The sequence below is a fragment of the Nocardioides turkmenicus genome (genome assembly GCF_011045035.1).
GTDB classification, from domain to species: Bacteria; Actinomycetota; Actinomycetes; order Propionibacteriales; family Nocardioidaceae; genus Nocardioides; species Nocardioides turkmenicus.
The window spans coordinates 1-56,079 of the sequence record NZ_JAALAA010000020.1 but is presented as its reverse complement, the minus strand read 5'-3'; the positions used below and the strand labels follow the sequence as shown (position 1 = coordinate 56,079).

The window sequence follows — 56,079 nt, the reverse complement described above, 5'->3', positions numbered from 1 at the left end:
CGTGGCGGGCCTGGCTGGAGGAGCACCATGCCGACACGTCCGCGGTCTGGCTGGTGCTGACCAAGAAGGGCGGCACGCTGACCACGTTGACCTGGCAGACCGCGCTCGACGAGGCGCTCTGCTTCGGCTGGATCGACGGCCAGGCCCGGCGGCGCGACGAGCAGTCGTCGTTCCAGCGGTTCACCCCGCGCGGGCCGAAGAGCCGCTGGTCACAGCGGAACGTCGAGCACATCAGCCGTCTGGAGGCCGAGGGCCGGATGACCGCGGCCGGCCGCGCTGCCGTGGAAGCGGCCAAGGCGGACGGGCGGTGGGAGGCTGCGTACGCGGGTTCCGCCACCGCTGAGACCCCGCCCGACCTCCTCGCCGCGATCGCCGCGGTGCCGGAGGCCCAGGCGATGTACGACGTCCTCACCTCCCAGAACCGCTTCGCCCTCTACCACCGCATCACCTCCCTGAAGACCGAGGCCGCGCGGGCGCGCAAGATCGAGGAGTACGTCGCCATGCTCGCCCGTCACGAGACGATCCATCCACAGAAGCGCCGGCCTCAGTAGCCGCGTTTCTTCGTCGGGCCGTTGAGCTATCGATCAGAGCTCAGCTCGCCTTGCTCGCCGAGCACTCCTGACCCAGAGCCAGACGACGAAGACGGCGAGTCCGACCACTGCCGCGGCCAACAGCACCGTGGGAAGGTGGCTCGTCAAGGGCTGGCTCGTCCACGTCCAGTCCGGATCGGGAGCCGTCACCGCCAGGCCGGCGGGCAATGCCGTGGCGATCGCCAGCCGAGTGACGCGGTGGTCGAGGTGAGCGACGACCTCGGTCTCACCGTCGGGAGACACCGTACGGAGGTCGCGTCCGTCGTCATTCGCCGTCACGATCAGCGGGGTGCCGTCAGCCGTCCAGCCGGCGACCTCCCTGAGGTCACGGCCGTCGAGGTCTACTCCTCGTACCGAGGGATGGCGCCCGATCGCCAGATCGACGTTGCCGCCCGAGTCCCGGCCTATCGAGCGGACCCCGGGATCGTCGACGCCGGCGACCGGGGCGCCCGCGCCCATCCAGATCGACCGACCTTCCTGGCCCGTGCCAGGCAGGTCGGTGGCACCGCCGGGCCAGATCTTGGTGCCGGATTCGTTGCGTACGACGACTGTGCCGTCGTCACCGATGCCCGCGTTCTCCCACCTTCCTTCGGGGAGTGGCTCGGCGGTGCCATCAGGGGAGATACGGCCGGCGGCCCGATGCTCGTAGTCGGAGTCCCAGACCAACCACTCCGCATTCGGTGACCAAGAGAGACTCGTGATCCTGCCGTCCATCTCGAGCGGGTGCTCGGTGACCTTGCCGGTCTCCAGGTCGATGATGTTCAGACTCTGGTCCTCGGCGACGTACGCCAGGCGGGTGCCGTCGGCGGAGAGCCGGATGGGCTCCTCCGTCATGCCCCAGGTCTCACGCACGCCCGGCAGAGGCAGGCGATGGTAGTCGCCGTCGACGGTGATCACCACGACCGCTCCGCCGTCATCGACGAAGGTCTCGTCGGGGAAGGCGAGCGTCGCGCGGCCGACGGCCAGAGAGTCGGAGACGGGCACGTGCTTGTCCGGGTCGTCTGTCCAGCGGATGTGCCGCGGGATCACCGCCCGGGTCGGGCTGGGTGCGCTCGTCGGGGTGCCCGACGGGATGGCGACGACGCCGCTTGGTTCCCTCGGCGAGAGGTCGAATGTGACAGTGGCCGACGACTGGAACAGCAACGCCGCGACCAGCCCGGCGAGGACGACGAACATGACGACTGTGTCCGGGTTCGCCGTGCGACGGAAAGGTCGCACGGCTCGTGTGCGGCGTCGCCAACGCCAGAGCGCGACCGCGATCACTCCTATGACCAGGCAGAACGCAGTCGTCTTCAGCCAGGGCGGAAGAAAGATGGGCGGGATGCGAAAGACGGTGGGGTCGGCCGCGTCGGGATCGATGAGGGCGTACGCGATGCTCACGGTGCCCGCGACGAAGCTGCTGACGTCGTCGCATTCGATCAGCACTCGCGAGTCACTCTCCGACGTTCCCAGCTGACCGATGTAGGCGCCCCCGGTATTGCCGAACGCATTGACGAGGGGCGCGTCGCCCACCCAACCGATCGGTCCGATCGGCAAGCCGTTCGGCCGGCCGAATGTCGCCCCGGTGCCGTCCAGTGGAGCCATGCCTGCGTCGGTGACGACGTAGAGCTCGGATCCGCGGAACTGGATGGCTTCGCCTGCGGTGGCATCGGCCGGGAGAGCCACCTTGGTGGTTTCTCCTCCAGTCGACTGGAGTTGGACGGCGCCCGAGCCGAACGGGCCGTTGAAGGCAATCGTGCCGTCGTCGGCCACAGCCCAGGTCGACAGGGAGACGACCCCGTCGATGGTGCCGGCATAAGGGGTGACGGACGCGGTCCCGGGATCGATGACCCCGGCGACGGCCTCGCCGGGGACGTACGACTCATCGTCCCATCGGTCCATGCGAGAACCGGCCCACAGCAGCTTCGTGCCGCCGTCGGACCACTCCAGGTCGGAGACGTAGACGCCGCGGTCTTCGCATCTCGTGGTGGGGCAGGAGGCCGTGGCGAGGTCCCATTCGGCGACGTCGCCGGTGGTGAGATCAGCGACGCGGACGCCACCTGCCACCACCTCGTCCTCCGTCGCCTTTCGAGCCATTCCCCACGCCCACGCCAGGTTCCTGCCGTCCGGGGACAGGGCGATCGGTCGGTGGCCGTCGTTCTCGCCGCTTCCGTTCTCCCAGTAGGGATCGAGCCCGATGAAGTCGGGAAGATCGAGCGGGTGGTAGTCACCGTCGTCGGCATCGACCACGACGGGGACGGCGGTGTTCGAGTCCTCGGCAGGCTGGACGTATGCGATCGCCCCGACCCCGATGGCCAGGTCCTGCTCCAGGTCGTCGGCGTGGGTGTAACGGCCGTTCTCGGACTCGGCGAGCCAGCTCGGGGCGGCGTGGAGCGTGTCGGGGACGGCCAGGCCGGCATGGCTGCGGGCGGGATCGACCTCCGCCGAGTTTCGGGTGGGAGCCAGGGCGACGGTGCCGGCGATGAGGGCGATGGCAGCCGAGATCCCGCTGATGGCGATGACGACCGAGCGGCGATGGGCGCGGCGGCCGCGGGCGAAGGTGTCGGTGGGGACGTACGCCTCAGGGGCGCGCTCGGCGATGCGGTGGAGCTCCTCGCGGAGCTGCTGGTCAGTCATGGAGGAGCTCCTCGAGATGTGGCGCGAGGATGCGCAGGCGGGCGAGTGCCTTGCGGGTGGTGGACTTGACCGTGCCGGAGTGGATCCCGAGGACATGCGCGGTCTGGACCTCGGTGAGATCTTCGAAGAATCTGAGCACGAGGATCGTGCGCTGTCGCCGGGTCAGCTCGGCGAGCGCCTGCTCGAGGCTCAGCCGGAGGTCGGAGTCGCTCGTCGGGGCGGTCGGTGCTTCGTATGACTCCATCGGGGTCTCCTGCAGCCGACGCCGGCGCCACCAGGAGATGTTCTGGGTGTAGAGGATGCGACGGACGTACGGCTCGGGGTCGCCCTGGATGCGGTGCCATGACTTCGCTGCCGAGAAGAGCGCCTGCTGGACGAGGTCTTCGGCGAGGTGCGCGTCACCGGTGAGCAGGTAGGCGGTTCGGGACAGCGCCGGGACCCGGGTGCGTACGAAGTGCTCGAACGCCCCGCGATCGAGATCTGTGGGGGAGAACAAAGACACGGCCTCCTTTCACCGGCTACTACGCCGGATGAAAGGAGGCCGGGTGCCTGTTGGAAGGTAAAGACTCAGCGGGCGCGGCGGGCCATGCGCTCGATGTCCATGATGACCACGCTGCGCGGCTCGAGGCGGAGCCAGCCGCGGGAGGCGAAGTCGGCCAGGGCCTTGTTGACCGTCTCGCGGGAGGCGCCGACGAGCTGGGCGAGCTCCTCCTGGGTGAGGTCGTGGTGGACGTGGACGCCGTCGTCGGCGGTGCGGCCGAAGCGGTCGGCGAGGTCGAGGAGGGCCTTGGCGACACGGCCGGGCACGTCGGAGAAGACGAGGTCGGCGACGACGTCGTTGGCCTTGCGGAGGCGGCCGGCGAGCTGGGAGAGCAGGCCGCGGGCGACGACCGGGCGACCCTCGAGCCACTTGAGGAGGTCCTCGTGAGACAGGCTCGCGAAGGCGGAGTCGGTGACCGCGGTGACGGTGGCGGAGCGGGGGCCCGGGTCGAAGAGCGAGAGCTCGCCGAACATCTGGCCGGGGCCCATGATGGCGAGAAGGTTCTCACGGCCGTCGGACGAGGTGCGTCCGAGCTTCACCTTGCCGTCGATCACGACGTACAGCTTGTCGCCGGAGTCGCCCTCGTGAAAGAGCACCTCCCCGCGGCGGAGCTTCGACTCTGCCATCGAGGCGTGCAGGGCCGTCATCGACTCGTCGTCGAGTGCGCTGAAGAGCGGTGCCTGACGGAGTACGTCGTTGTCCATTGCGGCCATTCCTCCTGGATTATCCCCACATCCGCGGGTATTACACCGGGAATCCTATCTGTGGAACGTCTCACAGGTGCACATCCCCCACCGATAAGCCGCTGATAGGTCGCCGATACGGCCAGAAAGATGGCCGGAAAGTGCATGCTGGCGGTGGTATCTGTGCTAGTCGCCTGCTGGGCCGGATCGGGATTGTCGGTGCGGCCGCGTAGCCTTGCTGCGTGCCTGCCCAGAAGTTTGCGACTGAGACGCGCCTGGGTCTGGTGCGTCGCGCCCGTCGGATCGACCGCATCCTCGGTGAGACCTACCCGGATGCGAAGGCCGAGCTCGACTTCACCAACCCCTTCGAGTGCCTGGTCGTCACGGTGCTGAGCGCACAGACGACCGACAAGCGGGTCAATCTGGCCTCGCCCGCCCTGTTCGCCGCCTATCCGACCGCCAAGGAGATGGCCGCGGCGCCCCGTGAACACCTCGAGCAGCTCGTCGGGCCGCTCGGCTTCTTCCGGGCCAAGACCGAAGCGCTGCTGAAGCTGAGCGCGGTGCTGGTGGAGGAGTACGACGGGGAGGTGCCGTCCCGTCTGGAGCAGCTGGTGAAACTGCCCGGTGTCGGGCGCAAGACCGCCAACGTGGTGCTCGGCAACGCCTTCGGCAAGCCGGGGATCACCGTCGACACCCACTTCGGACGGCTCTCGCGCCGCTTCGGCTGGACGACCGAGAAGGACCCGGTCAAGGTCGAGCACGAGGTCGGCGCCCTGTTCGAGAAGCGGGACTGGACGATGCTGTCCCACCACGTGATCTGGCACGGGCGACGGATCTGTCACGCTCAGAAGCCGGCGTGCGGCGCCTGCCCGGTGTCGCAGCTGTGCCCGGCGTACGGGGAGGGGCCGACGGACCCGGTCGCTGCGGCGAAACTGGTCCGTACGGAGGGCCGCAACTGATGGGTCGGGGTGTGGGTGCGGCGGTGGCCGCTGTGCTGCTGGCCGTCCTGGCCGGCTGCGGCACCGAGCCCTCCGCCGGTGGCGGGCAGTCCGGCGCGCCGCTCGGCGACGGGCCGTCCTCCTCGAAGGTCGACGTCGCCACCGAGGAGATGGTGGCGGCCAAGAAGGCCTCGAAGGTGGAAGCGTGTGCGCCCGGGACGGCCAGCGACGGCGGGCTGCCGTCGATCGTGCTGCCATGCCTCGGCGGTGGTGAGCCGGCCGACCTCGCCTCGTTCGAGGGGCCCATGGTCATCAACCTCTTCCAGGGCTTCTGCGCGCCCTGCAAGGAGGAGATGCCCGCGCTCCAGTCGTTCTACGAGACCTACGGAGACGAGGTGCCGGTGATCGGCATCGACGTCATGGACACCGTCCCCGGCGTCGCGCTCGAGGAGGCGATCTCGCGCGGCGTGACCTTCCCGATGTACGCCGATCCCGGCGGTGAGCTGCAGGGCGGGCCGCTCACGGCGCGGGCGGTGCCGGCGACGTACGTCTTGTCCTCCTCCGGCGAGGTCGAGCTGCTGCAGATGGGTGGCATGACGAGTGCGGCCCAGGTGAAGCAGCTCGTGGAGAAGAAGCTGGGGATCACGCTGTGAGCGAGCGTCAGCGAGTGAACCGTCCAATCGTCACGCGACCGCGTCCGACTGGCACTTGCGCTACGGAGGCGGTCGCGTGAGTGCCAACGGGACGCGGCCGGAGTGGTTCGACGAGATCGTCGCCGCGGCCGAGCAGATCCGGGGCGAGGACATCTCGCAGTTCCTGCCGCCGGCGGACGGCAGCGCGCGGGAGTCGGCCGTGCTGATGCTCTTCGGGGAGGGCCCTGACGGTCCCGACCTGCTGCTGACCGAGCGATCCCACACGATGCGTTCTCACCCTGGCCAGGTGTCGTTCCCGGGCGGACGGCTCGACCCGGGGGAGACGGCCGAGGAGGCGGCGCTCCGGGAAGCGTGGGAGGAGACCGGCCTCGATCCGACGGGTGTCGACGTGGTCGGCCGGCTCCCGGCGCTCTGGATCCCGTTCTCCAACCACGCGGTCGTACCGATCATCGCGTGGTGGCGGGAGCCGTCGCCGGTGACGACACGCTCCGTCGAGGAGGTGCATGCGGTCTACCGGGTGCCGTTGTCGGACCTGACGGACCCGGCCCACCGGATCCAGGTGGGCTCGCCGGGTCGCGGCGGGTGGCTGATGCCCGCGTTCTTGATCGGACCGGAGAAGGATGTCATCCTCTGGGGCTTCACAGGTGGAATCATCAACCGCTTCTTCACCTATCTCGGGTGGATCACGGAGATTCCGGACGCCCCGATCAAGGAGTTGCCCGAATACATGCTGCAGGGACGCGAACGGAATCAGCCGTGAATTTTCTTGACTGGATCCTGATCATCCTCGTCGGGGCCTACGCGCTCTCGGGCTACTGGCAGGGCTTCATCACCGGCGCCTTCGCGACCGGCGGACTGCTGCTCGGCGGCTTCATCGGCATCTGGCTGGCGCCGAAGGTGCTCGGCAGCGCGGCTCCGTCGCTGTGGGTCTCGCTCGGGGCGCTGTTCGTCGTGATCGCCTGTGCGTCGATCGGGCAGGCGGTGCTGCAGTACGGCGGCGTCAGAGTGCGCGACGAGATCACCTGGCAGCCGGCACGGATCGTCGACGCCCTCGGTGGGTCGCTGCTCAGCGCTGCTGCCGTGCTGGTGGTCGCCTGGGCCCTCGGCGTCGCGATCTCGGGGGCCCAGATCAACGGCCTGACCCCAGCCGTACGTGGGTCCGCGATCCTCGCCAAGGTCGACTCGATCATGCCGTCGCCCGCCGACCGTGCGCTGAGTGCGTTCAACGACGTCGTCGGCACCTCGTTCTTCCCGCGCTACCTGGAGCCGTTCGCCCGCGAGCGGATCGTCGAGGTCGGTCCGGGGCCGCGGCGCATGCTCACCGACCCCGATGTCGTACGCGCCGGGGAGTCCGTCCTCAAGATCCGTGGCGCCAACGAGTGTGGCAAGGGCGTCGAGGGCACCGGGTTCGTCATCGGACGCGGCTACCTGATGACCAACGCGCACGTCGTGGCCGGCGTCGACGACCCCAACGTGATCGTCGGTGACGGCGCCAACGACGCCAAGGTCGTCCACTACGACCCCGAGATCGACATCGCGGTCCTCAAGTTCAAGGGCGGCGGCAACCTCAAGCGCCTCGAGTTCGACCGCACCGCCGCTGCCGAGGACCCGATCGCTGTCCTGGGCTACCCGCAGGACGGTCCGTTCGACGTACAGCCCGGCCGCATCCGGGCCGAGCAGCGCCTCCGCTCGCCCGACATCTACGGCGTCGGCACCGTGATCCGAGACGTCTACTCCGTACGCAGCCTCATCCGCCCCGGCAACTCCGGCGGCCCCATCGTCGACTCCGAGGGTGACGTCGTCGGCGTTGTCTTCGCCGCCTCGGTCACCGACTCCGAGACCGGCTATGCCCTCACCACCGACCAGGTCATCGACATCGCCCGCGAGGCTCGCTCTCAGACGGCTGCTGTCGACACCGGGGCCTGCGCCGGCTGAGCTCGCCGAGGCGTCGGCTAGGTCGGCCGAGACGTCACTCCTGTCGGCCGAGTTGGCAGCGTGATGCCAACTCGGCCGACGCGGGTGACGCCTCGGCCTGCGCGGGTGACCCGTCGATCAGAACCGGCGCGAGGAGTAGGTCGGGGTCAGAGCTTCCTTGATCTCGCGGAGCCAGGCGTCGAGGCGGTCTCCGGTGAAGTCGCCCTTGCGGACGATGACGATCGTCCAGCCGTGATCGATCAGCCAGCCTCGGCGTTCCTCGTCGTAGATTCGCTGGTCCGGGTCGTCGTGGTCCTCGCCGTCGTACTCGATCGCCACCTTGGCGAGGCGATAGGCGAAGTCGAGGCGGTAGGTCGGGATTCCTTCGACGTCCACCCAGACCTGGGCCTCGGGGAGAGGGAGCCCTGCGTCGCTGATGGCGAGCAGGGTCCAGGACTCGCGTTGGGATTCGAGGCGGCGGTTCAGAAGTGGGATGAGCCCGCGGAGTTGAACGACGCCACGCCGCCCCCGAAAGCGTGGCAGCTGCTCGTCGAGGGCGCTTCGGGTGATCCCATGGTGGCGGGCGAACTCGTTCAGCGCGGCCATCGCCTCGCGCCGGTTCAGGTTGCAGCCGAGGTCGAGCGCGGTCCGCAGCGGCGTCGTCACACGTACGCCACCGATGACCGTGATGTCCTCGGGACGAAGGTCGCGCGAGCGGCCGTCAGTGCCTGGGCGCCGGGTGCGGGTGTGACCGCGGACGGCGCATGTCTCCACTGCCGGGAGCTGTTCCATCTCCGTCCGGGTGAACGTGTTGATGCCATGCACCCAGGCGGCGGTCCGGTCACTGATCACCTGATGCTCGGACACGACATGCACCAGCGCCTCGGCGCGCTTCACCGGGTCGTCCTCCGCCTGCGCGGGCAGATAGACGCCCCGGAACGGGCGGCGTACGTCGCCATGGCTGATCGCCTGCGCGAGCGCGTAGCGGTTGGTCGCGACCGACTCGATGTCGGACGTGGTGAAGGGACGTTCGGGCAGGGTGCTGTCGGTCTTGACGAGTGAGAGGTTCATGGCCGCAGCGTCCGTCAGGTTGCGTACGAAGTCATCCGTCTTTGCTGCGTCTGTGGATAACTCTGGGCTCAACCTGCTCTGTGGACGGAAACTGGCCCGTCACGGTGACGCCTCGGCCGACCGGGCCGACGCCTCGGCGGGGTGGGTCAGCGTTGGCCCTTGAGCGCCCGGGGGATCTCCTTGCCCTGGGCGATGGCCTTCTCGGGGGCCTTGACCTTCTTCACCTTGAGTACGCCGATGAAGCCGAGCAGGGCGGCGAGCAGGACGTAGAAGCCGAAGACGATGAGGAAGGACCAGTGGAGGCCCAGGCCGGCCCAGTGGATGAAATAGGCCACCGAGACGGACAGCATGATCACGGCGAGGACCAGCAGGAAGGCGGCGGCGGCGAAGAGGCCGATGCCGACGCCGGCGTTGGTCACCGAGACCTTGAGCTCCTGCTTGGCGAGCGTGATCTCCTTGTTGACGAGCTCGGAGATGTCACGGGTGGCGTCGACGACGAGCTTCCCGATCGTCGGGTCCTCGCCGCCCGGGGACTTCACGATGTCGACTGCCATGGGAACCCTTCGCTGAACGTGTGTTGTGGAGCGCCCACGACCTTACCGGTCTCGACCCTGATCATCCTCGAACACGTCCGGCACGCCGTCCTTGTTGGGGTCGATCGTCTCCAGCTGCTCGATCCGGCGGTAGACCCGGTTGCGCGCCCGCAGCACGATCGTCGCGAGCAGCGCAGCGAGCACCGAACCGAACAGCACGCCCACCTTCATGTGGTCGTGAGCCGACGGATCCGACCCGAAGGCGAGCTCGCCGATCAGCAGCGACACGGTGAACCCGATGCCCGCCAGCATCGCCATCCCGATCACGTCGGTCCAGGCGAGATCGTCGTCGAGCGAGGCGCGGGTGAAGCGGGCCAGCAGCCAGGTGGACCCGGAGATACCGATGGTCTTGCCGACGACCAGTCCGAGGATGATGCCGAGCGTGATGGGGTCACGCAGCGCCGAGGTGATCCCCGACCAGCCTCCCAAGGACACACCTGCGGCGAAGAACGCGAAGATCGGCACCGCGATGCCTGCGGAGATCGGCCGGGTCAGGTGCTCGAAGTGCTCGGCGAGGCCGCGCTCGGCCTCCGGGTCGCGGGCGATCACGGGAACGGTGAACCCGAGCAGCACGCCGGCGACGGTGGCGTGGACCCCGCTGGCGTGCACGAGCGCCCAGGCGATCAGGGCGAGCGGGATCAGCAGCCAGGGGCTACGGATGCGGCGCTGGACGAGCAGCGCGAAGAGGCCGATCGGGACCAGCGCCAGGAGCAGGTAGCCGATGTGGAGCTCGGAGGTGAAGAAGACCGCGATGACGATGATGCCGAGCAGGTCGTCGACGACGGCGAGGGTCAGCAGGAACGTACGCAGCCCTGCCGGCAGGTGGGTCGAGATCACCGCCAGGATGGCGACCGCGAAGGCGATGTCGGTGGCCACCGGGGTTGCCCAGCCGGCCAGTGAGCCGCCGCCGATCAGGTTGACGACCACGTAGACCATGGCGGGCGCCACCATGCCGCCGACCGCCGCCGCGATCGGCAGTGCCGCCCGCCGGGGGTCGCGGAGGTCTCCGGAGACGAACTCCCGCTTGAGCTCGAGGCCCGCGACGAAGAAGAAGATCGCCAGCAGTCCGTCGGCCGCCCAAGTGCCGATGGTCAGGTCGAGATGAAGGGCGTGCGGTCCGATGCGGTAGTCGCGGACCGCCTCGTACGCCTCCTGCAGCGGGCTGTTGGCGAGGATGACCGCGATGACCGCGCCGATGATGAGGAGGATGCCGCCGGTCGTCTCGGCGCGCAGGATCTCGGCCGTACGAGACGTCTCCAGCCAGGAGCCACGGGTGAACAGGCGGTTGCGGGTGTCGGTCACGGATGGGCCTCCAGAGGCTCGGGGGTCGACGAAATCACGCCGACCAGACTTCCCGGCACACCTGACGACGACCCTAGCAAGTGCCGTCGTCCGAGTCCGAAGGGTGATCAACCCGGGAAGGCAACCAGGCCTCATTGTTATGTAAACAGAGACAAACGTAAGAAAACATAGGAATCTTGGAGTGAGTTGCTGCACAAATACCCCGGTTGGCACCGGGTTTCTTGCATAGTGAGGTCAGCCCTCACCGAACGGTGGGGCCGCTCCGGTCGCGCCGAGGCCCGTCACAACCGGAGGAGAGTCGATCCGACCACGGTGACGGGCACGGGGGAGCCAAGCAGTACGCCGGGAGCCAGAGACAAGGCAGACCGGCTTGGGGTGAAGGCGTAGACGGAACACATCCAGCGCCCGGGCAACAGCAGCCCGAATCCGACAGGTGAACCTTCGCAGGCGTCGCTGCAACAGGGGAACCTCGAATGACCGGATCGTGTTTCCGGGCGCTTTCGCGCGTCCGCAGATCGATGACCCTCGGCCTCGCGACCGTCCTGATGGTCGGTCTCGCGCTCGTCGCCGCTCCCACCCAGTCCGCCACGGCTGCTTCCCCGCCGGGAGCAAGTGCCCAGGCCGGCGCCCACACCGGCGCCCAGACGAGCACCCAGACCACCAAGAAGAAAAAGAAGAAGAAGTCGCGCGGGCTGCGAGCGCTCCGCCGCGTCAAGAGCCAGGCCGGCGACCCGTACTCCTACGGCGCCAACGGCCCCCACGCCTACGACTGCTCGGGTCTGACCCAGTGGGTCTACAAGAAGCTCGGCTACCACCTCCCGCACAGCTCGTCGGGCCAGGTCAGCCACACCTTCAAGGTCAAGAAGCCGCGTAAGGGCGACCTGGTCTTCTTCTACGGCAGCGGCGGTGTCTACCACGTCGGCATCTACGCCGGGAAGCACGACGGGCGTCGCTGGGTCTGGCACTCGCCCCGCTCCGGCGAGACCGTCAAGAAGGACCCGATCTGGACCGACAGCCACTTCATCCGCCGGGTGAAGTACAAGAAGCACTAGTACGCAGCGGCCCGGCCACCCACGAAGGGTGACCGGGCCGGCGTGCTCGTCCTACTCGGTCGACTTCGCCTGCCCGGCGGCGATCAGGTCCATGATCGTCTGGTCGGCGAGCGTGGTGGTGTCACCGACGCCGCGGCCCTCGGCGAGGTCGCGCAGCAGCCGGCGCATGATCTTGCCCGAGCGGGTCTTGGGCAGCTCGGGCACGATCATGATCTGCCGCGGCTTGGCGATCGGGCCGATCTCCTTGCGGACGTGGTCGGAGAGCTCCTTCTCGCAGTCCGTCGGCGCGCCGTCGCGCAGGATCACGTACGCCACCACGGCCTGCCCCGTGTCGGGATCGGTCGCGCCGACGACCGCCGCCTCGGCGACGTACTCGTGCGACACCAGCGCCGACTCGATCTCGGTCGTGGAGAGCCGGTGGCCGGACACGTTCATCACGTCGTCGACGCGGCCGAGGACCCAGACGTCGCCGTCCTCGTCCTTCTTCGCACCGTCGCCGGCGAAGTAGTAGCCCTGGTCCTTGAAGCGCGACCAGTAGGTGTCGACGTAGCGCTGGTCGTCGCCCCAGATCGTACGCAGCATCGACGGCCACGGCTGGGTGAGCACGAGGTAGCCCCCGGCGCCGTCCGGCACGGAGACGCCGTTGTCGTCGACGACGTCGGCGCCGACACCCGGCAGGGCCTTCATCGCCGACCCCGGCTTCCCGGCCGTCACCCCGGGGAGCGGCGAGATCATGATCGCGCCGGTCTCGGTCTGCCACCAGGTGTCGACGACCGGCACCTTCGAGCCGCCGATGACGTCGCGGTACCAGATGTAGGCCTCGGGGTTGATCGGCTCACCGACCGACCCGAGCAGGCGGACCGAGGACAGGTCGCGGGCGTCCGGGATGGCGCGCCCCTGCTTCATGAACGTCCGGATCGCGGTCGGCGCCGTGTAGAAGATGGTGACGCCGTACTCCTCGATGATCTGCCACCAGCGGCCCTTCTCCGGGAAGTCCGGGGTGCCTTCGTAGAGCACCTGGGTCGCGCCGTTGGCCAGCGGTCCGTAGACGATGTAGGAGTGGCCGGTGATCCAGCCGATGTCGGCGGTGCACCAGTAGACGTCGGTCTCGGGCTTGAGGTCGAAGACCTCCCAGTGGGTGAACGCCGCCTGGGTGAGGTAGCCGCCGGTGGTGTGCAGGATGCCCTTCGGCTTCCCGGTGGTGCCGGAGGTGTACATCACGAAGAGCGGGTGCTCGGCGTCGTGCGCCACCGGGGTGTGCTCGGTCGACGCGCCGTCGACGACGTCGGACCACCACGTGTCGACGGAGTCGTTCCACGCGACGTCCTGCCCGGTGCGTCGGACCACGACGACGTTCTCCACGATCCCGGCGTCGATCTTGCCCAGCGCCTCGTCGACGGCCGGCTTGAGCGCCGAGGGCGCGCCGCGGCGGTAGCCGCCGTCGGAGGTGACCACGAGCTTGGCGTTGCAGTCGGTGATCCGCGCGGCCAGGGCCTCCGCGGAGAAGCCGCCGAAGATGACGGTGTGGATCGCCCCGATCCGTGCGCAGGCCAGCATCGCGAAGACGGCCTCGGGGATCATCGGCATGTAGATCGCGACCCGGTCGCCCTTCGACACGCCCAGCGACTCGAAGGCGTTCGCGGCCCGGGAGACCTCGTCCTTGAGCTCGGCGTAGGTGATGGTGCGCTTGTCGTCGGCCGGCTCGCCGACCCAGTGGATCGCGACCCGGTCGCCGAGCCCGGCCTCCACGTGGCGGTCGACGGCGTTGTACGCCACGTTGATCTCGCCGCCCTCGAACCACTTCGCGAACGGCGGGTTGTCCCAGTTGAGGACGCGGTCGAAGGGCTTGGCCCAGGTGAGCCGTTCCGCGGCGGCGGCCCAGAACGCGTCCCGGTCCTCCTCGGCGGCGGCGTAGGCGTCGGCCTTGACGTTGGCTGCGGCGGCGAGCTCGGCAGGGGGCTCGAACCGGCGCTTCTCGTGCAGCAGGTTGGACAGGGTCTCGTCGGTCACAGTGACTCCTACGTACGAAAAATGTGTGGCTCAAGCCACAGGGTAGTGCGGGGGAAAGAATGATGGCGGGCCGTCGTACAACAGCAGATGTACGACGGCCCGCCGTCGGGGATCAGTGCGTGATCGCCTTCTCCGAACCGGCCCCGGTGAGGGCGCGGACCTCGAGCTCGACGTACCGCTCAGCGGTCGCCGGCTCCTTCGAGGTCACCGTGCCCAGCCAGCCCAGGAAGAAGCCGAGCGGGATGGAGACGATGCCGGGGTTCTCCAGCGGGAACCAGGAGAAGTCCACGCCGAGCGGGAACAGCGAGGCGGAGATCGTCTCGCCGGTCACCGCGTCCACGGCCGTCTTGCCGGAGACGACCGGCGAGAAGAAGACCAGACCGACGCAGGAGATCAGGCCGCCGTAGATCGACCAGGTCGCGCCGCGGGTGTTGAACCGCGCCCAGAACATGTTGTAGATGATCGCGGGCAGGTTCGCCGAGGCGGCGACCGCGAAGGCCAGCGCCACCAGGAACGCGATGTTCAGCGACTGCGCCGGGATGGCCAGCAGGATCGCGACCAGACCGATGCCCGCCGCGGCCCAGCGCGAGACCTTCAGCTCCTCCTTCTCGGTGGCCTTGCCACGCTTGATCACCGAGTTGTAGATGTCGTGGGCGACGGAGACCGAGGAGGTCAGCGTCAGCCCCGCGACCACGGCGAGGATCGTGGCGAAGGCGACAGCGGCGATCAGCGCCAGCAGTACGGCACCGCCGACGGAGCCCTCACCGCCACCGACCTCCTGAGCGAGCAGGGGCGCCGCCAGGTTGCCGGCCTTGTCCAGGGTGGTCGGGTCGACCAGCGCGGCCGCACCGAAGCCCAGGACCAGGGTGAACAGGTAGAAGACGCCGATCAGGCCGATCGCCCAGAGCACCGACTTGCGAGCGTCCGCCGAGGTCGGGACGGTGTAGAAGCGGATCAGGATGTGCGGCAGACCGGCGGTACCGAGCACCAGGGCGAGGCCGAGCGAGACGAAGTCCAGCTCGCTGGTGAAGCTCAGGCCGTACTTCAGACCCGGCTGCAGGAAGGCGTCGCCCTTGCCAGAGGCGTCGGCGGCGGAGCCGAGCAGCTCGGAGAGGTTGAAGCCGAACTGGGCGAGCACCAGGATCACGATCAGCGCGGAGCCGGTCATCAGCAGGACGGCCTTGACGATCTGGACCCAGGTGGTGCCCTTCATCCCGCCGACGGTGACGTAGAAGATCATCAGCGCGCCGACCAGCAGGATCACGATGTTCTTGACCGCCTGGTCCTCGACACCGAGCAGCAGGGCCACCAGGGCGCCCGCGCCGACCATCTGGGCCAGCAGGTAGAAGATCGACACGACGACGGTGGAGGTCGCGGCCGCCATCCGCACCGGACGCTGCTTCATCCGGTACGCCAGCTGGTCGGCCATCGTGTAGCGGCCGGAGTTGCGCAGCACCTCGGCGACCAGCAGCAGCGCCACGAGCCAGGCGACGAGGAAGCCGATCGAGTAGAGGAACCCGTCGTAGCCCGAGAGCGCGATGGCTCCGGAGATACCGAGGAACGACGCCGCCGACATGTAGTCGCCGCCGATCGCGAGACCGTTCTGGAAACCGGAGAAGCCCCGGCCGCCCGCGTAGTAGTCGGCCGCGGACTTCGTCTGCCGGCTCGCCCAGAAGGTGATGCCGATCGTGACTGCTACGACCGCGAGGAAGAGGACCGTGGTGAGGATCTGGCTACCGTCCATGTCAGGCCTCCCGCTTCCGCGTCTCGTATTCCTCGTCGAGCTTCCGAGCCAGCGGGTCGAGGTGCTTGTTGGAGTAGTTGGCGTAGAAGTACGCGATGCCGAACGTGGTCGCGAACTGCAGGAGTCCGAAGACCAGCGCGACGTTGATGTTGCCGACCAGCTTGGCGTTCATGAAGCCCTCCGCCCAGTTGGAGCAGACGACGTAGAGGAGGTACCAAGCGAGGAATGCCACCGTTGCCGGGAAGACGAACTTCCGGTACGCCGACCGCAGAGCGCGAAACTCCGCCGTGGCGTGCAGGCTGTCGTAGACCGGGTCGTGCCGGTGGGCTTGGTCGTGTGCTTCAGCGCTCACGGTCTAACCCTTTCGTTGACGAGGCCGTCCATCGTGGGGGTGAAGGACGGACGACGTGTGATCGCAGTCACATTAGGGGTCACTCGCCCCGGTCGTCGCGGGGTAACGCGCCGTCCCTCGGTGGGCGGCGCGGTCACGCGACGAGCGGTCGATTTCGTACGTCGAGTGGCTGGTGCCGCGGGTTGGTCAGCGCTGCTGCAGGGCGACGACCGGCCCGGCCGGCTCGACCGTCGGCTCGGGGGTGTGGAGGCGGACGAGCAGCCGGGTGGTGTGGGCCGGTACGTGGGCCGCGGTGGCGAGGCTGACGACGATCATCACCGCGAAGGAGAGCGGGACGGCCCAGAGCGCCGGCTGGCTGAGCGCCACGTCCGCCCAGGTGTCCGTACGCGACCCGCTGATCGTGAACACCACGGCCGTCCCGGTGGTGACGAGGCCGGTGACCAGCCCGGCGGCGGCGCCGTAGGCGGTCAGGCGGCGCCACCAGATGCCGAGCAGGAGGAGCGGGCAGAAGGTGGCGGCGGCGAGGGCGAAGGCGAGGGCGACGCCGCGGGCGACGCCGACGCTGGGGGTCAGCAGGGCACCCGCGACGGGAACCAGGACGGCGACCAGAGAGGCGATCCGGAAGGCGGCGACGCCGCCGAACCGGCTGCCCCGGCGGCGCAGCAGCGGCACCACGACGTCCTGGGAGAGCACACCGGAGACGGCGATCGCCAGGCCCGAGGATGTCGACAGGAAGGCCGCGAAGGCGCCGGCGCACACCAGCCCGGTGAGGGCGTCGCCCGCCCAGCCGGGGACCATCAGGCGCGGCAGCTCGAGCACCAGGGTGTCGGCGGAGGTCGGGGTGGCTGCGTACACCCTTCCCAGCAACCCGAGGATCGGCGGCAGCAGGTAGAAGACGCCGAGGAGCGCCAGTACGACCAGGGTGGTGCGGCGGGCGGCGCGGCCGTCGGGGTTGGTGTAGAAGCGGACACCGACGTGCGGCAGGCCCATGGTGCCGAGGAAGGTCGCCGCGATCAGCGAGTAGGTGGCGTAGAGGCCGGCGGAGCCGTCGGTGCCCATCGGCATCGACCAGGTCTGGCTGAGGTCGGTGGCGCGGGGAGCGCCGTCGCTGCCCCAGACCGCGACCAGCACCCCGACGGGCACCAGCAGGGCGGTCAGCTTGAGCCAGTACTGGAAGGCCTGGACGAAGGTGATCGAGCGCATCCCGCCGGAGAAGACGCTGACCAGCACCACTGTCCCGACCAGCACCGGTCCGACCCAGCGGGGAGCGCCCGCCACCAGCTCCAGCGTCAGGCCGGCGCCCTGCAACTGCGGCAGCAGATAGAGCCAGCCGATCGTCACGACCAGCAACGAGCAAAGCCTGCGCACCCCACGTGAGGCCAGCCGTTCCTCGGCGAAGTCGGGCAGCGTGTAGGCCCCTGACCTGCGCAGAGGCGCCGCGACCAGGGTCAGCAGCACGAGGTAGCCGGCGGTCCAGCCGATCGGGTACCAGAGCATCTCCGCGCCGGAGGTGAACACCAGCCCGGCGACACCGAGGAAGGACGCGGCGGAGAGGTACTCCCCGCCGATCGCGCTCGCATTGAGGCCCGGCCGCACCGACCGCGAGGCGACGTAGAAGTCGCTGGTGGTCCGGCTGAAGCGGAGCCCCCAGGTGCCGATGGTCAGCGTCGCCAGGGTGACCAGGGTGACCGCGACGATCGCCGGAGCGGAGTCGAAGGTCATGGCGTCTCGTCGTCGGAGCCCGAAGGATCGGTGCTGAGCAGGTCGGCGTAGCTGGCCTCGTTGCGCTCCGCGCCGCGCAGGTACCAGCGGCCGAGGAGGAACAGGAACGGGTAGACCAGCACCCCGAGGAGCAGCCAGGGGAGCGGGACGCCGAACGGCGCGGTGTGGACCAGTCCCGGTGCCAGCCAGAACAGCAGCGGGAGTGACCCGACGCCGAGGAAGAGCACGGCCAGGGTGCGTACGGCGATCGAGAGCTGGGCGCGCATCAGCGAGCCGAGGTAGACCTCGCCGAGGCGGGTGTCTTCGCCGACGTCGACCCGGCGGACGGCCGGGCGACGCCGGGGCGGTCCGGTGACGCGTACGCGCTGGGGTTCAGTCATCAGATCGGGTCATGAGCGTCGGGCCAGCAGGTCCTTGAGCCGACGAGTGTGGCGGCGGCTGACCTGCAGCTCGGTCCCCCGGGACGCACCGCCGACGACGACCGAGCAGCGCCCGGCCTCCGACCGCAGCTCGGTCACGTGGGCGAGGTTGACGAGGAGGGAGCGGTGGATGCGTACGAACCGGGCGGAGGCCCACTCCTGCTCCAGCTGGGTCAGTGGGACCCGCACCAGGTGGGAGGCGTCGGCTGTGTGCAGCCGGGCGTAGTCGCCCTGCGCCTCGACGTGGGTGATCTGGGAGCGCCACACGAAGCGGGTGACGCCGCCGAGCTCGACCGGGATCTGTACGTCGCCGCTCGGTTCCTCCTCCGGCATGTTGCCCATCAGCCGGGTGACGGTCTCGGCCAGCCGCTCGGCGCGGACCGGCTTGAGCACGTAGTCGACCGCGCGCAGGTCGAACGCCTCCAGTGCGTGCTCCTCGTGAGCGGTCACGAACACGACCGCCGGCGGCGTCTTGAAGCGCGCCAGCAGCCGGGCCAGCTCGAGCCCGTTCAGGCCCGGCATCTGGATGTCCAGGAACACCGCGTCGACGCCCGACCCCTGCAGCTGCTGCAGCCCGTCGGTCGCGTTGAGACACGTGCGCACCTCCGCCACCCGGGAGTCCTGGGTGAGCAGGTAGGAGAGCTCGTCGGCGGCGGGCGGCTCGTCGTCGACGACCAGGATCCGCAGCCGGCCCCCCGGCGCTCCCTGTCTGGCGGCGAAGGCCTGCGTCGTACGGCCGTTCATGGGTGCACTCCTGGGGCGAACTTCGGGATTCTGAGGATGACCTTCGTGCCGGCGCCGCGGGCGGTCTCGACCACCAGGCCGTAGTCGTCGCCGTAGGCGTTGCGGAGGCGGGCGTCGACGTTGCCGAGCCCGACGGAGTCGGCGCCGCCGGCCAGCGCGTTGCGCACCTTCTCCGGGTCCTCGCCGGCGCCGTCGTCCTCGACCTCGATCACGCACTCGGTGCCGCTGTCGGCGGCCCGGATCGAGATGTGGCCGGTCTGCGCGTCGGCCAGCCCGTGGCGTACGGCGTTCTCGACCAGCGGCTGCAGGCACAGGAACGGGACCGCGATCGGCAGCACCTCGGGCGCCACCGAGAGCCTGACCGAGAGCCGCTCGCCGAACCGCGCCTGCTCCAGCAGCAGGTAGCGCTCCACGGAACGGAGCTCCTCGGACAACGTCGTGTATTCACCGTGGGTGCGGAACGAGTAGCGGGTGAAGTCCGCGAACTCGAGGAGCAGCTCCCGCGCTCGCTCCGGGTCCGTGCGTACGAAGCTGGCGATCGCCCCCAGCGAGTTGTAGATGAAGTGGGGGCTGATCTGAGCGCGCAGCGCGCGGACCTCCGCCTCCATCAGGCGGCGCCGTGACGCGTCGAGCTCGGCGAGCTCGAGCTGCCCGGAGACCCAGGTGGCCACCTCGTCGGTGGCGCGGACCATCATCGCCGAGGTGTCCGGGGCGTAGGCCTGCAGCGTGCCGACCAGGTGGTCGTCGACCACCAGCGGGCTGACCACGGCGGAGTGGAGCGGGCAGCCCGCCTGGCCGCACTCCAGGTCGACCCGGTCGTAGAACCGGGTGGCACCGCGCTCGAGCGTGCCCTCGGCCAGCTTGGTCACGTGCTCCTGGTGGTGGGTGCCGATGCCCTCCCAGGCGAGCAGGCCGTCGGTGTCGGTGATCGCCAGCGCGGGCGCGGCCAGGAGCGCCTGCAGGTGCGGGGCCGCGCGCTCGGCGCTGTCGACGGTCAGGCCGCCACGCAGCGCGGGGCTCGCCAGCGATGCGTTGTGGAGGGTGCGGAAGGTCGCCCGATCGGCCTCTGTGCCCAGATGGGTACGCTTCCAGCGCCGCATCCGTGCTCCTTCCTCTCCGTGCCGGGCGGTGTATCGAGCTTGTCGAGATGACGTCCAGTGTGACCGCGCCCACGTTATCTGTCACCAGGGTCGCTGCGGGGCCGCGAGGTAGGTTTGGCGCATGCGACTGAGTCGAGTGATCCCGGGTCTCCTGGCCGCCGGCACCGTGGGCGCGGGCGCCGCCTTCGTGATCGGCATGCGCAACAAGTCGCCCTGGCTGCAGGACCGCGTCCGGGCCTTCTCGAAGCGGTTCTCCTCCGAAGCGCTGAAGACCGCCGGCACGCGAGGCGCCACCAACGGCGTCGTCCTCCACGTCGGCCGCGCGAGCGGACGGCAGTACGCCACCCCGATCACGCCGTTCCCGACCCCCGACGGCTTCGTCATCAACCTGCCCTACACCTCGAAGGTCGACTGGGCCCAGAACGTCCTGGCCGCCAACTCGGCCACGATCGTCCACGACGGCATCGAGCACCGCGTCACCGACCCGCGCATCGTCCCCTACGCCGAGGTCGCGCCCCTGCTTCCCAAGGCCGCCGGCGTCTTCCGCGCCGTCTTCGACGTCCAGGAGTTCCTCCGCGTCACCAAGGTCGACTGACCCTCACCGGCTACCGCTGGTGCCGGCGGCGGATGTGCTCCTGGTCCGCCAGGTCGCGCTCCTCCATGGCGATGACGTCGTTGTCCGCACCGTCGACGCTCTCGACCAGCTCATCGAGCTTGAGCAGGATGGCCTTGGTCTGACGGTTGGTCATGTGCTGGATGCTGAAGAGCACCAGCAGGCTGACGATGGAGCCGGTCGCATAGACGAGGCTGTGCCACGCGGTCGGGAAGCCGGTGACCAGGCCGCTGATGAGCAGCGTCGCGACGGCCAGCATGCTGATCCCGCTGGCCCAGGCCGACCCGGCTATCCCGGCGAGCGCGTGCGCAGCGGCTGAGAACTGGTCGCGTACGTAGTGGGGCTTCTCCGGCTCGGGGCGGGTCATTCCGCGCTTTCCCGTTCCTCCAGGCCCACCGCTTGCCGCAGCTCGTCGCGGTCGTCACGCAGCTCGGGATGGTCGCGGGCGAGCCGGTCCATCATGGCGGAGAGCCCTTCGGCGATGGCGTTGAGCTTGTGCTGGACGGCGTCGTCGGCACGCTTCTGGGTGTTCTGCAGGAGAGCCACCAGCAGGAACGTCACGATCGTGGTGACCGTGTTGATGATCAGCTGCCAGGTGTCGATGTCGGGCAGCACGAGCACGGACGGCGCCCAGATCACCACCAGCAGCACGCACAGCACGAAGAACCACGCTCGCGACACGAAGTTGCTCGCCTGGGTGGCGAACCGGTCGAAGACGCCGAGATGGTTCCCGACCTCCGATGGCATCGTCTTCTCGTCGTGCCGGTGCTGCTCTCGCTCACTCGTCGACATAACGACCTCCTAGGCCACCTGTTCAGTACCCCGATTCACGTCTCGTCATGCCCATGACCACAACGGGCCGGGCAGCCTGCTGGCGACCCGGCCCGGGGAGAGGCCTACCTCAGTTGGTGACCGGGAAGGCGAGCAGCGATCCCGGGTGGGTCAGGTCGGTGGTCGGGGCGTCGCCCTCGCCGCGTACGAGGCCGGCGGTGTCGGTGATCGCGTAGACCGTCTTCCCGTCGGGACTGACGATGGTGGCGCGGAACCGGTCCTGGTCGGTGTAGAGCGGCTCGACCGCGACCACGTCGGTCTCGATCGTGTTCAGGGCGAGGCGGTAGATCGTGCCGTCCTTGAGGCTGGTCATGATCACCGAGTTCTCCCAGCCCGGCATCGCCCGGCCGACGGCCGGCTTGTAGTAGGTCAGGCTCGAGGGCGCGATGGTCGGGTAGCAGATGTAGTAGAGACCCGACGCGTCGCACGGGGCGCCGGTGAAGTCGTGGTCCCAGGTGACCGAGGTCCCGAAGGTGTCCAGCGGCTCGTGGAAGCGCTCGGTGAACTCCGACTCCTTCCACGTCGGTACGTCCTCGTGGATCTCGAAGTCCGAGTGCGTCAGCTCGGCGCAGGGCGTGGGCGAGGAGGCGCTCCAGTCGCCGTAGACGTACGCCGACTGGTCGTCCTGGTAGCCGGCGACGTTGGGCCAGCCGTAGTTGCCGCCGGGCCGGAGCACGTTGAGCTCGTCGTCGGTCTTCGGGCCGTGCTCGGCCTCGAGGAGCTTGCCGGAGGCGGTGAAGGCGAAGCCCTGCGGGTTGCGGTGCCCGTAGGTCCAGATGTGGCTGCGTACGCCGTCGATCGTCGGGTTGTCGACCGGGATGGAGCCGTCGCGGTTCAGGCGCAGGGTCTTGCCCTGGTAGGCGAACCAGTCCTTCGCGGCGACCTCGGCCGCGGTGGGCAGGGTCTGGGCCTGGTTCTGACGGCAGGCGAGGGAGTACTGGTTGGTGCCCTGGTCGCCGATCGAGTAGTAGAGCTTCCCGTCGGGACCGATCAGCAGCCGGCCGGCCTGGTGGTCGATGCTGCCCGGAAGCCCGGAGATGATCGTGGTCGGACGGACCAGCTTCTTCGTCGCGTCGTCGTAGCTGTAGCGGACGATCTTGGTGCGCCGGGTCTCACCCGTGGACTCCTCGGCCTGGCCGGAGTCGTAGGTGTAGGAGACGTACGCGTAGCCGCGGCTGTTGCTGGTGACCGACGGCTCCACGGCCAGACCGAGCACTCCGTCCTGGCCGCTGGAGACGGCCTGGGTGGAGAGGTCCAGCAAGGTGCTCTTCGCGCCGGTGGCGGGGTCCACGCTGAGGACCGACCGGCCGCTCTTCTCGGTGAGCCAGAGCTTGCCGTGGGCGCCCCAGGCGAGCGAGTAGGGGTTGTTGAGACCATCGGCGACCACGCTCGGCGCGCCCAGGCCCGCGTCGGCACCGGTCGCCGCGGTGGCGGGGACGGCGGCGACGGTGGTGGCGGTCAAGGCTGCCAGGGCCGCGGTTCCGGCGGCGAGACTCAGGCTTCGTGTGATGCTCATGAGACGTACTTCTCCTCCAGGGGAAGGGGGATCTTGGAAATGGAGAAGCGGCCTCCCCGAGAGAAGTGGCCGGTGCCACGAGGACGCTGGCGCGAACTATGGCGGACCTGAGTTGATCTGGCAACGACCCTGTGCCGGTCCCGACCGGTAGGTTGCGGAGCGTGGGATACGAGCTGAGTGGGCGGCTGGTCGTGGGGATCGCGTCGAGCGCGCTCTTCGACCTGACCGAGTCGGATGCCTACTTCCGCGAGCACGGCGAGGAGGCCTACCGCCGCTACCAGGACGAACGCATCGACGACCCGCTTCGGCCCGGCGTCGCGTTCCCGTTCATCAAGCGGCTGCTGAGCCTCAACGACCTGGCCGACGACGCCGACGACGGTCTCGTCGAGGTCATCGTGGTCTCGCGGAACGACCCCAACACCGGGCTGCGAGTGATGCGCTCGATCGAGCACCACGGCCTGCCGATGACCCGCGCCGTCTTCACCCAGGGCCGCTCGCCCCACCGCTACATCGGTGCGCTCGACATGTCGCTGTTCCTCAGCGGCAATCGGGACGACGTCATCGCGGCCAACCGCGAGGGCTTCCCGGCCGGTCACGTGCTGCCGTCGGCGGCGACGTACGACGACTCCGACCGCTCCGTCGTCGTCGCCTTCGACTTCGACGGCGTGCTCGCCGACGACGGTTCCGAACGTGTCTTCCGCGAGGAGGGCATCGAGAGATACCGGGACTACGAGGCGAGCCGGAAGGCGGAGCCGCTCGAGCCCGGCCCGCTGCAGCCGCTGCTGCGCGACCTCAACCGGATCCAGCAGATCGAGGAGCAGCGCCGCCTGGAGGACCCGAGCTACGAGCCGCGGCTGCGGATCGCGCTGGTCACCGCCCGCGGCGCCCCGGCCCACGAGCGGGCGATCCGGTCGCTGCAGTCCTGGGACGTCTACGTCAACGAGGCCTTCTTCCTGGGAGGCGTGGAGAAGGTACGCGTGCTCCGGGTGCTCCGCCCGCTGATCTTCTTCGACGACCAGACGACCCATCTGGACGAGGCGCTCGAGTCGATCGCCGGCGTCCACATCCCCTACGGGGTGGCCAACTCAGAGGACGTTCCACCTGGTCAATAGCGCCTTCACAGTTCGGCTACAGGACGTTCTCAACTGGGGGACAGGCCCGTCCCTGTGTCACCCTGGGGAGAGTTGTACAGACTCTGTTCATGTAAGAAGTGCGAGGTGTTCACTCGATGACTTCGGCTATGTGTGCCAAGTGCACCGAAGACGAGGAGATCCGGGTTCTCGCGCGTTCGGCGGGGGGCCGCCGGCGGCTGATGTGCTGCAGGTGTGGGTACGCGTGGGAGAGCGGTCGTCCTGGCGGCGTCCGCAACGTCGGGCTGTCAGGCCTGTTCGGAGCGGCCTGAGCCTCCACTGGCGTACGTTTCACAGTGCTGTCGCCTGAGGTTCACCTCGGGCGGACGTGCCGGTGTCGCGGCATGGCTTGGGTAGAGGGTCGAGACCTGTCACGGGTTCCCCTACGAAACTCTGAGGAGTTCCAACCCATGTCCGCAACTCGACGCTCCCTGCTCACCGGAGGAGCCGCGGCCGGGGTCGGCCTGGCCGTCGCCGGTGCCGTTCCCGCTCTTGCCGAGGCGAAGCCCGGGCGACCCGGCGCCCCTGGCCGCAAGCGTGCCCGCGAGCCGTTCCCGCCGCTCGTCGACGACCCCAAGGGGATCCTGGCGCTCGCCGAGGGATTCACGTACGCCATCGTCACCTCCGCCGGCGAGACCACCCTTGAGTCGGGGGAGAAGACGCCGTCCAACCACGATGGGATGATGGTGCTCGGCGGCAAGCGAGGGCGCTACACGCTGATCCAGAACCACGAGATCGAGCCCGGTGAGGGCATCCCGGTCCCGCTCGTCGAGGGCACCGTCTACGACCCGGGTGCGCCCTCGGGCGGCTGCACCGTGATCACCACCGACGCCGGCGGCGCCAACTTCGGCGAGTTCGTCGCCATCTCCGGCACCTCGACCAACTGTGCCGGCGGCCCGACGCCGTGGGGGACCTGGCTGACCTGCGAGGAGACCGTCAACGACGCCGGCGAGGAGTGGGAGGGCGAGGACGGCAGCACCGGCGTCTACGAGAAGGACCACGGCTACGTCTTCGAGGTCTGGGCCGACGGCTCGGCCGACCCGCGTCCGATCAAGGCGTTCGGCCGCTACGACCACGAGGCCCTGGCGATCGACAAGAGCCGCACCCGCGTGTACCTGTCGGAGGACGCCGACGAGCCCAACGGGCTCTTCTACCGCTGGACCGCTCCGGCCGGCGTACGGCTCGGTCCGGGCGTGCTCACCTCGCTGGCCGATGATGCGGGCACGCTCGCCGCGATGCAGATCATCCTTCCCGACGGTTCGGTCCTGCCGGACGTCGCCTACCTGACGTCCGCGCAGATGGGTCAGCCCTTCCCGGTGAGGTGGAAGACGGTCCCCGAGCGTGACGCCCAGGAGACTCCCTGCCGGGAGCAGTTCGCCGACGGCGAGGTCACCCGCGGCCGCAAGTTCGAGGGTGTGTGGGGCACCGACGAGGGCGTCTACGTGGTCAACTCCTACGCGTGGGAGGAGGGTGACATGCCCGCCGACGCGTCGCCGCACGACGGCATGGTCTGGTTCTACGACTACGAGGCGGAGACCATCCAGCTGGTGACGTACTTCCCGCACCAGACGCAGTCCGAGGACGATGCCCCGGCACCGAAGTACGGGGACCTCACCTTCGACGGCCCCGACAACGTCACGGTCACCCCCTGGGGCTCGCTGGTGCTCGCCGAGGACGGCAGCGGCGCCTCGCACGTGCTCGGTGCGTTCCCTGGTGGCCCGGCGTACGCCATCGCACGCAACGACCTGAACGACTCCGAGTTCTGCGGCCCCTGCTTCTCGCCCGACGGCCGGGTGCTCTTCGTCAACATGCAGGACCCCGGCTACACCCTGGCCATCACCGGTCCGTGGGAGCGCTACCTCGGCTGAGGGCTCACGGGGCGGGCGGCTCGGGCCGCCCGTTCCGGCCTCGCTGTCCAGGTCTGACGTGAGGTTGTGAGTCCTGTGAGGCCGTGAGAGGAAGTTGACGGGCTCGCACGCGAGGGTTGGCGGCTGTTGAAACCTGGGCTGGCGATGGTGGGTGATATCTCGCCGACTGCCGCATCTGAGGAGCCCATCATGAGCCGCCGCCACTGGATCGACGACTGGCGTCCCGAGGACGCCACCTTCTGGGAGGAGACCGGGGCGAAGACCGCCCGCCGCAACCTGATCTGGTCGATCTTCGCCGAGCACCTCGGCTTCTCGGTCTGGCTGATCTGGTCGGTCTCCTCGGCCTTCCTGGTCGCCCAGGGCTTCGACTTCACCCCCAGCCAGCTCTTCTTCCTGATCGCGATCCCGAACCTCGTCGGGTCGCTGCTGCGGGTGCCCTACACCCTCGCGGTGCCGAAGTTCGGCGGCCGCAACTGGACGATGATGTCGGCCGCGCTGCTGCTCGTGCCGACACTCGGCTTCGCGTACGCCGTAACCCAGCCGTCCACCCCCTACTGGGCCTTCTGCCTGATCGCCGCCACCGCCGGCCTCGGCGGCGGCAACTTCGCCTCGTCGATGGCCAACATCAACTTCTTCTACCCCGCCTCGAAGAAGGGGGCTGCGCTCGGTCTCAACGCCGCCGGCGGAAACCTCGGCGTCGCGCTCATCCAGTTCCTGCTGCCGGTCATCGTCGGCGGTGCGGGCATCTTCGGCCTGGTCAAGGCGTCCGAGGGCGGCATCCATCTGGAGCGGGCCGCGTTCGTGTACGCCGCCCTGGCCGTGATCGCGATCCTCGCCGCCTTCTTCTTCATGGACAACATCACCTCCGCGAAGTCGTCCGCGCGTGAGCAGCTCTCGATCGTGAAGTCCAAGCAGACCTGGATCATGTCGTTCCTCTACATCGGCACCTTCGGCTCCTTCATCGGCTACTCCGCCGCGATGCCGCTGCTGATCAAGCTCAACTTCTGGGTGCCCGAGCCGGCGCCGCTCGGCACCGGCATCTACTTCGCCTACTTCGCGTTCCTCGGCGCGCTCGTCGGCTCCGCGACCCGGCCGTTCGGCGGCTGGCTCGCCGACCGCTGGGGCGGCGCGAAGGTCACCCTCGGCGCCTTCACCGGCATGGTCGTGTTCACCCTCGGTGTGCTGTGGACGCTGATGCAGCTCACCCCGAACCCGTCCGCCGACCCGACCATCGCAACCCAGAACCAGTCGTGGTTCCCGGTCTTCCTGGGCTTCTTCATGCTCGTCTTCGCCTCGACCGGCATCGGCAACGGGTCGACGTACAAGATGATCCCGGCGATCTTCCGCCGCGAGGCCGAGCTCGCCACCACGCCGGGTACGGTCGAGCGGGAGGCCGCGCTGGTCGGTGCGACCAAGAAGTCCTCCGCCGCGGTCGGCATCATCGGCGCCGTCGGCGCGGTCGGCGGCTTCCTCATCCCGATCGCCTTCAACAGCCCATGGGTCGACAACCCCCTCGATGCCACCAAGTCGGCCTTCATCGCGTTCACGGTCTTCTACGCCATCTGCGCCCTGGTCACCTTCACCGTCTACCTGCGTCCGCAGGGCGAGCGGGTGCGCGAGCTCGCCGACGTACGGATCTGAGCGCCGCGCCCGCTGTAACACGTCGTTCGTAGGACTTCTCGCCCGTTCAGACAGGGCGGGTAGTCCTACGAACGACGTGTTACAGCGGGGCCAGCCGCCCTCAGGCCAGCCCGATCGCCGCCTCCGCCGCGGCCAGGACTGGAGCGGTCACCTCCCGGCACCGTGCGGCTCCCGCGGCATAGACCTCCGTCACGTACGCCCGGTCGGCGGCGAGCTCGCGGTAGCGCTTCTGGATCGGCTCGAGCTCGCTGACGACGGCGTCGGTGACCGCCGACTTCAGCGCGCCGTAGCCCGAGAGCCCGGCCGCAGACCCGCCGCAGGCCTCGAGGATGTCGATCAGGTTGGTCACCCCCGGCCGCTCCGGATCCCGGGAGACGTCCCCGGCCGAGTCGGTGACCGCGCGAGCCACCTTGCGACGTACGACGTCGGCATCGTCGAGCAGGAAGATCGAGCCGGGGTGCGTGTCGCCGGCCGACTTCGACATCTTGCGCGTCGGCTCGGCCAGATCCATGATCCGGGCTCCGGCAGCAGGATGCACGGCCTGGGGAACCGTGAAGACCTTGCCGTACGTCGTGTTGAACCGGATCGCGATGTCGCGGGCGAGCTCGACGTGCTGCCGCTGGTCGTCGCCGACCGGCACTTCAGCCGCACCGTAGAGCAGGATGTCGGCCGCCATGAGCACCGGATAGGTGAACAGCGAGGCGCGTACCGACGCCCCGACGCGGCGTGACTTCTCCTTGAACTGGATCATCCGCCCCAGCTCGCCGGTGTGCGCCACGCACTCGAGCAGATAGCTGAGCGACCGGTGCGCAGGGACGTGGGACTGGATGAACAAGGTGGCCGGTTCGAGCCCGGAGGCCATCAGGAGGAGAGCCATCTCCTCCGTCCGCGTACGCAGCACCGACGGTTCGTGCGGCAGCGTCAGCGCGTGCAGGTCGGAGAGCCCGTAGAAGGCCGAGGAGCCGGCCGTTGCCCCCATCGGCCGCAGCGCGCCGAGCAGGTTGCCGAGGGTGAGCCGGCCGGAGGGTGTGATGAGGGAGAGTCGCTTGGTCATGGTGAACCTTTCGTGTGAAGAAGGCCCACGGGTCAGCGACGTTCACAAACGAAGGAGGCCGCCCGCAGGCGGCCTGATGTGAGTGCTCAACAATCGGATGGACCGCCTAGGAGGCGGGCCACCACTGAGTGGAACGAATGCTGAACACCTCTCCAGTGTCTCACACCTCACGGCTACCGTGTGGCCCATGACGACGACCACAGGGCCGAACACCTGCCAGGGCCACTCGACGGTCGTCTTCGACGAGAGCCTGGCCGACTACGACTTCGGCCCGACCCATCCGATGGCGCCGATCCGGGTGGACCTGACGATGCGACTGGCCGACGAGCTCGGGGTGCTCGACCACCTGAAGGTCGTCGAGGCGCCGATGGGCACCCCGGAGCAGCTGCTCACCGTCCACGACGAGAGCTACATCGAGGCGGTCATCAGGGCCGGCCGGAGCGGCGACCCGGACCTCGTCCACGGGCTCGGCACCGAGGACGATCCGGTCTTCCCGCACATCCACGACGCCAGCGCCCACATCGTCGGCGCGAGCATCGAGGCCTGCCGCCAGGTCTATTCCGGCGAGAGCCTCCACAGCGCCAACATCATGGGCGGCCTCCACCACGCGATGCGTGGCCGCGCCGCCGGCTTCTGCATCTACAACGACGTAGCCGCCGGCATCCAGTGGCTCCTCGACCAGGGCGTGAAGAAGGTCGCCTACGTCGACGTGGACGTGCACCACGGCGACGGGGTCGAGCGGGCCTTCTGGAACGACCCGCGGGTACTGACGATCTCGCTGCACGAGACCGGTCAGCTGCTCTTCCCCGGCACCGGCTTCGCCGAGGAGGTCGGCGGACCGGACGCCGAGGGGAGCGCGGTCAACGTGGCCCTGCCTCCTGGCACCGCCGACCACGGCTGGCTGCGCGCCTTCCACGCCGTCGTACCCGACCTGATCCGCGAGTTCCAGCCGGAGATCCTGGTGACCCAGCAGGGCTGCGACTCACACACCGACGACCCGCTCGCCGACCTGGCCCTGAGCGTGGACGGCCAGCGGGCGGCGTACGCCGCCCTCCACGAGCTCGCCCACGAGGTGTGTGCGGGCAAGTGGGTCGCGTTCGGCGGCGGCGGTTATGCCGTGGTCGACGTCGTGCCACGCGCGTGGACCCATCTTCTTGCGCTAGTCTCGGGTAATCCCTTGGAGCCGACGCTCGATGTGCCAGGAGGCTGGCGCGAACACGTGCAGACGCGACTCGGGAGGGTCGCGCCGTTGCGCATGACGGACGGACGTGAGCCGGCCTACCGCGACTGGGGAAGCGGATACGACCCCGGCACGTGGCTGGACCGGCAGGTCCATGCGACTCGCACAGCGGTGTTCCCGCTGCACGGGCTCGACCCGATGCCGTAGCTCGGGTGCCACGTCTCGACACGGGGTCGAGGAAGCATGCTTCGCCGTGCCCAAAAGCAACTCGACACGCCGGTGGTATGTGAGATTCTCAAGGGTGTCCCCTTCCCCATCAGTCACATCAGGCCCTATTCTCACTTTGGGATCGCGTTTTTGGACCAGCGGTGGGGAAGCCGCTGGCGTCGCGATCACTCGAGAGAGAACGGTGGAAGCAGATGGTTACTCCTTCTGGAGACATCTCTGACAGCAAGTTCCTGACCGTTGCTGAGGTTGCGTCGATGATGCGCGTGTCCAAGATGACGGTCTACCGGTTGGTTCACTCGGGCGAGCTGCCTGCGGTGCGAGTCGGTCGTTCCTTCCGGGTTCGGGAGGACGACGCGAACGAATACCTCAAGAGCTCGTTCTACAACGCGGGCTAGTTGTCGGACCCCGCGCCCGAGCAAGACGGGCGCGGGGGCAACACCTGTCTCACCGGGTCACCGATTCTCTCTGCGTCCGCTGGCTTGGTTAGTCTTACCCCCTAGGTCTGTTTGCCGCGCGCTGCGGTGAGTGGCCGCGTCGGCACCGGGCCGGCATTCTCTGCAACGATCGTGAAGGGTTCCCCGTGGGTTCTGTCATCAAGAAGCGTCGCAAGCGCATGGCGAAGAAGAAGCACCGCAAGCTGCTCAAGAAGACTCGCGTCCAGCGCCGCAAGCTCGGCAAGTGACGTACGTGGCGTAGGTGGCGGAACGCACCGGGCCCGGTCGGGTCCTCCTGGTCACCGGGGTCTCGCGTGACCTCGGGCGCCGTTTTGCGCGCGCTGCCGCCTGCCACCCCAACGTCGAGCGGGTGATCGGCGTCGATGTCGCACCGCCTCGCGGCGACATCGGCAAGGTCGGATTCGTCCGAGCCGACATCCGCAACCCGGTGATCGCCAAGGTGATCGCCAAGGAGGAGGTCGACACCGTCGTCCACCTCAGCGTCATCGCGACCCCCGGCAACACCGGGGGTCGATCGACGATGAAGGAGCTCAACGTCATCGGGACGATGCAGCTCCTCGCGGCGTGCCAGACCGCGCCGTCCCTGCGCCAGGTCGTGGTGAAGTCGACGACCCAGGTCTACGGGGCGAGCAGCCGCGACCCGGCGATGTTCACCGAGTCGATGGAGCCGCGGCGCACCCCGTCCTCCGGTTACGCCCGCGACGTGGCCGACATCGAGTCCTACGTACGCGGCTTCGCCCGGCGTCGTCCGGACGTCGCGGTCACGGTGCTGCGCTGTGCCAACGTCCTCGGACCGAGGGTGGTGAGCCCGATCGCGTCCCACTTCCGGCGCACGGTCGTGCCGAACGTGCTCGGCTTCGACCCGCGCCTGCAGTTCCTCCACGAGCAGGACCTCTACGGCGTCCTCGAGCATGCCGTACGCACCGGGGTGCCCGGCACCTTCAACGTCGCCGGCGACGGCGTGCTGACCCATTCCCAGGTGGCCCGACGGCTGCAGCGGATGACCGTGCCGATCCCCGAGCCCCTGTTCGGCCTGGCGAGGTTCGGCGGCGGCGAATACCCCGCCGAGCTGCGGGCGCTGCTGACCTACGGGCGAGGTGTCGACACCTCGCGGATGCGCTCCCTGCTGGGCTTCGAACCTCGCTACACCACCGAGGAGACGGTCGTAGACTTTGCGGAGAGCGTGATGCCGTCCGCCAACCGTGCCGACCGCGCGCTGGCAGCCCTGGAGAGCCGACTGACAGGAGCGTCCGGTGACTGAGTCCGCCGCCCACGGTTTCCCCGGCACCACCACCCGCGAGCGCCATCCGCTGCGGGCGATCCCGGCGACCGACTGGGCCGCGGCCCTGGAGAGTGCCGCCAAGGAGGTCTTCGGGGCCGAGTGGGAGGAGCAGCTCGCTCGGTTCATCGTGTTTCTGCGCCGCCGGATCTCGGGCGAATACTCCGTCGACGAATACGGCTTCGATCGTGAGCTCACCCAGCGCTTCCTGCTCGCCGTGTTGCGGCCCATCAAGGAGAAGTGGTTCCGGGTGGAGGTGCGCGGCATCGAGAACATCCCGACCGACGGTGGCGCCCTGATCGTCTCCAACCACTCCGGCACCATTCCGATGGACGGCCTGATGACCATGGTCTCGATCCACGACGCGCTCGGGCGAGACCTGCGCCCGCTCGGCGCCGACCTGGTCTTCCGGTTGCCGATCGTCGGCAACATCGCCCGCAAGGCGGGCGCGACGCTGGCCTGCAGCGAGGACGCCGAGCGGATGCTCCGCAACGGCGAGCTCGTCGGGGTCTGGCCCGAGGGGTTCAAGGGCATCGGCAAGCCCTACAGCGAGCGCTACAAGCTGCAGCGCTTCGGCCGCGGCGGCTTCGTGTCGTCGGCGCTGCGCACCGGCGTCCCGATCGTCCCGCTCTCCGTCGTCGGTGCCGAGGAGATCTACCCGTTGGTCGGCAACGTCCCGGCCCTCGCCAAGGTCCTCGGCGTGCCCTACCTGCCGATCACGCCGTTCTTCCCGCTCCTCGGGCCGCTGGGTCTCATCCCGCTCCCGTCGAAGTGGCTCATCGAGTTCGGCGAGCCGATCCGCACCGATGCGTACGACGCCTCGGAGGCCGACGACCCGATGCTGGTCTTCAACGTCACCGACCAGGTGCGCGAGACCATCCAGCAGACCCTCTACCGCCTGCTCGGCGAGCGCGCCTCCGTCTTCGGCTGACACGCCTGCCGAGGCGTCACCCGCGTCGGCCGAGACGTCAGCAGCGCTGGCCGAGATGGCACAGACGTGCCCACTCGGCCAGCGCTCGTGACGCTTCGGCGATTACGGGGTGAGGAGACCGGTGGCGCCGGCGAGCACGTCGCCGACCAGACCGGTGACACCGGTGACCAGGCCGGTGACGGGGTCCGTCACGGTGCCGGGGTCGGTCTCGGGCTCCTCGGTCGGGCCACCGTCGGAGGGCGTGGGAGTGGGCAGGATGCTGCCGTCCTCCGCAGGCTCCTCGGTGGCGGGCTTCTCCGGCTTGTCGCCCTTCTCGCCCTTGGGGTCGGTCACCGAGCCGGGACCGATCTTGTCGGGATCGATGGACGGCAGGTCGAGCGCGTTCTCGTCGGGGCTGATCGGCGGCAGCGCCTCCGCCTCGACGACGGTGTCGGCGGGAAGCAGCCCGTCGATCTCGGAGGTGAGGCTGGAGACCAGCGTCGCGGGCAGCTCGGTGATGCCGCCCTCGCAGGTGGGGCAGAGCTGAGCGGCGGCCTGGTCGATCAGCACGAGCGTCTGGGCGGCGTCGGAGACGGCTGGCTCGGCCCGCTCCGGCACGTTCGGGCTCAGCTCGGCCAGCTCCTCGACGCCATCGGCCGCGAACGTACGCAGCTGGGCGAGCGACTCGTTGTCCTGGGACTTCTCGAAGTCGCTGATGAGCAGATCGGAGCCGTGGGCAGCCTGACGCGAGAAGGTCTCGAGCGTCGCGGTGACCTGCTCGGCGTCGGTCATCGGCGCGTCGGCGACCAGGGACTTGGCCTCGCGCAGGCGGGTGCCGGCGTCCTCGAGGATCCGGATGCCGCGGGCCTGGGTGCTGACGGTGAAGCCGGCGGAGACGTTCTCGACGGCACGCTTGACCGGGTAGAGGGAGTCGCCCGGAAGAGCGGTCTGGGACGCGGCCGCGGCTCCCGCGGTGCCGCCGACGATCGCCATCGCAGCGAAGGCGACGGCCAGCTTGCGCTGCCGGCGCGGCTTCCGCACGGGTCCGACGGTGAGCTTGCGCTCGACGGTCTTCTCGGTGCGGGGCGCCGGCACGAGCTCGGTGTCGGCGGCCTCCATGAGGCGCTCACGGAGCGATGCGGTGAACTCGCGACGGGGAACGGCGGAGTCGCTGAGCGTGGAGAGCGACGAAGCGAAGGCTGCCAGATCGTGAAGCTCGTCGGCAGAATGCGAGGAACGCCGATCGGTCGCGGAGTACGCCGCGACCATTCGGTCGAACTCGTCGGCACGCTTTCGCGCCGGGAACGCCGGGCTCATCGGATGGTTCCTACTCGGTATCGGCAGTGAGGGATTCGTCGAAACAGCTGCGCACAAGGCCCAGCCATGTCGGACAACGAGTCGCCCCGGCCGCGGGTTACGGCAACCGGTCGAGCATTCAAGGTGGTGCGGAACACAATCATCAGCGGATCCCGTCAGGCATCTGCTTGGCGAGATTGCGGATCCCGCGCAGCTGGAGCTGTTTCACGGCCCCGTCGCTGCGTCCGAGGATAGCCGCTGTCTCGGCGATGGACAGCCCCTGGAGGAAACGCATGATGATGCAGTCGCGTTGTTCGTCGGGGAGCTTGGAGAGTGCTCCGAGCAGCATCTCGTTGGTGATCCCGGCCATCACGATCTTCTCCGGCCCGTCGGCAGGGGAGTCGTGCAGACCCATGTCTTCGGTCGTCATCTCCAGGCGCGTACGTCCCGCCTTGAAGTGATCGGTGGCCAGGTTGCGGGCGATGGTCATCAGCCAGGCGCCGAAGTCCTTGCCCTGCCAGCGGAAGCCGGTCATCGACCGCAGCGCCCGGAAGAAGGTCTCCGAGGTGAGGTCCTCGGCGACCTGGGCGGAGCGGGTGCGGTAGAAGAGGAACCGGTAGACGGCGCCGTTGTAGTGGTCGTAGAGGAGGCCGAACGCCTCCTTGTCACCCTTGCGCGCGAGCTCGACCAGCGCGATCAGCCGGGTGCGGTCGGCCTCGGTCTCCTCCGAGGAGGCGGCGAGCTCGGTGTCGTCGTCGGGCTCGTTGTCGGAGCGGGGATGGGTCTCGTGGCCGCCGCCCGAACCACGACGCTCGGGCTCGGCGAACGGGCCCGAGGCACCAGCCACACCGGCGTAGGCCGGTTCGTAGCCCTCGTTCATCAGGAGCGCGACCGCAGCGCGCAGGGCATCCAAGCGACGATGGACGTCATTGGCGCGGCGCGACATGTGGGTCCCTCCCGAAGACTCCCCCTGAGCGAGCCCAACCTTACGGGTTAGGGCATCCCGATGTCAGGTCCCGAGCCGAAGTCGTGTCGGCGTGTGGTGGCATTTTCATGACATGGCGATGAATACCCGGCCTGCATACCGGTCGCCAACGGCCGAAATCAGTGCTTGCGGCCGCGGAGCGCGATCGCCACCGCGATCGCCCCCGTGGCAGCTCCGCCCAGCGCTGCCGTCACCAGGCCGGCCCGGGCGGCCTTGCGCCCGGTGCGGTAGTCGCGGATCGGCCAGCCCTTCTGGCGCGCGTGGGCGCGCAGGCGCGCGTCCGGGTTGATGGCGCACGGGTGGCCGACCAGCGAGAGCATCGGCAGGTCGTTGTAGGAATCGGAGTAGGCCGCACAGCGGGACAGGTCGAGGTTCTCCCGGGCCGCGATCGCCTTGACCGCCTCCGCCTTGGCCGGCCCGTGGAGCATCTCGCCGACCAGCTCGCCGGTGTAGACGCCGTCCTCGGTCGCCGCCACCGTCCCGAGGGCGCCGGTGAGCCCGAGCCGCCGGGCGATGACCCGGGCGGCCTCGACCGGCGCGGCGGTCACCAGCCACACCCGCTGCCCCTGGTCGATGTGGGTCTGCGCGAGCGCCCGGGTGCCGGGCCAGATCCGGTGGGCCATGCCCTCGTCGAAGATCTCCTCCATCAGGCTCTCGACCTCCTCGGCGCGATGGCCGCGGATGAACGACAGCGCCGACGAGCGCGCCGACTCCATGTGGGCCGGGTCCTCGACCCCGGCGATCCGGAAGTACGCCTGCTTGTACGCCGCCGAGGCGATGTCCCGCGTACGGAAGAACTTGCGCCGATGCAGGCCGCGGGCCAGATGGAAGATCGTCGCGCCCTGCATGATCGTGTTGTCCACGTCGAAGAACGCGGCCGCCGTCGGGTCTCCACCCGTCGGGTAGAGCCAGGCCTCGATCTCCGCGGCCGCGGCCGATGCCTCGCCGGCGAGTGCCGAGCGGCGTTTGAGGTCTTTGCGCCGCAGCTCGGCGCGGCGGCGGTCGCTGGCGCTGCTCATTGCGCCAACAGTAGTGCTCCGGACGTCTCTGCGGCACCCAGGTGCCGTGGCAAGTGCGAAGATGGTCGGATGGAACCGCGTGTGACCTTCTACTCCCGTCAGGGCTGCCACCTCTGCGACGAGGCGAGGCTGGTCGTCGAGAAGGTGGTCGGCAACGACTACACCGAAGTCGACATCGACGCCGACGACGAGCTGCGCGAGCGCTTCACGGACGAGGTGCCGGTGACGTACGTCGACGGGAAGCAGCACGACTTCTGGCGGGTCTCGGAGGAGCGGCTGAGGGCAGCGCTGGCGCGCTCCCCAGAATAACTGTCGATTGGCCCAATACCCTGAACAACCCCCCTCTGACAACTCCACAAACACGTGTGCTAGCCGACGCTCTGCGAGTTTGTTCTCGCGGTCACAAAGTCCGTATGGTGGCTGAGCCGCAGGGCGATCCCGGGCTAAAAAGCCCCCGTCTGTGGCGCCGGCATTGAAAGAGCAGAGCGTGACGGCACGGAGTACGAATACGGGCGAGGGCAGCGGTGCCCAGGACCCCCACCGGGACATCCCCGAGGCGACAGTCGCCCGGCTCCCGGTCTACCTCCGGGTGCTGACCTCGCTCGCCGAGCGCAACATCGCCTCCTGCTCCTCCGAGGAGCTCGCCGCGGCCGCCGGGGTCAACTCCGCCAAGCTGCGCAAGGACCTCTCCTACCTGGGCTCCTACGGCACTCGCGGCGTCGGCTACGACGTCGACTACCTGAGCTACCAGATCGCCCGCGAGATCGGTGTCACCCACGACTGGCCGGTCATCATCGTCGGTATCGGAAACCTCGGTCAGGCGCTGGCCAACTTCTCCGGCTTCAGCAGCCGCGGCTTCCGCACCGTCGCGCTCCTGGACGCCGCCGAGCAGATGCAGGGTCGGACGGTCGCCGGGCTCGAGGTGCGGCCGTTCGCCGATCTGGCCGAGATCGTCGCGGCCGAGCAGGTCTCGATCGGCGTCATCTCGGTGCCGGCGACCGCGGCCCAGGACGTCGCCGACGCGATGGTCGAGGCCGGCATCAGCAGCATCCTCAACTTCGCGCCCGCGGTGCTCAACGTGCCGCCGGGTGTCGACGTGCGCAAGGTCGACCTCTCGATCGAGCTGCAGATCCTCGCGTATCACGAGTCGCGCAAGGCTGCAGAGGCAGACGAGACCGTGGACAATGGTTCCGAGGAAGGGATTACCGCATGAGCGTTCTGGTCGTCGGAATCTCGCACAACTCTGCGCCGGTCTCGCTGCTCGAGGCGGCATCGGTGGACGCGGACGGTCTGCAGAAGCTCCTCACCGACGTGGCTGGTTGTGAGCACGTCAGCGAGGCAGCGGTCATCTCGACCTGCAACCGCCTCGAGATCTACACCGAGGTGGATCGCTTCCACGGCTCGGTCGAGGAGCTTTCCCGTCGCATCATCGAGGGCGCCGGCCAGACGCTCGAGACGATGCTGCCGCACCTCTACGTCCACTACGACGACGGCGCCGTCTCCCACCTGTTCAAGGTGGCCGCCGGGCTCGACTCGATGGCCGTGGGCGAGGGCCAGATCCTCGGGCAGGCCCGCGCGGCGCTGCAGCTCGGCCAGGAGATGGGCACGGTCGGACCGGCGCTCAACAGCCTGTTCCAGCAGGCGCTCCGGGTCGGCAAGCGCTCGCGCGCGGAGACCGACATCGACCGGGCCGCGCCCTCGCTGGTGACCGCGTCGCTGGGCCGTTCCGCCCGAGCCGTGGGTGACGTACGCGGCAAGCGGGTCGCCGTCGTCGGCGCCGGTGCGATGGCCGGACTGGCCACCGCGACCGTCTCCCGGATGGAGGCCGCCGACGTCGTCGTGGTCAACCGCACCACGGCCAACGCCGAGCGCCTCGCCAAGGAGTACGCCGCGCGCGCGGCCTCCCTCGACGCGCTCGCCGCGGAGGTCGCGGCCGCCGACATCGTCATCACCTGCGCGGGCGCGAGCGGGCTGCTCGTTCCGGCCGACATGGTCGGCGACCGCAGCGGCCACCCGGTCGCGCTGATCGACCTGGCGCTGCCCCACGACATCGACCCCGACGCGGCCTCGCTCCCGGGCGTGACCCTGATCGACCTGGCCGCCCTCGCCGACGAGCTGCACGCCTCGCCCGCCGGCAAGGAGGTGCTCGCGGTCCGCGACATCGTCACCCAGGAGGTCGCGGCCTTCCTGAGCGCCCGCCGCCAGTCGGCGGTCACGCCGACCGTCGTCGCGCTGCGGAGCATGGCCACTGGCGTCGTCGACGCCGAGATGGAGCGCCTCGACAACAAGCTCCCCGACCTCGACGAGGCCACCAGGGCAGAGGTCCTCCGGACCGTACGCCGCGTGGCTGACAAGCTTCTCCACGAGCCGACCGTCCGGGTCAAGGAGCTCGCGAACGAGACCGGCGCGGTGTCGTACGCCGCGGCGCTCGCCGAGCTCTTCGCGCTCGACCAGAACGCCGTCTCGGCCGTCACCCGGGCCGACGTGCCGTCATCAGGTGGGATCGACAAGCTCGACCACCGGAATCTTGGTGATCTTTCATGAGGACCCTCCGCCTCGGCACCCGCCGATCCCAGCTCGCCGTCACCCAGTCGACCCTCGTCGCGGAGATGCTCCGCGCCCAGGGCCACATCGTCGAGCTGGTCGAGATCGTCTCCGAGGGCGACCGCACCCAGGCCAGCAACACCCCGCTGACCGGCGCGAACTCGACCGGCGTCTTCGTCAGCGCGCTGCGCGACGCGCTCCACGCCAAGGAGATCGACCTCGCGGTCCACTCGCTCAAGGACCTGCCGACCTACCCCGAAGAGGGCATCGAGCTGGTCGCGATCCTGCCGCGCGAGGACCCACGCGACGTGATCGTCGCCCGCGACGGGCTGACCCTCGGTGAGCTCCCGCCGGGCTCGCGGGTCGGCACCGGCTCGCCGCGCCGTGTGGCCCAGATCAAGGCCCTCGGCCTCGGCCTGGAGATCGCCGGCATCCGAGGCAACGTGGACACCCGCATCGGCAAGGTCCGCTCCGGTGAGTTCGACGCGGTCGTCCTCGCCCGGGCCGGCCTGGCCCGCATCGACCGGCTCGACGAGGTCACCGAGGTCCTCGACCCGATCCAGGTGCTGCCCGCGCCCGGTCAGGGGGCCCTGGCGGTCGAGTGCCGTGAGGGCGACGCCGATGCCGACGTACGCAAGATCCTGACCTCCCTCGACGACGCGCCCACCCGAGCAGCCGTCGAGGCGGAACGCGCAGTGCTCGCCACCCTCGAAGGTGGCTGTGCCGCGCCCATCGGGACCCTCGCCGACGTGGTGGAGGGTGAGGAAGGACCAGAGCTGTGGGTGCGGGCAGTCGCGCTCTCACTCGACGGCTCGCTCTCGGTTCGACTCTCCGCATCGGGGCCGCTCGACGACGCCGTAGGCGTCGGGCGCCGGCTCGCCGAGGAGATGCTCGCCGAGGGTGCAGCAGACCTGACCGACGATCCCACCACTGACCCAGGCCAGGCTGTCATGGACACGGGCGGTTCCCCCCAGACCGCTCCCGAGCAGGACAAGGTGCACAACGCATGACCCGAGCAAAGACCACCGAGCAGAAGGCCGAGCCCGGCTCGGCCACCCCACTGGGCTGGGTGTCCTTCGTCGGCAGCGGTCCCGGTGACCCTGAGCTGCTGACGGTACGGGCGATCGACCTGCTGAAGCAGGCCGATGTTGTCGTGACCGAGGCCCCCGAGCACGCTTCGATGGTGCGCGGCGTACTCGGCATCCCCGAGCCGGTCGAGCCGGCCGAGGGCGAAGAGACCCCGGAACCGGTCGGACCCGAGTTCATCGACGGCGGGTTCGGCGTGGACGGCCAGCCCCTGGCCAACGCCGCCCGTGCCAAGGCCGTCGTCAAGCAGGCGAAGCTGGGCAAGCGCGTCGTGCGCCTGATGACCGGCGACCCCTTCCTCTACGCCTCCGGCCCCGAGGAGGCGCAGTCCTGCGCCAAGGCGGGCATCGGCTTCGAGATCGTCCCCGGCGTCTCGTCCGTGTCGGCCGTCCCGGCCTACGCCGGCATCCCGCTGACGACCAAGGACCACCACGAGGTCGCGGTCGTGACCTGCAACGAGAAGATCGACTGGAGCCAGTACGCGGACAACCGCACGCTGGTCCTCCTCTCCGGTGTCGGCATGATCGGCGACATCGCCAAGGAGCTCGTCGCGGCCGGCCGCCCGGCCAAGACCCCGGTCGCGATCACCCGCGTCGGCACCACGACCGAGCAGGCGACGGTAGAGTCGACGCTGGAGAACATCGCCGTCGACGCTCGTGCCGCACGGATGGCGCCGCCGGCGATCGTGGTGATCGGCAAGGTGGTCAACTTGCGGGAGACGCTCTCGTGGTTCGAGACGAAGCCGCTCTTCGGCTGGCGCGTGCTCGTGCCGCGCACCAAGGAGCAGGCGCCGGCGCTGTCGCTGAAGCTGAAGGGCTTCGGCGCCGTGCCCGAGGAGGTCCCGACGATCTCCGTCGAGCCGCCGCGCAACCCGCAGCAGATGGACAAGGCCGTCCGCGGCCTCGTCGAGGGCCGCTACAACTGGATCGCCTTCACCTCGATCAACGCGGTGCGCGCGGTCCGCGAGAAGTTCGACGAGTACGGCCTGGACTGCCGTGCCTTCTCCGGTCTGAAGATCGCCGCCGTCGGCGAGAAGACCGCGCAGGCGCTGGAGGCCTGGGGCCTGCGTCCCGACCTGGTGCCGCACACCGACAACCAGTCGGCTGCCGGGCTCCTGGAGGTCTGGCCGGAGTACGACGAGGACCTCGACCCGATCAACCGGGTCTTCCTCCCGCGCGCCGACATCGCCACCGAGAACCTCATCGCCGGCCTGGTCGACCTCGGCTGGGAGTGCGACGACGTGACCGCCTACCGCACCGTCCGGGCGGCTCCGCCGCCCGCGCCGACCCGCGACGCGATCAAGACGGGCAAGTTCGACGCGGTGGTCTTCACCTCGTCGTCCACGGTCCGCAACCTGGTCGGCATCGCGGGCAAGCCGCACACCTCCACGGTGATCGCGGCGATCGGTCCGGCCACCGCCAAGACTGCCGAGGAGCACGGCCTGCGGGTCGACGTGATGTCGCCGGAGCCGTCGATCGAGGCGCTCACCGAGGCGCTCGCCGCCTTCGGTGCCGCGCGTCGCGCCTCGCTGGTCGAGCAGGGTCTGCCGGTCACCAAGCCGTCCGACCGGCGCCCGGCCTCGCGCCGCCGTTCGCGCACGAGCTGACACCACGCTGGTCGAGCCGCGGAGCCGCTAGGCGGAGGCGTGTCGAGACCAACACAGTCGCAACGAACCGTGTTGGTCTCGACACCGCTCGCTGGCGCTCGCGGGCTCGACCGGCGGCGTACTCTGGAGATCTGATGAACATCGAGAAGCCCGTGATCCGTCCCCGGCGCCTGCGGCGCACGCCGATCCTGCGCCGGATGGTCGCCGAGACGGCCGTACGTCCCGCCAACCTGGTCCTGCCCGCGTTCGTGCGCGAGGGGATCAGCGAGCCCGTCCCGATCTCGAGCATGCCGGGCGTGGTCCAGCACAGTCGTGAGTCGCTGCGCAAGGCGGCGGCCGAGGCGGCTGCTGCAGGCATCGGCGGGATCATGCTGTTCGGCGTACCGGAGAAGAAGGACGCGGTCGGCTCGGGCGCGCTGGACCCCGAGGGCATCCTCAACGTGGCCATCGCCGATGTCGTCTCCGAGGTCGGCGACTCCCTCACCGTGATGAGCGACCTGTGCCTCGACGAGTTCACCGACCACGGTCACTGCGGCGTCCTGACCGAGGACGGCTCCGTCGACAACGACGCCACGCTCGAGATCTACGCCCAGATGGCCATCGCGCACGCCGAGGCCGGCGTCGACATGGTCGGCCCGTCCGGGATGATGGACGGCCAGGTCGCGGTCACCCGCGACGCCCTCGACAGCGCCGGCCACACCGACGTCTCGATCCTCGCCTACTCCGCGAAGTACGCCTCCGCCTTCTTCGGGCCGTTCCGCGAGGCGGTCAACTCCGCGCTCCAGGGCGACCGGCGCACCTACCAGCAGGATCCGGCCAATGCGCTGGAGGGTGTCCGCGAGGCGCTCCTTGACGTGGCCGAGGGCGCCGATATCGTGATGGTCAAGCCCGGGCTCCCGTATCTCGACGTCCTGCAGCGAGTGCGTGAGTCTGTCGATGTTCCCGTGGCTGCCTACAACATCTCGGGGGAGTACGCGATGTTGGAAGCCGCCGCTGCGAACGGCTGGATCGACCGCGAACCGGCGATCCTGGAGACACTCACCGCCTTCAAGAGGGCGGGCGCGGACGTCATTCTGACCTACTGGGCCACCGAAGCGGCCGGCTGGCTGCGAGGCTGACGTACTCGCCTCACCAGCCGAGCAGCTCTGTGACGTGGAACATATCCTGAGAGTAGACTCGCGACCGTGACCAATCGAGAGTTGGGCAGCCCGAAGCGCACCGGCCGGCCACGCAACAGTGGACGTGATTCGGCGAATCCGCGGGAAGAGATCCTCAAAGAGGCGTCCAGGCTTTTCACCGCTCAAGGGGTCGCGGCGACGACGATCAGTCAGATCGCCGAGTGCGTCGGACTGCGCCAGTCCTCGATGTACTACTACTACAAGTCCAAGGAGGAGATCCTCTCCGCCTTGATGGAGAAGAACCGCGAGTCGCTGACGCTCGCCGAGAAGCTTCTCGAGGAGGACGGACCGGTCGCTCCGCGGCTCTACGCCTTCCTCTACACCGACGTCCGCCAGCTGTGCACCGCCCCGCTCGACTTCTACGAGCTCGAGGTCGCCGCGCTGGCGCAGCCGCAGGTCTTCGCAGGCTTCGAGGAGGACGGCGACAAGCTGCGCGACGCGGCCGCCCGGCTCCTGGAGCTCGGCGTCGACAGCGGTGAGCTGCGCCAGACCGACCCCGCCGCCACCGCCCTGATGCTGCTCTCGCTCAACGAGGGCGCCCAGCACCGGCTGTGGCACGGCCGCCGCGACGAGGAGAAGGCCTCGGAGAGCTCCGACGCCCTGGCCCAGTCGGTCGCCGACTACCACCTCAGCTCCCTGCTGACCGACGCGTCCTCCCTGGCTGCCGTCCGCGAGGCCGGCCGCGACTTCGTCACCGAGTACGAGGACGACGAGCCCGCCGCCTGAGCGCCCCAGACATGCGAAGGGCCCCGCCGGTCGGCGGGGCCCTTCGTGCGTCGGATCAGTTGCCGGTGAGCGCACCGAACAGGCTGCCGAGGATGCCCTTGAGGATGAGCGTGAGCACGTTGCTGACGGTTGCGTTGACCTGCTCGAGCGTCTTTCCGGCCATCGCGTTCACGCACTGGTTCAACGCCTGGCCCGACTGGCTCGCGTTGAGGAGCGGGTACTTCGCCAACTCACGCTGGCAGGCGGAAAGAATCTGGGAAGGCGTAGCGACGACCGTCTCGACCGTCTCCTTCAGCGGCTCGGTCACCGCCTCCGCAGACCCGCCGGTGCTGCCGCCGCCGGTGCCACCGCCGCCCGTGCCGCCACCACCGGTGCTCCCGCCGGGCGTCTCCCCGGAGGGCGCCTCGCTGGACGGCGAGGACGGAGACTGGGAAGCGCTGCCGCGCGGGCCGGCCTTCGGGCCGCCGGCCCGGAACTCGCGGTCCTTCTGCTTCGACGTCTTGGGAGCTTCCATCCGCGGGATCGCGTAGTCGACCGGGACCGTGCTGTTCGGGATCGAGGTGAACTCGCCGGAGCGGTAGGCCTCGGCGATGCCGAGCACCGTCGTGACGTACGACTGGCTGTGGTTGTAGCGGTAGACCGCGGCCCGCGCGCCCTGGTCGGTGGAGAGGTCGTCGTCGCCGGAGCAGAGGTAGACCGCGGAGGCGAGGGCGGCGTCGTTGATGTCCTGAGGGTTGCGCTTGCCGTCACCGTCGGCATCGACACCGACCATCGCCCAGGTGGACGGGATGAACTGCATCGGCCCGATCGCGCGGTCGTAGGTGGTGTCGCCGTCGTACTGGCCGCCGTCGGTGTCGTTGATCTGGGAGACGTTGCCCTTGCCGTTGAGGGGCACCCCGAAGATGCCGGGGGTGGAGACGCCCTCGGCGGTGAGACGGTTGTCGTTGGCGCGACCGTGGTTGGACTCGACCCGGCCGATCGCGGCGATCAGCGGCCAGTCGATCTTGCAGGCCGCGTCGGCGGCGTTGATGACCGTCGCCGCACGCTGGTAGGCAGCGAGCGCGGCGGACGGGATGCCGGCCGCGCTGGCCGTGCCGGGGAGCGACTTGTCGCCCTGGTTGGTCGAGGCCGACACGCTGGCCGGCGCCTGGATCGCCTCGGACGGAACCGAGGTCCCGTCGGGCAGGCTGAAGGCGTCGTCGTAGCTGGTGGTCCCTGATGCGGTGGCACTCGACTGCGTCAGACCGGTGACGTTGACCGTCCAGGCCGCGCTCAGCAGCGCGAGCGGAACGAGCGCGGTCGCCTTCTGAAGGCGGTTGTAGCGCGATGCGGACATCGAATCTCCCTCTCAATCCCCAGGGTCGAAGGTCCCGGGTCTTGCTCCCCAAATGCAAGGTTCTCAACGAACCGTCTCACGTCAAAGTTACGCACGTCACGTTTTACTGGCACATTGCGTTCCAGTTAACGAGACGCCGATGAGACGCAGGTTACGGCCGGTCGTGACGTAGAACATCGAAATTCGTACGCATCGGTAACCCGATTCCGTGGAAACGTGTGCGGTGGGATGCGGCCTGGAATGGGATTGTGCGTGGCGTTGATGAAGAATGAGCCGGTGCCTCACGACATCGCACCCCTGTCCGCAGCGGCCTCCGAAGCTCTCTTCGCCCGCGCGAAGGCCGTGACGCCGGGCGGCGTGAACTCGCCCGTGCGCGCCTTCAACGCGGTCGGCGGCACGCCCCGCTTCATCCGGGAGGCGAAGGGAGCGTGGTTGACCGACGTCGACGGGAACGAGTACGTCGACCTGATCTGCTCCTGGGGCCCGATGCTGCTGGGCCATGCCCATCCCGAGGTCCAGGCGGCGGTCCTGGAGGCGGTCACGCGCGGCACCTCCTACGGCACCCCGACGACGCCCGAGGTCGAGCTCGCCGAGGCGATCGTGGAGCGGGCGCCGGTCGAGAAGGTGCGGTTCGTCAGCAGCGGCACCGAGGCGACGATGAGCGCGATCCGGCTGGCGCGAGGGTTCACCGGCCGCGACGTGATCCTCAAGTTCGCCGGCAACTACCACGGCCACGTGGACTCCCTCCTGGCGAGCGCGGGCTCCGGGCTGGTCACCCACGCCATCCCCGGCACCCCGGGCGTCCCCGAGAGCAGCACCGAGCTCACCGTCGTGCTGCCCTACAACGACCGTGCCGCGGTGACCGCTGCCTTCGAGACCTATCAGGGCCGGGTGGCCTGCCTGATCACCGAGGCCTCGCCGGGCAACATGGGCGTCGTGCCGCCGGAGCCGGGCTTCAACCAGTTCCTGAGCGAGACCTGCAAGGACAACGGCGCCCTGTTCATCTCCGACGAGGTGATGACCGGGTTCCGGGCCAGCAAGCAGGGTCAGTGGGGGATCGACGGCAAGCACGAGGGCTGGACGCCCGACCTGGTCACCTTCGGCAAGGTCATGGGCGGCGGCTTCCCGGCGGCGGCCTTCGGCGGCCGCGCCGACGTGATGGGCTCGCTCAGCCCCGACGGGCCGGTCTACCAGGCCGGCACGCTCTCCGGGAACCCGGTCGCGACCACGGCCGGCCTCACGACGCTCAGGCTGGCGACCGACGAGGTCTACGACCACATCGGCAAGGCCGCCGAGACGGTGAAGGAGGCGATCGTGGAGAGCTTCACCAAGGTCGGTCTCCCGCACGTCATCCAGTCCACCGGCACGATGTTCTCGGTCTTCTTCACCGACAGGCCGGTGCGCAACTTCGACGAGGCCAAGACGACCGACGAGGCGGCGTACAAGGCCTTCTTCCATGCGATGCTCGATCAGGGTGTCTATCTGCCGCCGAGCGCCTACGAGGCCTGGTTCCTGTCCTCCGCTCACGACGAGCGGGCGCTCTCTCGGATCACGGAGGCGCTCCCATACGCCGCCGAGGCTGCTGCAAAGGTGCTTTGAAAGGTGAAGGAATGAGTATCGAGACCACGGTTCACCTGCTGCGTCATGGCGAGGTGCACAACCCGGAGGGCATCCTCTACGGGCGCCGTCCCGGGTTCAACCTCTCCGAGCTCGGGCTGCAGATGGCCGAGCGGGTCGCCGACCGCATCGGTGGGCAGGACATCACCCACGTCATCTCGAGCCCGCTCGAGCGCGCGCGGCAGACCGCGGGGCCCCTGGCCAAGGCGCTCGGCGTCGACATCTCGCTCGACGAGCGAGTGCTCGAGTCGGAGAACCTCTTCGTCGGCAAGAGCTTCAAGGACGGCTTGGGGCCGCTGAAGGACCCCAAGGTCTGGCCGAAGCTGCTCAACCCGTTCAAGCCGTCCTGGGGCGAGCCCTACCTGGAGATCGTGTCCAGGATGATGTCTGCGATCCACGACGCCCGGGATCTCGCGCGCGGCCACGAGGCGGTCATCGTCTCCCACCAGCTGCCGATCTGGACCACCCGGCTGCACATCGAGGGCCGCAGCTTCCTGCACGACCCGCGCCGCCGCCAGTGCGCGCTGTGCTCGCTGACCTCGCTGCACTTCGTCGACGACGAGTTCGTCGCGCTCTCCTACGGTGAGCCCGCGGGCGACATGCTGCCTGCGAAGGACAAGTACGCGCCGTTCTCGGCCGGCGACATGGACGAAGATTAACCGGGCTCTCAGGTTTGTCAGGAAGAGTCCTGCCCGTGCGTAAGAAGTTAGGTGGCCTCGTCCTCACGGTGGTGATGGTGGGGCTGCTGGCCGCGTGCGGGCAGAACGGCACCAACGAGGCCGGCTACATCTCCGGTGACGGCCGCACCCAGGAGATCCCGGTCGCCGATCGCGGCGAGCCGGTCGAGCTGACCGGCGAGACCCTCGACGGCAAGCCGTTCGACCTCGCCGACACCCGTGGCAAGGTCACCGTGCTCAACGTGTGGTGGACCGGCTGTGCGCCGTGCCGCAAGGAGATGCCGATGCTCCAGGCGGCCTACGAGGAGCTCGGCGACGAGGTCGCCTTCGTGGGGCTCAACACCCGCGACGCCTCGGCCGCCCAGGGGCTGGCGTTCGAGCGTCACTACGGCGTCGAGTACCCGTCGGTCTACTCGCCCGACGGCGCCGCGGTCCTCGCGCTGAAGGGCTCGCTGGCGCCTCGCGCCATCCCGGCCACCGCGATCCTCGACGCCGAGGGGCGCGTGGCTGCGCTCATCCGCGGCGAGATCCCCTCGGCGCGTACGCTCGACGAGCTCATCACCTCGGCAGGGGCGTCGTCGTGACGGATTGGTTCGCGAGCACCGCCGGGGGCGGGTCGCTGCTGCTGGCGGTCCCGATCGCGCTGCTGGCCGGGTTCCTCTCGTTCATCTCGCCGTGCACGCTGCCGATGCTCCCCGGCTACCTCTCCTACGCCACGGGCCTGTCCGGCGCCGACCTCGCCTCCGGTGACGTACGCCGCGGCCGCATGCTCGCGGGCGCCCTGCTGTTCGTTGCCGGGTTCTCGGTGGTCTTCGTCCTGATGGGCATCACCGTCGGCGGGATCGCCTACAAGCTGCTCGAGTTCCAGCAGACCGGCACCAAGGTCCTCGGCGTCCTCTCGATCGTCATGGGGATCGCGTTCATGGGCTTCATCCCGCTGCTGCAGCGCGACCTGAAGTTCCACAAGGTGCCAGCGGTCGGCCTGGCCGCCGCCCCGCTGCTCGGCTTCCTCTTCGGGCTCGCCTGGACCCCGTGCACCGGGCCGACGCTCGGTGTCATCGCCGGGCTCGCCTGGGACCAGGGCACCGCCGCCCGCGGCGGCCTGCTGCTCGCGGTCTACGCGCTGGGCCTCGGCATCCCGTTCGTCCTCGTCGCGGTGATGTGGCGCAAGGCCACCGTCGCGCTGAGCTGGTTCCGCCGCCACAGCCGCGCGATCACGATCATCGGCGGTGTCGTGATGATCCTGATCGGCGTCGCCATGCTCACCGGTTGGTGGGACAACGGCATGCAGTGGCTGCAGGTCCAGGTCGTCCAGCGTTGGGAGGGCATCGCGCTGTGAGCACCACCTCCGCCCCTGACCGCAAGAAGCAGTCCGACGAGCGCCGCGCCGGCGAGCTGAACGCCCGCGAGCTGGCGCGCTGGGGCTGGCGCCAGCTGACCTCGATGCGCACCGCGCTGATCCTGCTCCTGCTGCTCGCGCTCGCGGCCGTCCCGGGGTCGCTGATCCCGCAGGACGGGGTCGACTCGCTGAAGGCCGACCAGTGGCGCGAGGCGCACACGACGCTGACGCCGATCTACGAGAAGCTCGGCCTCTTCAACGTCTACTCGACGCCCTGGTTCGCCGCGATCTACCTGCTGCTGATGGTCTCGCTGGTCGGCTGCATCATCCCGCGCTGCCTGGTCTACGCGAAGGCCATGCGCGCGCAGCCGCCGGCGACTCCAGCCAACCTGACCCGGCTGCCCGACTCCGCGACGTACGTCACCGACGAGGAGCCGGAGGAGGTGCTCGCCGCCGCGCGCAAGACCCTTCGTGGCTATCGGCTGCGGAAGGAGGGCGACGGCGAGTCGGTGAGCGCCGAGAAGGGCTACCTGCGCGAGGCCGGCAACCTGGTCTTCCACATGTCGCTGATCATCGTGCTGGTGGCGTTCGCGTTCGGCAGCCTGTTCGGCTACAAGGGCGGCGTGATCGTGCTGGTGGGGGAGGAGTACGGCTTCGCCAACGAGCTCTCGCAGTACGACGACTTCAAGCCCGGCTCGCTCTTCGCCCCCGAGGACCTCGACGACTTCACCTTCAAGATCGACGACTTCTCCGCCGAGTGGCTGACCACCGGGGCTGGAGCGGGAACGGCGCGCGGGTTCGAGTCCAAGATCCGCTACACGGAGGGTGGGAGCGAGGAGAAGCGGTATGACCTCAAGGTCAACCACCCGCTGACCATCGGAGGCACCGACGTCTTCCTGCTCGCCCACGGCTACGCACCGGTGATCACGGTGCGCGACGGCGAGGGCAACGTGGCCTACTCCGGCCCGACGATCTTCCTCCCGCAGAGCCAGAACCTGCTCTCCTTCGGCGTTGTCAAGGCGCCGTACGCCTCGCCCGAGGAGCTCGGTTTCCAGGGGCTGTTCTACCCGTTCGAGGGCACGGTCGACGGCGAGCCGGTCAACCTGATGGGCGACATCGGCGACGGCTCCCACGCGATGCTCTCGCTGCAGGGCTTCCGAGGCGACCTCAATCTCGACGCCGGGCCGCAGTCGGTCTACGCGCTCGACACCTCGAAGGCCAACATGATGTCCCCGGACGAGTCCGGGAAGGCGTTCAACCTGCGGCTGGGGCAGACGGTCGAGCTGCCCGACGGACTGGGCTCGATCTCTTTCGACGACGTCCAGCAGTGGAACCGGGTCCAGATCTCCAAGTCGCCCGGCAAGGAATGGGCGCTCCTCGGCGTATCGCTGGCCCTGGTGGGGTTGCTCGGCTCGCTCTTCATCCGCCCGCGACGGGTGTGGGTTCGCGCCCGCCGGGTCGACGGGGGCACACTGGTCGAGATCGCCGCCCTCGACCGCTCCGGCGGTGGAGACACCGCAGCTGTAGTCACCGGTCTCGTCGAGGCCCTACGAGGCGCGCGAACACAGGAGGATAAGGATGTCTGACCACACCTGGGGCGTACTCAGCAACCAGGCCATCACGGCCGCCGGGGTCGTCTACTTCCTGGCGCTGCTCTGCGCGCTGGTCGAGTGGTCGGCCTGGCAGTCGCGTGCCCGCTCCGCGGTCGCTGCGAAGGAGCTCGTCGGTGCCGGCGCCCCGGTGGACGAGACCGAGGCCGAGCCGAACCCCGCCGATGCCGTACGCGAGCAGCGGGCCGCCCTCTTCGGACGCCTCAGCCTGCTGCTGACCGGTCTCGCAGTGGTCTGTCACCTGGTCGCGCTGGTCGCCCGCGGGATGGCCGCCGACCCCAACCGGGTGCCGTGGGGCAACATGTACGAGTTCACCATCTCGGGCTCGTTCGTGGTGGCCGCTGCCTACGTCGTCCTGCACCGGCGCCTGAAGCTGGCCTGGATGGCGCCGTGGGTGCTCGGGTTCACCGTCGTGGTGCTCATGCTGGCCGTCGTCGGCCTCTACGAGCCGGTCGCGCCGCTGACCGAGGCGCTCAACTCCTACTGGCTCGTCATCCACGTCATCGCCGCCATCATCGCCACCGGCGGGTTCACGCTCGGCGGCATCGCCGCGGTGGCGTACCTGCTCAAGTCGCGCTTCCCCGACTCCGCCCTGCTCGCGCGGGTGCCGGAGCTGGACGCGCTCGACCGGGTCTCCTACCGGATCCACGCCTTCGCGTTCCCGGTGTGGACCTTCGGGGTGCTGATCTCCGGTCCGATCTGGGCCCACGAGGCCTGGGGCTCCTACTGGAACTGGGACCCCAAGGAGGTCTGGGCGTTCATCACCTGGGTCGTCTACGCGGGCTACCTGCACGCGCGGGCGACCGCCGGCTGGAAGGGCAAGAAGGCGGCGATCGTGGCGCTGATCGGCCTGGCCACGCTGTGGTTCAACTTCATCGGCATCAACTACTTCTCCTCGACCTCGCAGCATTCGTACGCTGCGCCGGCTGCTCCGACGGCCGAGCTCGTCGAGACCACCCGATAGGGAATCCCCATGAAAGAGTTCTGGATCTACACCGGCCTGCGACTGCTGTCGCTGCTCGCCACCTTCGGCATCGTGGCGGGCATCTGGTCGCTGGTCGCGGGCGAGGTCAACCTGTTCTTCGCCGTGATCCTGGCGTTCGTGATCAGCGGCGTGCTGTCCTTCTTCGTGCTCGACCCGCAGCGGCGGGCCTTCGCCGAGAAGGTCGAGGCCCGGGCTGCGAAGGCGGTCGAGGCCGCCCGTGCCAAGGAGGACGCCGAGATCGACACCGCGTCCAACGGCGAAGGCGATAGCCACAAGGTGTCCTGACCTGGTAAGCAACGGTCATGTCGATCGTTCACAAGGCCACCCTCACCCCGACGAAGAAAGAGATCTTCGGCGCCTGGCTCGCCACTCAGGCCTGGTCGCCGGGTGAGCTGACCGACACGATCGGCTCTTACCGGTTCGACGACCCGGCCGGGAAGGTCGGGATCGAGTGCGTGCTCCTCGAGGTCGGCGAATCGGTCGTCCACCTCCCGGTCTCCTACCGGGAGGCGCCCCTCGACGGCGCCGAGGACTTCCTGATGGCGACCAGCGAGCACTCGACGCTGGGGACGCGCTACGTCTACGACGCCTGCGCCGACCCGGTGGCCGTCCGGGCGCTGCTGTCGGCCGCGCTCACCGGCGCGACCCAGGAGCCGATGGACGTCTACGACCGCGGCCGCCTGGTCGAGCGCCGCGAGACGGTCGTGACCGCCGCCGGCACCGGCTCGTGGGCCCGCAACGCGGTGCCGCACTTCGACGGTGTCACGATCCGCTCCCACGGTGTCGAGTCGCGCGTCGACGTCGGCAGCTTCGTGGTCGTCGTGAAGCGCGTCGTCGACGGCTCCGACGCGGACGGCACGGAGTCGATCCGGGTGACGTGGCCGGGCGGTTCCGGCTCGCTGGTCGGCGTACGTCACCGCTGATCCCACAGACGCCGAGTCGGCGTGTCTGTCTCGTTGGTAGGCGTCGAGTCGGCGTGTCTGTCTCGGTGTAGCTCGTCGAGTCGGCTTGGGCTGGGACAGATGCGCCGACTCGGCGATCCGGGCTGGGACAGATGCGCCGACTCGGCGTGATTCAACAGGCCTCGCGCCCTGTCTGTGAGTCCCCTGTGCGAGCGAGGTGATCAACGGGGCCTCCCGTAAGTCACGAGTCGGAAACATCCTCGTCCTGCACTTGACGCATTCGGACGTCAGGAGGCAGATTGTCCCGATGTGAGCGTTCACATCTGTGAGTCGGCTCACCCGGGAACCGGCCCCTCAGCCGGTCTCCGGCACCCCCGACAGCGGCGCGTGGGCCTACCGACGCGGCCGTAGATGAAATGGAGCAGGTTAGTGCGCAAGGTACTCACCACGATCACCGCGGCGGCGCTTGCGCTCGGCCTGGCGGCATGCGGTGGCGACGGCGGCGAGGGCGGCGACAAGGGCACCGTCGGTGTGGCCATGCCGACCAAGTCCTCGGAGCGCTGGATCGCAGACGGCAACAACATCAAGAAGCAGCTCGAGGCCGAGGGCTACAAGGTCGACCTGCAGTACGCCGAGGACGACATCCCGACCCAGGTCTCCCAGGTCGAGAACATGGTCACCAAGGGCGTCGACGTCCTGGTGGTCGCGGCCATCGACGGCACCGCGCTCGGCGACGTCCTCGAGACCGCGGAGTCGCAGGACATCCCGATCATCAGCTACGACCGCCTCATCCGCGACACCGAGGCCGTCGACTACTACTCGACCTTCGACAACTACCAGGTCGGCGTGCAGCAGGCCACCTCGCTGGTCGAGGGTCTGAAGGCCAAGGGCAAGGGCCCCTACAACGTCGAGCTCTTCGGTGGTTCGCCCGACGACAACAACGCCACCTTCTTCTGGAACGGCGCCATGTCGGTGCTCGAGCCGCTGATCAAGTCCGGCGAGATCGTCATCCCCTCCGGCCAGACCGACTTCAAGCAGGCCGCGATCCTGCGCTGGGACCCCGCCACCGCGCAGAAGCGCATGGAGGACATCCTCACCAAGACGTACGCCTCCAAGAAGGTCCAGGGCGTGCTCTCGCCCTACGACGGCCTCTCGCTCGGCATCATCGCCGCGCTCAAGGGCAACGGCTACACCACCGCCGACCTTCCGGTCGTGACCGGTCAGGACGCCGAGGTGCAGTCGGTGAAGTCGATCAACGCCGGTGAGCAGTACTCCACGATCTTCAAGGACACCCGCGAGCTCGCGAAGGTGACCGTCGACATGATCGTCGCCGTCGGTGCGGGCGAGGAGCCCGAGGTCAACGACACCGAGACCTACGACAACGGCAAGAAGGTCGTTCCGTCCTACCTCCTCGACCCGGTCGTGGTCACCAAGGACGACGTCACCAAGGTGCTCGTCGACTCCGAGTACTACACCGCCGACGAGATCAAGTAGCACCCCGTACGCGGCGTGGGCCCGGGTCCCTCCGGACCGGGCCCACGCCGGCCCCTTGCCAGATAGCAGGAACCACATGAGCTCACCGATCCTGGAGATGCGCGGCATCACCAAGGAGTTCCCCGGCGTCAAGGCGCTCTCCGACGTCAACCTCGTCGTCAACCGCGGTGACATCCACGCGATCTGCGGTGAGAACGGCGCCGGCAAGAGCACCCTGATGAAGGTGCTCAGCGGGGTCTACCCCCACGGCACCTACAGCGGCGACATCGTCTTCGAGGGCGAGACCGCGAAGTTCGCCAACATCCGGCAGAGCGAAGCCGCCGGCATCGTGATCATCCACCAGGAGCTCGCCCTCATCCCCGAGCTCTCGATCGCGGAGAACATCTTCCTCGGCAACGAGACGGCCAAGCGCGGCATCATCGACTGGGGCCGCGCCAACCGCGAGGCGATCGATCTGCTCGCCCGGGTCGGCCTGCGCGAGAACCCGCTGACCCCGGTGAAGAACCTCGGCATCGGCAAGCAGCAGCTGGTCGAGATCGCCAAGGCGCTCTCGAAGGAGGTCAAGCTGCTCATCCTCGACGAGCCGACGGCCGCCCTCAACGACGACGACTCCCAGCACCTGCTCGCCCTGCTCAAGGGCCTCCAGGAGAAGGGGATCACCTCGATCATGATCAGCCACAAGCTGAACGAGATCGAGCAGATCGCGGACGAGATCACCATCATCCGCGACGGCCAGAGCATCGAGACCCTCTCCGTCGCCGCCGGCGGCGTGGACGAGGACCGGATCATCCGCGGGATGGTCGGCCGTGACCTGGAGAACCGCTTCCCCGACCACACCCCCTCCATCGGGGACGTCCTCTTCGAGATCCGCGACTGGACCGTCATGCACCCGCAGGACAGCCACCGCGAGGTCATCCGCCGGGCCAACCTGTCCGTGCGAGCCGGCGAGATCGTCGGCATCGCCGGGATGATGGGTGCGGGACGTACGGAGCTGGCGCGATCGATCTTCGGTCGCTCCTACGGCTCCCGGACCTCCGGCTCGCTGGTGCTGGACGGCGAGGAGCTGCACCTCAACACGGTCACCCAGGCGATCGAGGCCGGCATCGCGTACGTCTCGGAGGACCGCAAGGGGCTGGGCCTCAACCTCATCGACGACATCAAGACCTCGGTCACCGCGGCGGCGCTGAAGAAGCTGCGGCGCGGGCTGGTCGTCGACGAGCACAAGGAGGTCGTGGTCGCAGAGGGCTACCGCAAGAACCTCAACATCAAGGCGCCGTCGATCACCGCCGGGGTCGGCAAGCTCTCCGGCGGCAACCAGCAGAAGGTGGTGCTGTCCAAGTGGATGTACACCGACCCGAAGCTGCTGATCCTCGACGAGCCGACCCGAGGCATCGACGTCGGCGCCAAGTACGAGATCTACGGGATCATCCAGGAGCTCGCCCGCAGCGGTCGCGGCGTACTGGTGATCTCCTCCGAGCTGCCCGAGCTGCTCGGCCTGTGTGATCGCATCTACACGCTCGCCGAGGGCGTGATCACCCATGAGTTCGACCGCTCAGAGGCCACCCAGGAGTCCCTGATGCGCTACATGACCGCGGACGCGAGGAAGTAACACCCGATGAATGCCCTGCTCAACACGCTGCGCGGGAACGTCCGCCAGTACGGGATGATCATCGCTCTGGCGGCGATCGTCATCCTCTTCCAGATCTCGACCGAGGGTGTGCTGCTCAAGCCGCTCAACGTCTCCAACCTGGTCGTCCAGAACGCACAGATCCTGATCCTGGCCATCGGCATGGTGATCGTGATCGTGGCGCGCCACATCGACCTCTCGGTCGGCTCCGTGGCCGCCTTCGTCGGCGCCGCCTCGGCGATCATGATGACCCAGTACGACTTCCCGTGGTGGCTGGCCGTCTTCGTCGGCCTGCTCATCGGCACCGCGATCGGCGCCTGGCACGGGTTCTGGGTCGCGTACGTCGGGATCCCGGCGTTCATCGTCACCCTGGCCTCGATGCTGCTCTTCCGTGGTCTGACCCTGGTCGTGCTCAAGGGCGCGACCGTCGGTGGTCTCCCGGAGCAGTTCAAGAACATCGGCAACGGGTTCTTGCCGGAGGTCGGGCCGGACACCGGGCTCCACAACCTGACGATCCTCATCGCCGTCGTCGCCGTCGCGGTGCTCATCGTGCTCGAGGTGCGGCGCCGGGCGGCTCAGGCCGCGTACAACTTCGACGTCCTGCCCTTCCCGCTCTTCGTGGTCAAGCTGGCGCTGCTGACGATCGTGATCATGTACTTCGCCTACCTGCTCGCCGACGCGCGCGGGCTGCCGATCGTCGGCCTGATCCTCGGCGGGCTGATCGTGGTCTACACGTTCATCATGAACAGGACCGTCTTCGGCCGGCACGTCTACGCGATCGGCGGCAACGTCGACGCGGCCACGATGTCCGGCGTCAACACGAAGCGTGTCGACTTCCTGGTCATGATGAACATGGGTCTGCTATCGGGTCTGGCGGGCATCGTCACCACCGCCCGTCTGACCGCGGCCAACCCCAAGGCTGGCGTGAACTTCGAGCTCGACGCGATCGCCGCCGCCTTCATCGGTGGCGCCGCCGTCACCGGTGGTGTCGGCACCGTCGTCGGCGCCATCATCGGTGGTCTCGTCATGGGTGTCCTCAACAACGGCATGTCGCTGCTCGGTGTCTCCATCGACTGGCAGCAGGCCATCAAGGGCCTCGTGCTCCTGCTCGCCGTCGCCTTCGACGTGTGGAACAAGCGCCGCACCGCTGGCTCCGGTGGTGCCGGCGCCGAGTCCGCCGAGCCCAGCGCTCCGCCGCCCGACAAGCTGGCCGAGGAGATCGAGGCCATGGAGGCCGAGCTGAGCGTCGAGTCCAACGATCCTCCGAAGACCTGATCCATCCCCCTCACCCCCACCCCACGAC

The 56,079-nt window shown here is 68.9% G+C and carries 54 protein-coding genes (1 of these 54 only partly in view); 33 read left to right on the top strand and 21 right to left on the bottom strand.

Translation table 11 applies throughout. From position 1 onward, the window contains the following. A protein-coding gene (locus G5C66_RS20620; protein WP_165112804.1) for a YdeI/OmpD-associated family protein crosses the window boundary here: on the top strand, positions 1-551 show its 3' portion. It extends 46 nt beyond the left edge of the window; 551 of the gene's 597 nt are visible here — the last part of the coding sequence; its start codon lies off the left edge, out of view; the stop codon is at positions 549-551. A gap of 33 nt (positions 552-584) precedes the next feature. Here the strand turns inward: G5C66_RS20620 and G5C66_RS20615 are convergent, their stop codons facing one another. The 3 genes from G5C66_RS20615 to G5C66_RS20605 all read right to left on the bottom strand — a co-directional run bounded on the left by G5C66_RS20615 (position 585) and on the right by G5C66_RS20605 (position 4,451). Continuing rightward, positions 585-3,206 carry a WD40 repeat domain-containing protein gene (locus G5C66_RS20615; RefSeq protein WP_165112803.1) on the bottom strand — a complete coding sequence of 874 codons (2,622 nt, stop codon included), beginning with the start codon at positions 3,204-3,206 and terminating at the stop codon, positions 585-587. Then, positions 3,199-3,708, bottom strand: a complete 510-nt coding sequence (locus G5C66_RS20610) for a SigE family RNA polymerase sigma factor (RefSeq protein ID WP_165112802.1) — start codon at positions 3,706-3,708, stop codon at positions 3,199-3,201. Before G5C66_RS20610 ends, G5C66_RS20615 begins: the two co-directional genes overlap by 8 nt. A gap of 65 nt (positions 3,709-3,773) precedes the next feature. Beyond that, positions 3,774-4,451 (bottom strand): Crp/Fnr family transcriptional regulator, encoded by a 678-nt coding sequence (locus G5C66_RS20605; protein WP_141806424.1) that lies wholly within the window; start codon positions 4,449-4,451, stop codon positions 3,774-3,776. A gap of 221 nt (positions 4,452-4,672) precedes the next feature. Here G5C66_RS20605 and nth point away from each other — a divergent pair, with 221 nt between their 5' ends. The 4 genes from nth (at position 4,673) to G5C66_RS20585 (ending at position 7,956) form a co-directional block, all read left to right on the top strand. Beyond that, on the top strand, positions 4,673-5,389 hold the full coding sequence (gene nth / locus G5C66_RS20600; RefSeq protein WP_165112801.1) for an endonuclease III: 717 nt from the start codon (positions 4,673-4,675) through the stop codon (positions 5,387-5,389). Beyond that, positions 5,389-6,021, top strand: coding sequence for a TlpA family protein disulfide reductase (locus tag G5C66_RS20595; protein WP_165112800.1), 633 nt, complete (start codon positions 5,389-5,391; stop codon positions 6,019-6,021). The genes nth and G5C66_RS20595 overlap by 1 nt, the downstream gene beginning before the upstream one ends. Before the next feature lie 76 nt (positions 6,022-6,097). Then, positions 6,098-6,781, top strand: coding sequence for an NUDIX domain-containing protein (locus G5C66_RS20590; RefSeq protein WP_165112799.1), 684 nt, complete (start codon positions 6,098-6,100; stop codon positions 6,779-6,781). Continuing rightward, on the top strand, positions 6,778-7,956 hold the full coding sequence (locus tag G5C66_RS20585) for a MarP family serine protease (RefSeq protein ID WP_165112798.1): 1,179 nt from the start codon (positions 6,778-6,780) through the stop codon (positions 7,954-7,956). The genes G5C66_RS20590 and G5C66_RS20585 overlap by 4 nt, the downstream gene beginning before the upstream one ends. A 117-nt stretch (positions 7,957-8,073) precedes the next feature. On the opposite strand, the gene G5C66_RS20580 is transcribed toward G5C66_RS20585, so the two are convergent. The 3 genes from G5C66_RS20580 to nhaA all read right to left on the bottom strand — a co-directional run bounded on the left by G5C66_RS20580 (position 8,074) and on the right by nhaA (position 10,901). Beyond that, positions 8,074-9,006: a DUF559 domain-containing protein gene (locus G5C66_RS20580; RefSeq protein WP_165112797.1), complete on the bottom strand. Its 933-nt coding sequence runs from the start codon at positions 9,004-9,006 to the stop codon at positions 8,074-8,076. A gap of 146 nt (positions 9,007-9,152) precedes the next feature. Continuing rightward, complete coding sequence (locus G5C66_RS20575) at positions 9,153-9,560, bottom strand: phage holin family protein (RefSeq protein ID WP_008356285.1); 408 nt, start codon at positions 9,558-9,560, stop codon at positions 9,153-9,155. A gap of 42 nt (positions 9,561-9,602) precedes the next feature. Next, positions 9,603-10,901: a Na+/H+ antiporter NhaA gene (gene nhaA / locus G5C66_RS20570; protein ID WP_165112796.1), complete on the bottom strand. Its 1,299-nt coding sequence runs from the start codon at positions 10,899-10,901 to the stop codon at positions 9,603-9,605. A gap of 518 nt (positions 10,902-11,419) precedes the next feature. Between nhaA and G5C66_RS20565 the strand changes: the two genes are divergently transcribed. Beyond that, the gene (locus tag G5C66_RS20565) at positions 11,420-11,953 is read left to right on the top strand and encodes a C40 family peptidase (protein ID WP_165112795.1); all 534 of its coding nucleotides are present in this window, start codon (positions 11,420-11,422) and stop codon (positions 11,951-11,953) included. Positions 11,954-12,004: 51 nt separating this feature from the next. Here the strand turns inward: G5C66_RS20565 and acs are convergent, their stop codons facing one another. From acs to G5C66_RS20530, 7 genes are all read right to left on the bottom strand, one after another. Continuing rightward, the gene (acs, locus tag G5C66_RS20560) at positions 12,005-13,963 is read right to left on the bottom strand and encodes an acetate--CoA ligase (RefSeq protein WP_165112794.1); all 1,959 of its coding nucleotides are present in this window, start codon (positions 13,961-13,963) and stop codon (positions 12,005-12,007) included. Between the two features lie 112 nt (positions 13,964-14,075). Beyond that, complete coding sequence (locus tag G5C66_RS20555) at positions 14,076-15,707, bottom strand: solute symporter family protein (RefSeq protein WP_165112793.1); 1,632 nt, start codon at positions 15,705-15,707, stop codon at positions 14,076-14,078. A 1-nt stretch (position 15,708) separates the two neighbouring features. Beyond that, the gene (locus G5C66_RS20550) at positions 15,709-16,059 is read right to left on the bottom strand and encodes a DUF485 domain-containing protein (protein WP_165112792.1); all 351 of its coding nucleotides are present in this window, start codon (positions 16,057-16,059) and stop codon (positions 15,709-15,711) included. Positions 16,060-16,245: 186 nt separating this feature from the next. Beyond that, positions 16,246-17,781 (bottom strand): sodium/solute symporter, encoded by a 1,536-nt coding sequence (locus G5C66_RS20545; RefSeq protein WP_165112791.1) that lies wholly within the window; start codon positions 17,779-17,781, stop codon positions 16,246-16,248. Next, the gene (locus tag G5C66_RS20540) at positions 17,778-18,161 is read right to left on the bottom strand and encodes a DUF485 domain-containing protein (RefSeq protein WP_165112790.1); all 384 of its coding nucleotides are present in this window, start codon (positions 18,159-18,161) and stop codon (positions 17,778-17,780) included. The genes G5C66_RS20545 and G5C66_RS20540 overlap by 4 nt, the downstream gene beginning before the upstream one ends. A 9-nt stretch (positions 18,162-18,170) precedes the next feature. Further along, the gene (locus G5C66_RS20535) at positions 18,171-18,944 is read right to left on the bottom strand and encodes a LytR/AlgR family response regulator transcription factor (protein ID WP_165112789.1); all 774 of its coding nucleotides are present in this window, start codon (positions 18,942-18,944) and stop codon (positions 18,171-18,173) included. Beyond that, positions 18,941-20,044, bottom strand: coding sequence for a sensor histidine kinase (locus tag G5C66_RS20530; protein WP_165112788.1), 1,104 nt, complete (start codon positions 20,042-20,044; stop codon positions 18,941-18,943). Before G5C66_RS20530 ends, G5C66_RS20535 begins: the two co-directional genes overlap by 4 nt. A 121-nt stretch (positions 20,045-20,165) precedes the next feature. Here G5C66_RS20530 and G5C66_RS20525 point away from each other — a divergent pair, with 121 nt between their 5' ends. After that, the gene (locus tag G5C66_RS20525; RefSeq protein WP_165112787.1) at positions 20,166-20,639 is read left to right on the top strand and encodes a PNPOx family protein; all 474 of its coding nucleotides are present in this window, start codon (positions 20,166-20,168) and stop codon (positions 20,637-20,639) included. A 10-nt stretch (positions 20,640-20,649) separates the two neighbouring features. Here G5C66_RS20525 and G5C66_RS20520 read toward each other — a convergent pair whose 3' ends face one another. The 3 genes from G5C66_RS20520 to G5C66_RS20510 form a co-directional block, all read right to left on the bottom strand. Continuing rightward, the gene (locus tag G5C66_RS20520) at positions 20,650-21,024 is read right to left on the bottom strand and encodes a low affinity iron permease family protein (protein WP_165112786.1); all 375 of its coding nucleotides are present in this window, start codon (positions 21,022-21,024) and stop codon (positions 20,650-20,652) included. Continuing rightward, on the bottom strand, positions 21,021-21,449 hold the full coding sequence (locus G5C66_RS20515) for a low affinity iron permease family protein (protein ID WP_241248716.1): 429 nt from the start codon (positions 21,447-21,449) through the stop codon (positions 21,021-21,023). Before G5C66_RS20515 ends, G5C66_RS20520 begins: the two co-directional genes overlap by 4 nt. 109 nt (positions 21,450-21,558) lie before the next feature. Then, on the bottom strand, positions 21,559-23,004 hold the full coding sequence (locus tag G5C66_RS20510) for a glucose/sorbosone family PQQ-dependent dehydrogenase (protein ID WP_206444371.1): 1,446 nt from the start codon (positions 23,002-23,004) through the stop codon (positions 21,559-21,561). Between the two features lie 161 nt (positions 23,005-23,165). Between G5C66_RS20510 and G5C66_RS20505 the strand changes: the two genes are divergently transcribed. The 3 genes from G5C66_RS20505 (at position 23,166) to G5C66_RS20495 (ending at position 27,643) form a co-directional block, all read left to right on the top strand. Next, on the top strand, positions 23,166-24,116 hold the full coding sequence (locus G5C66_RS20505; RefSeq protein WP_165112785.1) for a 5'-nucleotidase: 951 nt from the start codon (positions 23,166-23,168) through the stop codon (positions 24,114-24,116). 428 nt (positions 24,117-24,544) lie between these two features. Further along, positions 24,545-26,002, top strand: a complete 1,458-nt coding sequence (locus G5C66_RS20500) for an alkaline phosphatase PhoX (protein WP_165112784.1) — start codon at positions 24,545-24,547, stop codon at positions 26,000-26,002. Positions 26,003-26,191: 189 nt separating this feature from the next. Next, entirely contained in the window at positions 26,192-27,643 is a 1,452-nt protein-coding gene (locus tag G5C66_RS20495; RefSeq protein WP_165112783.1) for an MFS transporter, read from the top strand. Positions 27,644-27,743: 100 nt separating this feature from the next. Here the strand turns inward: G5C66_RS20495 and trpS are convergent, their stop codons facing one another. Next, complete coding sequence (trpS, locus tag G5C66_RS20490; RefSeq protein ID WP_165112782.1) at positions 27,744-28,697, bottom strand: tryptophan--tRNA ligase; 954 nt, start codon at positions 28,695-28,697, stop codon at positions 27,744-27,746. A 187-nt stretch (positions 28,698-28,884) separates the two neighbouring features. Between trpS and G5C66_RS20485 the strand changes: the two genes are divergently transcribed. The 5 genes from G5C66_RS20485 (at position 28,885) to G5C66_RS20465 (ending at position 32,770) form a co-directional block, all read left to right on the top strand. Continuing rightward, positions 28,885-30,084: an acetoin utilization protein AcuC gene (locus G5C66_RS20485; protein ID WP_165112781.1), complete on the top strand. Its 1,200-nt coding sequence runs from the start codon at positions 28,885-28,887 to the stop codon at positions 30,082-30,084. 212 nt (positions 30,085-30,296) lie between these two features. Next, complete coding sequence (locus G5C66_RS20480) at positions 30,297-30,500, top strand: helix-turn-helix domain-containing protein (protein WP_008356311.1); 204 nt, start codon at positions 30,297-30,299, stop codon at positions 30,498-30,500. Positions 30,501-30,685: 185 nt separating this feature from the next. Further along, positions 30,686-30,787, top strand: coding sequence for a 30S ribosomal protein bS22 (locus tag G5C66_RS20475; RefSeq protein WP_008356322.1), 102 nt, complete (start codon positions 30,686-30,688; stop codon positions 30,785-30,787). A gap of 14 nt (positions 30,788-30,801) precedes the next feature. Further along, on the top strand, positions 30,802-31,821 hold the full coding sequence (locus G5C66_RS20470) for an NAD-dependent epimerase/dehydratase family protein (RefSeq protein ID WP_165112780.1): 1,020 nt from the start codon (positions 30,802-30,804) through the stop codon (positions 31,819-31,821). Continuing rightward, positions 31,814-32,770 carry a 1-acyl-sn-glycerol-3-phosphate acyltransferase gene (locus G5C66_RS20465; RefSeq protein WP_165112779.1) on the top strand — a complete coding sequence of 319 codons (957 nt, stop codon included), beginning with the start codon at positions 31,814-31,816 and terminating at the stop codon, positions 32,768-32,770. The genes G5C66_RS20470 and G5C66_RS20465 overlap by 8 nt, the downstream gene beginning before the upstream one ends. A 102-nt stretch (positions 32,771-32,872) precedes the next feature. Here the strand turns inward: G5C66_RS20465 and G5C66_RS20460 are convergent, their stop codons facing one another. From G5C66_RS20460 to G5C66_RS20450, 3 genes are all read right to left on the bottom strand, one after another. Continuing rightward, entirely contained in the window at positions 32,873-34,066 is a 1,194-nt protein-coding gene (locus G5C66_RS20460) for a DUF5667 domain-containing protein (protein WP_165112778.1), read from the bottom strand. A 142-nt stretch (positions 34,067-34,208) separates the two neighbouring features. After that, positions 34,209-34,958 carry a sigma-70 family RNA polymerase sigma factor gene (locus tag G5C66_RS20455; protein ID WP_241248715.1) on the bottom strand — a complete coding sequence of 250 codons (750 nt, stop codon included), beginning with the start codon at positions 34,956-34,958 and terminating at the stop codon, positions 34,209-34,211. Positions 34,959-35,149: 191 nt separating this feature from the next. Continuing rightward, entirely contained in the window at positions 35,150-36,049 is a 900-nt protein-coding gene (locus tag G5C66_RS20450; protein ID WP_165112776.1) for an HAD family hydrolase, read from the bottom strand. 69 nt (positions 36,050-36,118) lie between these two features. On the opposite strand from G5C66_RS20450, the gene G5C66_RS20445 reads away from it, so the two are divergent. The 7 genes from G5C66_RS20445 (at position 36,119) to G5C66_RS20415 (ending at position 43,189) form a co-directional block, all read left to right on the top strand. Further along, entirely contained in the window at positions 36,119-36,358 is a 240-nt protein-coding gene (locus tag G5C66_RS20445; protein WP_165112775.1) for a glutaredoxin family protein, read from the top strand. Positions 36,359-36,536: 178 nt separating this feature from the next. Continuing rightward, positions 36,537-37,262 (top strand): redox-sensing transcriptional repressor Rex, encoded by a 726-nt coding sequence (locus G5C66_RS20440; RefSeq protein ID WP_165112774.1) that lies wholly within the window; start codon positions 36,537-36,539, stop codon positions 37,260-37,262. Beyond that, a complete protein-coding gene (locus G5C66_RS20435; RefSeq protein ID WP_165112773.1) occupies positions 37,259-38,593 on the top strand; it encodes a glutamyl-tRNA reductase in 1,335 nt (444 codons plus the stop codon). Before G5C66_RS20440 ends, G5C66_RS20435 begins: the two co-directional genes overlap by 4 nt. Further along, positions 38,590-39,603, top strand: coding sequence for a hydroxymethylbilane synthase (hemC, locus tag G5C66_RS20430; RefSeq protein ID WP_165112772.1), 1,014 nt, complete (start codon positions 38,590-38,592; stop codon positions 39,601-39,603). Before G5C66_RS20435 ends, hemC begins: the two co-directional genes overlap by 4 nt. After that, positions 39,600-41,285: a bifunctional uroporphyrinogen-III C-methyltransferase/uroporphyrinogen-III synthase gene (locus G5C66_RS20425; protein WP_165112771.1), complete on the top strand. Its 1,686-nt coding sequence runs from the start codon at positions 39,600-39,602 to the stop codon at positions 41,283-41,285. The genes hemC and G5C66_RS20425 overlap by 4 nt, the downstream gene beginning before the upstream one ends. Before the next feature lie 134 nt (positions 41,286-41,419). Continuing rightward, positions 41,420-42,403, top strand: coding sequence for a porphobilinogen synthase (hemB, locus tag G5C66_RS20420; protein ID WP_165112770.1), 984 nt, complete (start codon positions 41,420-41,422; stop codon positions 42,401-42,403). A gap of 66 nt (positions 42,404-42,469) precedes the next feature. After that, positions 42,470-43,189, top strand: a complete 720-nt coding sequence (locus G5C66_RS20415; protein WP_165112769.1) for a TetR family transcriptional regulator — start codon at positions 42,470-42,472, stop codon at positions 43,187-43,189. A 55-nt stretch (positions 43,190-43,244) separates the two neighbouring features. Here G5C66_RS20415 and G5C66_RS20410 read toward each other — a convergent pair whose 3' ends face one another. Beyond that, on the bottom strand, positions 43,245-44,525 hold the full coding sequence (locus G5C66_RS20410; RefSeq protein ID WP_165112768.1) for a lytic transglycosylase domain-containing protein: 1,281 nt from the start codon (positions 44,523-44,525) through the stop codon (positions 43,245-43,247). A gap of 261 nt (positions 44,526-44,786) precedes the next feature. Between G5C66_RS20410 and hemL the strand changes: the two genes are divergently transcribed. The 11 genes from hemL to mmsB all read left to right on the top strand — a co-directional run bounded on the left by hemL (position 44,787) and on the right by mmsB (position 56,051). Continuing rightward, entirely contained in the window at positions 44,787-46,124 is a 1,338-nt protein-coding gene (hemL, locus tag G5C66_RS20405; RefSeq protein ID WP_165112834.1) for a glutamate-1-semialdehyde 2,1-aminomutase, read from the top strand. 11 nt (positions 46,125-46,135) lie between these two features. Further along, positions 46,136-46,801 (top strand): histidine phosphatase family protein, encoded by a 666-nt coding sequence (locus tag G5C66_RS20400; protein WP_165112767.1) that lies wholly within the window; start codon positions 46,136-46,138, stop codon positions 46,799-46,801. 35 nt (positions 46,802-46,836) lie between these two features. After that, positions 46,837-47,403: a redoxin family protein gene (locus G5C66_RS20395; protein ID WP_165112766.1), complete on the top strand. Its 567-nt coding sequence runs from the start codon at positions 46,837-46,839 to the stop codon at positions 47,401-47,403. Next, on the top strand, positions 47,400-48,158 hold the full coding sequence (locus tag G5C66_RS20390) for a cytochrome c biogenesis protein CcdA (protein WP_165112765.1): 759 nt from the start codon (positions 47,400-47,402) through the stop codon (positions 48,156-48,158). The genes G5C66_RS20395 and G5C66_RS20390 overlap by 4 nt, the downstream gene beginning before the upstream one ends. Beyond that, positions 48,155-49,744 (top strand): cytochrome c biogenesis protein ResB, encoded by a 1,590-nt coding sequence (resB, locus tag G5C66_RS20385; RefSeq protein WP_338144258.1) that lies wholly within the window; start codon positions 48,155-48,157, stop codon positions 49,742-49,744. Before G5C66_RS20390 ends, resB begins: the two co-directional genes overlap by 4 nt. Further along, entirely contained in the window at positions 49,737-50,732 is a 996-nt protein-coding gene (gene ccsB, locus G5C66_RS20380; protein WP_165112763.1) for a c-type cytochrome biogenesis protein CcsB, read from the top strand. Before resB ends, ccsB begins: the two co-directional genes overlap by 8 nt. A 9-nt stretch (positions 50,733-50,741) precedes the next feature. Then, on the top strand, positions 50,742-51,038 hold the full coding sequence (locus tag G5C66_RS20375) for a DUF4229 domain-containing protein (RefSeq protein ID WP_165112762.1): 297 nt from the start codon (positions 50,742-50,744) through the stop codon (positions 51,036-51,038). Between the two features lie 17 nt (positions 51,039-51,055). Beyond that, positions 51,056-51,676: a maltokinase N-terminal cap-like domain-containing protein gene (locus G5C66_RS20370; protein WP_165112761.1), complete on the top strand. Its 621-nt coding sequence runs from the start codon at positions 51,056-51,058 to the stop codon at positions 51,674-51,676. A 408-nt stretch (positions 51,677-52,084) separates the two neighbouring features. Continuing rightward, a complete protein-coding gene (gene chvE, locus G5C66_RS20365) occupies positions 52,085-53,149 on the top strand; it encodes a multiple monosaccharide ABC transporter substrate-binding protein (protein WP_338144257.1) in 1,065 nt (354 codons plus the stop codon). Positions 53,150-53,225: 76 nt separating this feature from the next. Beyond that, on the top strand, positions 53,226-54,758 hold the full coding sequence (mmsA, locus tag G5C66_RS20360) for a multiple monosaccharide ABC transporter ATP-binding protein (protein ID WP_165112759.1): 1,533 nt from the start codon (positions 53,226-53,228) through the stop codon (positions 54,756-54,758). Between the two features lie 6 nt (positions 54,759-54,764). Beyond that, the gene (gene mmsB, locus G5C66_RS20355; RefSeq protein WP_165112758.1) at positions 54,765-56,051 is read left to right on the top strand and encodes a multiple monosaccharide ABC transporter permease; all 1,287 of its coding nucleotides are present in this window, start codon (positions 54,765-54,767) and stop codon (positions 56,049-56,051) included. Positions 56,052-56,079 lie beyond the last annotated feature (28 nt).

What these genes read in the sequence shown, in the direction of transcription:
- G5C66_RS20615 (WP_165112803.1), bottom strand. Translation starts at nt 3,206, where the DNA reads ATGACTGACCAGCAGCTCCGCGAGGAGCTCCACCGCATCGCCGAGCGC.
- G5C66_RS20605 (WP_141806424.1), bottom strand. Translation starts at nt 4,451, where the DNA reads ATGGACAACGACGTACTCCGTCAGGCACCGCTCTTCAGCGCACTCGAC.
- G5C66_RS20595 (WP_165112800.1), top strand. Translation starts at nt 5,389, where the DNA reads ATGGGTCGGGGTGTGGGTGCGGCGGTGGCCGCTGTGCTGCTGGCCGTC.
- G5C66_RS20580 (WP_165112797.1), bottom strand. Translation starts at nt 9,006, where the DNA reads ATGAACCTCTCACTCGTCAAGACCGACAGCACCCTGCCCGAACGTCCC.
- G5C66_RS20575 (WP_008356285.1), bottom strand. Translation starts at nt 9,560, where the DNA reads ATGGCAGTCGACATCGTGAAGTCCCCGGGCGGCGAGGACCCGACGATC.
- G5C66_RS20565 (WP_165112795.1), top strand. Translation starts at nt 11,420, where the DNA reads ATGACCCTCGGCCTCGCGACCGTCCTGATGGTCGGTCTCGCGCTCGTC.
- G5C66_RS20555 (WP_165112793.1), bottom strand. Translation starts at nt 15,707, where the DNA reads ATGGACGGTAGCCAGATCCTCACCACGGTCCTCTTCCTCGCGGTCGTA.
- G5C66_RS20545 (WP_165112791.1), bottom strand. Translation starts at nt 17,781, where the DNA reads ATGACCTTCGACTCCGCTCCGGCGATCGTCGCGGTCACCCTGGTCACC.
- G5C66_RS20540 (WP_165112790.1), bottom strand. Translation starts at nt 18,161, where the DNA reads ATGACTGAACCCCAGCGCGTACGCGTCACCGGACCGCCCCGGCGTCGC.
- G5C66_RS20535 (WP_165112789.1), bottom strand. Translation starts at nt 18,944, where the DNA reads ATGAACGGCCGTACGACGCAGGCCTTCGCCGCCAGACAGGGAGCGCCG.
- G5C66_RS20530 (WP_165112788.1), bottom strand. Translation starts at nt 20,044, where the DNA reads ATGCGGCGCTGGAAGCGTACCCATCTGGGCACAGAGGCCGATCGGGCG.
- G5C66_RS20525 (WP_165112787.1), top strand. Translation starts at nt 20,166, where the DNA reads ATGCGACTGAGTCGAGTGATCCCGGGTCTCCTGGCCGCCGGCACCGTG.
- G5C66_RS20520 (WP_165112786.1), bottom strand. Translation starts at nt 21,024, where the DNA reads ATGACCCGCCCCGAGCCGGAGAAGCCCCACTACGTACGCGACCAGTTC.
- G5C66_RS20515 (WP_241248716.1), bottom strand. Translation starts at nt 21,449, where the DNA reads ATGTCGACGAGTGAGCGAGAGCAGCACCGGCACGACGAGAAGACGATG.
- G5C66_RS20510 (WP_206444371.1), bottom strand. Translation starts at nt 23,004, where the DNA reads ATGAGCATCACACGAAGCCTGAGTCTCGCCGCCGGAACCGCGGCCCTG.
- G5C66_RS20500 (WP_165112784.1), top strand. Translation starts at nt 24,545, where the DNA reads ATGTCCGCAACTCGACGCTCCCTGCTCACCGGAGGAGCCGCGGCCGGG.
- G5C66_RS20495 (WP_165112783.1), top strand. Translation starts at nt 26,192, where the DNA reads ATGAGCCGCCGCCACTGGATCGACGACTGGCGTCCCGAGGACGCCACC.
- trpS (WP_165112782.1), bottom strand. Translation starts at nt 28,697, where the DNA reads ATGACCAAGCGACTCTCCCTCATCACACCCTCCGGCCGGCTCACCCTC.
- G5C66_RS20485 (WP_165112781.1), top strand. Translation starts at nt 28,885, where the DNA reads ATGACGACGACCACAGGGCCGAACACCTGCCAGGGCCACTCGACGGTC.
- G5C66_RS20480 (WP_008356311.1), top strand. Translation starts at nt 30,297, where the DNA reads ATGGTTACTCCTTCTGGAGACATCTCTGACAGCAAGTTCCTGACCGTT.
- G5C66_RS20460 (WP_165112778.1), bottom strand. Translation starts at nt 34,066, where the DNA reads ATGAGCCCGGCGTTCCCGGCGCGAAAGCGTGCCGACGAGTTCGACCGA.
- G5C66_RS20450 (WP_165112776.1), bottom strand. Translation starts at nt 36,049, where the DNA reads ATGAGCAGCGCCAGCGACCGCCGCCGCGCCGAGCTGCGGCGCAAAGAC.
- G5C66_RS20445 (WP_165112775.1), top strand. Translation starts at nt 36,119, where the DNA reads ATGGAACCGCGTGTGACCTTCTACTCCCGTCAGGGCTGCCACCTCTGC.
- G5C66_RS20435 (WP_165112773.1), top strand. Translation starts at nt 37,259, where the DNA reads ATGAGCGTTCTGGTCGTCGGAATCTCGCACAACTCTGCGCCGGTCTCG.
- hemC (WP_165112772.1), top strand. Translation starts at nt 38,590, where the DNA reads ATGAGGACCCTCCGCCTCGGCACCCGCCGATCCCAGCTCGCCGTCACC.
- G5C66_RS20425 (WP_165112771.1), top strand. Translation starts at nt 39,600, where the DNA reads ATGACCCGAGCAAAGACCACCGAGCAGAAGGCCGAGCCCGGCTCGGCC.
- hemB (WP_165112770.1), top strand. Translation starts at nt 41,420, where the DNA reads ATGAACATCGAGAAGCCCGTGATCCGTCCCCGGCGCCTGCGGCGCACG.
- G5C66_RS20410 (WP_165112768.1), bottom strand. Translation starts at nt 44,525, where the DNA reads ATGTCCGCATCGCGCTACAACCGCCTTCAGAAGGCGACCGCGCTCGTT.
- hemL (WP_165112834.1), top strand. Translation starts at nt 44,787, where the DNA reads ATGAAGAATGAGCCGGTGCCTCACGACATCGCACCCCTGTCCGCAGCG.
- G5C66_RS20400 (WP_165112767.1), top strand. Translation starts at nt 46,136, where the DNA reads ATGAGTATCGAGACCACGGTTCACCTGCTGCGTCATGGCGAGGTGCAC.
- ccsB (WP_165112763.1), top strand. Translation starts at nt 49,737, where the DNA reads ATGTCTGACCACACCTGGGGCGTACTCAGCAACCAGGCCATCACGGCC.
- G5C66_RS20375 (WP_165112762.1), top strand. Translation starts at nt 50,742, where the DNA reads ATGAAAGAGTTCTGGATCTACACCGGCCTGCGACTGCTGTCGCTGCTC.
- G5C66_RS20370 (WP_165112761.1), top strand. Translation starts at nt 51,056, where the DNA reads ATGTCGATCGTTCACAAGGCCACCCTCACCCCGACGAAGAAAGAGATC.
- mmsA (WP_165112759.1), top strand. Translation starts at nt 53,226, where the DNA reads ATGAGCTCACCGATCCTGGAGATGCGCGGCATCACCAAGGAGTTCCCC.
- mmsB (WP_165112758.1), top strand. Translation starts at nt 54,765, where the DNA reads ATGAATGCCCTGCTCAACACGCTGCGCGGGAACGTCCGCCAGTACGGG.